Annotated in this window: 51 protein-coding genes, 1 tRNA gene, 1 other RNA gene and 1 riboswitch (1 of these 54 cut by a window edge); of the genes, 28 read left to right on the top strand and 25 right to left on the bottom strand. The window is 62.2% G+C overall.

What is annotated here, in order from left to right; all coding sequences use genetic code 11:
• The 3 genes from ACODSZ_RS01955 to ACODSZ_RS01945 form a co-directional block, all read left to right on the top strand.
• Positions 1–74, top strand: the 3' end of a protein-coding gene (locus ACODSZ_RS01955; RefSeq protein ID WP_488926922.1) for a TonB-dependent receptor. It extends 2,092 nt beyond the left edge of the window; the window shows 74 of its 2,166 coding nt (coding positions 2,093–2,166); its start codon lies off the left edge, out of view; its stop codon occupies positions 72–74.
• Positions 75–254: 180 nt separating this feature from the next.
• A complete protein-coding gene (locus tag ACODSZ_RS01950; RefSeq protein ID WP_175344129.1) occupies positions 255–476 on the top strand; it encodes a TA system antitoxin ParD family protein in 222 nt (73 codons plus the stop codon).
• Positions 476–763 (top strand): type II toxin-antitoxin system RelE/ParE family toxin, encoded by a 288-nt coding sequence (locus ACODSZ_RS01945; RefSeq protein WP_175344128.1) that lies wholly within the window; start codon positions 476–478, stop codon positions 761–763. The genes ACODSZ_RS01950 and ACODSZ_RS01945 overlap by 1 nt, the downstream gene beginning before the upstream one ends.
• 177 nt (positions 764–940) lie before the next feature.
• On the opposite strand, the gene ACODSZ_RS01940 is transcribed toward ACODSZ_RS01945, so the two are convergent.
• The 9 genes from ACODSZ_RS01940 to ACODSZ_RS01900 form a co-directional block, all read right to left on the bottom strand.
• A tRNA-Lys gene (locus tag ACODSZ_RS01940) sits at positions 941–1,016 on the bottom strand.
• Positions 1,017–1,118: 102 nt separating this feature from the next.
• Complete coding sequence (gene ybgF / locus ACODSZ_RS01935) at positions 1,119–1,874, bottom strand: tol-pal system protein YbgF (RefSeq protein ID WP_175344127.1); 756 nt, start codon at positions 1,872–1,874, stop codon at positions 1,119–1,121.
• A gap of 5 nt (positions 1,875–1,879) precedes the next feature.
• On the bottom strand, positions 1,880–2,398 hold the full coding sequence (gene pal / locus ACODSZ_RS01930) for a peptidoglycan-associated lipoprotein Pal (protein WP_008326545.1): 519 nt from the start codon (positions 2,396–2,398) through the stop codon (positions 1,880–1,882).
• A 43-nt stretch (positions 2,399–2,441) separates the two neighbouring features.
• Positions 2,442–3,740, bottom strand: a complete 1,299-nt coding sequence (gene tolB, locus ACODSZ_RS01925) for a Tol-Pal system beta propeller repeat protein TolB (protein WP_488926921.1) — start codon at positions 3,738–3,740, stop codon at positions 2,442–2,444.
• Positions 3,741–3,743: 3 nt separating this feature from the next.
• The gene (gene tolA, locus ACODSZ_RS01920) at positions 3,744–4,730 is read right to left on the bottom strand and encodes a cell envelope integrity protein TolA (protein WP_488926920.1); all 987 of its coding nucleotides are present in this window, start codon (positions 4,728–4,730) and stop codon (positions 3,744–3,746) included.
• Positions 4,731–4,747: 17 nt separating this feature from the next.
• Complete coding sequence (locus ACODSZ_RS01915; protein WP_008326548.1) at positions 4,748–5,182, bottom strand: ExbD/TolR family protein; 435 nt, start codon at positions 5,180–5,182, stop codon at positions 4,748–4,750.
• Complete coding sequence (gene tolQ / locus ACODSZ_RS01910) at positions 5,182–5,886, bottom strand: protein TolQ (RefSeq protein WP_008326550.1); 705 nt, start codon at positions 5,884–5,886, stop codon at positions 5,182–5,184. Before tolQ ends, ACODSZ_RS01915 begins: the two co-directional genes overlap by 1 nt.
• 222 nt (positions 5,887–6,108) lie before the next feature.
• Complete coding sequence (gene ybgC, locus ACODSZ_RS01905) at positions 6,109–6,543, bottom strand: tol-pal system-associated acyl-CoA thioesterase (protein WP_008326552.1); 435 nt, start codon at positions 6,541–6,543, stop codon at positions 6,109–6,111.
• A 187-nt stretch (positions 6,544–6,730) separates the two neighbouring features.
• On the bottom strand, positions 6,731–7,483 hold the full coding sequence (locus ACODSZ_RS01900; RefSeq protein ID WP_008326553.1) for an SDR family oxidoreductase: 753 nt from the start codon (positions 7,481–7,483) through the stop codon (positions 6,731–6,733).
• Between the two features lie 256 nt (positions 7,484–7,739).
• Positions 7,740–7,839, top strand: a riboswitch (ZMP/ZTP riboswitch).
• Positions 7,840–7,980: 141 nt separating this feature from the next.
• Between ACODSZ_RS01900 and glyA the strand changes: the two genes are divergently transcribed.
• Together glyA and nrdR are read left to right on the top strand one after the other, a co-directional pair.
• On the top strand, positions 7,981–9,225 hold the full coding sequence (gene glyA / locus ACODSZ_RS01895; RefSeq protein WP_488926919.1) for a serine hydroxymethyltransferase: 1,245 nt from the start codon (positions 7,981–7,983) through the stop codon (positions 9,223–9,225).
• Between the two features lie 247 nt (positions 9,226–9,472).
• Positions 9,473–9,952 (top strand): transcriptional regulator NrdR, encoded by a 480-nt coding sequence (gene nrdR / locus ACODSZ_RS01890; RefSeq protein ID WP_008326560.1) that lies wholly within the window; start codon positions 9,473–9,475, stop codon positions 9,950–9,952.
• A gap of 54 nt (positions 9,953–10,006) precedes the next feature.
• Here the strand turns inward: nrdR and ssrS are convergent.
• From ssrS to recG, 5 genes are all read right to left on the bottom strand, one after another.
• Positions 10,007–10,183: non-coding RNA, 6S RNA (gene ssrS, locus ACODSZ_RS01885), on the bottom strand.
• A 184-nt stretch (positions 10,184–10,367) separates the two neighbouring features.
• Positions 10,368–10,685, bottom strand: a complete 318-nt coding sequence (locus ACODSZ_RS01880) for a cell division protein ZapA (protein WP_008326561.1) — start codon at positions 10,683–10,685, stop codon at positions 10,368–10,370.
• A complete protein-coding gene (locus ACODSZ_RS01875; protein WP_008326562.1) occupies positions 10,682–10,915 on the bottom strand; it encodes a hypothetical protein in 234 nt (77 codons plus the stop codon). The genes ACODSZ_RS01880 and ACODSZ_RS01875 overlap by 4 nt, the downstream gene beginning before the upstream one ends.
• A gap of 194 nt (positions 10,916–11,109) precedes the next feature.
• Complete coding sequence (locus ACODSZ_RS01870) at positions 11,110–11,796, bottom strand: tRNA-uridine aminocarboxypropyltransferase (protein WP_008326563.1); 687 nt, start codon at positions 11,794–11,796, stop codon at positions 11,110–11,112.
• Positions 11,797–12,104: 308 nt separating this feature from the next.
• Positions 12,105–14,213 carry an ATP-dependent DNA helicase RecG gene (gene recG / locus ACODSZ_RS01865; RefSeq protein ID WP_488926938.1) on the bottom strand — a complete coding sequence of 703 codons (2,109 nt, stop codon included), beginning with the start codon at positions 14,211–14,213 and terminating at the stop codon, positions 12,105–12,107.
• A gap of 223 nt (positions 14,214–14,436) precedes the next feature.
• Between recG and queA the strand changes: the two genes are divergently transcribed.
• Positions 14,437–15,453, top strand: coding sequence for a tRNA preQ1(34) S-adenosylmethionine ribosyltransferase-isomerase QueA (gene queA, locus ACODSZ_RS01860; protein WP_154132636.1), 1,017 nt, complete (start codon positions 14,437–14,439; stop codon positions 15,451–15,453).
• A gap of 28 nt (positions 15,454–15,481) precedes the next feature.
• Positions 15,482–16,612: a tRNA guanosine(34) transglycosylase Tgt gene (tgt, locus tag ACODSZ_RS01855; protein WP_175344123.1), complete on the top strand. Its 1,131-nt coding sequence runs from the start codon at positions 15,482–15,484 to the stop codon at positions 16,610–16,612.
• A gap of 42 nt (positions 16,613–16,654) precedes the next feature.
• Here tgt and ACODSZ_RS01850 read toward each other — a convergent pair whose 3' ends face one another.
• The 4 genes from ACODSZ_RS01850 to ACODSZ_RS01835 are packed head-to-tail and all read right to left on the bottom strand — an operon-like array spanning position 16,655 to position 22,305.
• Entirely contained in the window at positions 16,655–18,136 is a 1,482-nt protein-coding gene (locus tag ACODSZ_RS01850; RefSeq protein WP_488926918.1) for a PAS domain-containing sensor histidine kinase, read from the bottom strand.
• Positions 18,123–19,091, bottom strand: a complete 969-nt coding sequence (locus ACODSZ_RS01845) for an HDOD domain-containing protein (protein ID WP_175344121.1) — start codon at positions 19,089–19,091, stop codon at positions 18,123–18,125. The genes ACODSZ_RS01850 and ACODSZ_RS01845 overlap by 14 nt, the downstream gene beginning before the upstream one ends.
• Entirely contained in the window at positions 19,088–20,125 is a 1,038-nt protein-coding gene (locus ACODSZ_RS01840) for an HD domain-containing phosphohydrolase (protein ID WP_175344120.1), read from the bottom strand. The genes ACODSZ_RS01845 and ACODSZ_RS01840 overlap by 4 nt, the downstream gene beginning before the upstream one ends.
• A complete protein-coding gene (locus ACODSZ_RS01835) occupies positions 20,122–22,305 on the bottom strand; it encodes an ATP-binding protein (RefSeq protein WP_488926917.1) in 2,184 nt (727 codons plus the stop codon). The genes ACODSZ_RS01840 and ACODSZ_RS01835 overlap by 4 nt, the downstream gene beginning before the upstream one ends.
• A 370-nt stretch (positions 22,306–22,675) precedes the next feature.
• Between ACODSZ_RS01835 and ACODSZ_RS01830 the strand changes: the two genes are divergently transcribed.
• A complete protein-coding gene (locus tag ACODSZ_RS01830) occupies positions 22,676–22,975 on the top strand; it encodes a hypothetical protein (RefSeq protein ID WP_488926916.1) in 300 nt (99 codons plus the stop codon).
• 16 nt (positions 22,976–22,991) lie between these two features.
• Here ACODSZ_RS01830 and chrA read toward each other — a convergent pair whose 3' ends face one another.
• Entirely contained in the window at positions 22,992–24,236 is a 1,245-nt protein-coding gene (chrA, locus tag ACODSZ_RS01825; protein WP_175344117.1) for a chromate efflux transporter, read from the bottom strand.
• A 254-nt stretch (positions 24,237–24,490) separates the two neighbouring features.
• Here chrA and yajC point away from each other — a divergent pair, with 254 nt between their 5' ends.
• From yajC to tcdA, 4 genes are all read left to right on the top strand, one after another.
• Positions 24,491–24,823: a preprotein translocase subunit YajC gene (gene yajC / locus ACODSZ_RS01820; RefSeq protein ID WP_175344116.1), complete on the top strand. Its 333-nt coding sequence runs from the start codon at positions 24,491–24,493 to the stop codon at positions 24,821–24,823.
• Between the two features lie 165 nt (positions 24,824–24,988).
• Positions 24,989–26,893 (top strand): protein translocase subunit SecD, encoded by a 1,905-nt coding sequence (secD, locus tag ACODSZ_RS01815; RefSeq protein ID WP_008326583.1) that lies wholly within the window; start codon positions 24,989–24,991, stop codon positions 26,891–26,893.
• 86 nt (positions 26,894–26,979) lie between these two features.
• Positions 26,980–27,924, top strand: coding sequence for a protein translocase subunit SecF (gene secF, locus ACODSZ_RS01810; RefSeq protein WP_175344115.1), 945 nt, complete (start codon positions 26,980–26,982; stop codon positions 27,922–27,924).
• Between the two features lie 114 nt (positions 27,925–28,038).
• Positions 28,039–28,896: a tRNA cyclic N6-threonylcarbamoyladenosine(37) synthase TcdA gene (gene tcdA / locus ACODSZ_RS01805; RefSeq protein WP_008326586.1), complete on the top strand. Its 858-nt coding sequence runs from the start codon at positions 28,039–28,041 to the stop codon at positions 28,894–28,896.
• A gap of 13 nt (positions 28,897–28,909) precedes the next feature.
• On the opposite strand, the gene ACODSZ_RS01800 is transcribed toward tcdA, so the two are convergent.
• Together ACODSZ_RS01800 and ACODSZ_RS01795 are read right to left on the bottom strand one after the other, a co-directional pair.
• Positions 28,910–29,848: a DMT family transporter gene (locus tag ACODSZ_RS01800; protein ID WP_488926915.1), complete on the bottom strand. Its 939-nt coding sequence runs from the start codon at positions 29,846–29,848 to the stop codon at positions 28,910–28,912.
• A gap of 153 nt (positions 29,849–30,001) precedes the next feature.
• A complete protein-coding gene (locus ACODSZ_RS01795; RefSeq protein WP_175344114.1) occupies positions 30,002–30,562 on the bottom strand; it encodes a DUF4337 domain-containing protein in 561 nt (186 codons plus the stop codon).
• Between the two features lie 95 nt (positions 30,563–30,657).
• Here ACODSZ_RS01795 and ACODSZ_RS01790 point away from each other — a divergent pair, with 95 nt between their 5' ends.
• The 3 genes from ACODSZ_RS01790 (at position 30,658) to ACODSZ_RS01780 (ending at position 34,138) form a co-directional block, all read left to right on the top strand.
• Positions 30,658–30,891, top strand: a complete 234-nt coding sequence (locus ACODSZ_RS01790) for a hypothetical protein (protein ID WP_175344113.1) — start codon at positions 30,658–30,660, stop codon at positions 30,889–30,891.
• A gap of 250 nt (positions 30,892–31,141) precedes the next feature.
• Positions 31,142–33,391 (top strand): catalase/peroxidase HPI, encoded by a 2,250-nt coding sequence (gene katG, locus ACODSZ_RS01785; protein WP_488926914.1) that lies wholly within the window; start codon positions 31,142–31,144, stop codon positions 33,389–33,391.
• A gap of 156 nt (positions 33,392–33,547) precedes the next feature.
• Entirely contained in the window at positions 33,548–34,138 is a 591-nt protein-coding gene (locus tag ACODSZ_RS01780; RefSeq protein ID WP_008326592.1) for a phosphonate degradation HD-domain oxygenase, read from the top strand.
• Here the strand turns inward: ACODSZ_RS01780 and ACODSZ_RS01775 are convergent.
• Both ACODSZ_RS01775 and ACODSZ_RS01770 read right to left on the bottom strand, forming a co-directional pair.
• Positions 34,114–34,881 carry a helix-turn-helix transcriptional regulator gene (locus tag ACODSZ_RS01775; protein ID WP_488926913.1) on the bottom strand — a complete coding sequence of 256 codons (768 nt, stop codon included), beginning with the start codon at positions 34,879–34,881 and terminating at the stop codon, positions 34,114–34,116. The two genes, ACODSZ_RS01780 and ACODSZ_RS01775, sit on opposite strands and share 25 nt — an antisense overlap.
• A 188-nt stretch (positions 34,882–35,069) precedes the next feature.
• On the bottom strand, positions 35,070–35,852 hold the full coding sequence (locus ACODSZ_RS01770; protein WP_008326594.1) for a 3-hydroxybutyrate dehydrogenase: 783 nt from the start codon (positions 35,850–35,852) through the stop codon (positions 35,070–35,072).
• A 498-nt stretch (positions 35,853–36,350) separates the two neighbouring features.
• On the opposite strand from ACODSZ_RS01770, the gene ACODSZ_RS01765 reads away from it, so the two are divergent.
• The 6 genes from ACODSZ_RS01765 (at position 36,351) to ACODSZ_RS01740 (ending at position 45,493) form a co-directional block, all read left to right on the top strand.
• A complete protein-coding gene (locus ACODSZ_RS01765) occupies positions 36,351–37,118 on the top strand; it encodes a GNAT family N-acetyltransferase (protein WP_488926912.1) in 768 nt (255 codons plus the stop codon).
• Positions 37,115–38,005 (top strand): UDP-2,3-diacylglucosamine diphosphatase, encoded by an 891-nt coding sequence (locus ACODSZ_RS01760; RefSeq protein WP_008326597.1) that lies wholly within the window; start codon positions 37,115–37,117, stop codon positions 38,003–38,005. Before ACODSZ_RS01765 ends, ACODSZ_RS01760 begins: the two co-directional genes overlap by 4 nt.
• 50 nt (positions 38,006–38,055) lie before the next feature.
• Positions 38,056–39,105, top strand: a complete 1,050-nt coding sequence (locus tag ACODSZ_RS01755) for a glycosyltransferase family 4 protein (protein ID WP_175344109.1) — start codon at positions 38,056–38,058, stop codon at positions 39,103–39,105.
• A 236-nt stretch (positions 39,106–39,341) separates the two neighbouring features.
• Positions 39,342–41,279, top strand: a complete 1,938-nt coding sequence (locus ACODSZ_RS01750; RefSeq protein ID WP_488926911.1) for a methyl-accepting chemotaxis protein — start codon at positions 39,342–39,344, stop codon at positions 41,277–41,279.
• Positions 41,280–41,598: 319 nt separating this feature from the next.
• Complete coding sequence (locus tag ACODSZ_RS01745; RefSeq protein ID WP_175344107.1) at positions 41,599–43,335, top strand: methyl-accepting chemotaxis protein; 1,737 nt, start codon at positions 41,599–41,601, stop codon at positions 43,333–43,335.
• Positions 43,336–43,726: 391 nt separating this feature from the next.
• Positions 43,727–45,493, top strand: a complete 1,767-nt coding sequence (locus tag ACODSZ_RS01740; RefSeq protein WP_488926910.1) for a methyl-accepting chemotaxis protein — start codon at positions 43,727–43,729, stop codon at positions 45,491–45,493.
• A 135-nt stretch (positions 45,494–45,628) separates the two neighbouring features.
• Here the strand turns inward: ACODSZ_RS01740 and sixA are convergent, their stop codons facing one another.
• Both sixA and ppk1 read right to left on the bottom strand, forming a co-directional pair.
• Positions 45,629–46,108 (bottom strand): phosphohistidine phosphatase SixA, encoded by a 480-nt coding sequence (gene sixA / locus ACODSZ_RS01735; protein ID WP_008326603.1) that lies wholly within the window; start codon positions 46,106–46,108, stop codon positions 45,629–45,631.
• Positions 46,109–46,149: 41 nt separating this feature from the next.
• The gene (gene ppk1 / locus ACODSZ_RS01730) at positions 46,150–48,270 is read right to left on the bottom strand and encodes a polyphosphate kinase 1 (protein WP_175344105.1); all 2,121 of its coding nucleotides are present in this window, start codon (positions 48,268–48,270) and stop codon (positions 46,150–46,152) included.
• A gap of 417 nt (positions 48,271–48,687) precedes the next feature.
• Between ppk1 and pstS the strand changes: the two genes are divergently transcribed.
• The 7 genes from pstS (at position 48,688) to phoR (ending at position 55,705) form a co-directional block, all read left to right on the top strand.
• Positions 48,688–49,737 (top strand): phosphate ABC transporter substrate-binding protein PstS, encoded by a 1,050-nt coding sequence (gene pstS, locus ACODSZ_RS01725; protein ID WP_175344104.1) that lies wholly within the window; start codon positions 48,688–48,690, stop codon positions 49,735–49,737.
• A gap of 140 nt (positions 49,738–49,877) precedes the next feature.
• Positions 49,878–50,915 carry a phosphate ABC transporter permease subunit PstC gene (gene pstC / locus ACODSZ_RS01720; protein ID WP_488926909.1) on the top strand — a complete coding sequence of 346 codons (1,038 nt, stop codon included), beginning with the start codon at positions 49,878–49,880 and terminating at the stop codon, positions 50,913–50,915.
• Positions 50,915–51,811, top strand: a complete 897-nt coding sequence (pstA, locus tag ACODSZ_RS01715; RefSeq protein ID WP_488926908.1) for a phosphate ABC transporter permease PstA — start codon at positions 50,915–50,917, stop codon at positions 51,809–51,811. Before pstC ends, pstA begins: the two co-directional genes overlap by 1 nt.
• A gap of 35 nt (positions 51,812–51,846) precedes the next feature.
• Positions 51,847–52,647 (top strand): phosphate ABC transporter ATP-binding protein PstB, encoded by an 801-nt coding sequence (gene pstB, locus ACODSZ_RS01710; RefSeq protein ID WP_008326612.1) that lies wholly within the window; start codon positions 51,847–51,849, stop codon positions 52,645–52,647.
• 179 nt (positions 52,648–52,826) lie between these two features.
• Positions 52,827–53,534 (top strand): phosphate signaling complex protein PhoU, encoded by a 708-nt coding sequence (gene phoU, locus ACODSZ_RS01705; protein WP_008326613.1) that lies wholly within the window; start codon positions 52,827–52,829, stop codon positions 53,532–53,534.
• A gap of 93 nt (positions 53,535–53,627) precedes the next feature.
• Positions 53,628–54,305 (top strand): response regulator, encoded by a 678-nt coding sequence (locus ACODSZ_RS01700; protein WP_175344102.1) that lies wholly within the window; start codon positions 53,628–53,630, stop codon positions 54,303–54,305.
• A gap of 89 nt (positions 54,306–54,394) precedes the next feature.
• The gene (gene phoR, locus ACODSZ_RS01695) at positions 54,395–55,705 is read left to right on the top strand and encodes a phosphate regulon sensor histidine kinase PhoR (protein ID WP_488926907.1); all 1,311 of its coding nucleotides are present in this window, start codon (positions 54,395–54,397) and stop codon (positions 55,703–55,705) included.
• Positions 55,706–56,158 lie beyond the last annotated feature (453 nt).

The following is a 56,158-nucleotide window of genomic DNA, read 5'->3' as shown; positions in this document are numbered from 1 at the left end:
GCGGGATAGGTGTGGGGGCGCCGCAATATGGGCAGCGGCGGGGGGTGTATCTGGCTGTAACGAAGCACTTCTGATCGCGGGCGAAGTTACTCGCGCTGCGCTGCACGCAGAAGAATCGGAAGTCTACAAGGCTGGTAATGAACGGAAAACAAGCCGCGTGTTGCGGCTTGTTTTCTTTTGCACCGAGTGGTTGCAAAAGGTTGTAAAAGGTTGCATATGGAAATAAAATCAAACGCCGATATCAAGGAGGTTATATGGCAACCGCAATGAAGCTTTCAGATGAACTGGTCGATATGGCGAAGCCGCGAGCTCTGGCTGAACATCGCTCCGTTCCGAAACAGATTGAATACTGGGCGCGTCTGGGTAAAGCAGTTGAGGATAATCCTGATTTGCCGATTCAATTCATTAAAGACACTCTGATTGGCATTGCAGAAGCGGATGCTGGTCAACTCTCTGAATATCGCTTTGGTGCGTGATGGTGTTGAGAATTCTGGGTACGCCATCGTTCGATCGTGTTGTGAAAAAAATGCACGCGCGAGATAAAAAGGTGGTTGATCAGGCCGTCATGGATATTGCCGCCCATCCAAAGACCGGTGAAGAGAAGAAGGGGGACTTGGCTGAGATGTTCGTCTACAAGTTCAAAGTGAACAAACAGGAAACACTGCTTGCTTATCGGTTGCAGCCAAACAAGAAGAAGCCGAGGGAATTGGTTTTGCTGAGTATCGGGTCACATGGGAACTTCTACGCTGCGATGAAGCGTTGACATCCAGGGAAAGACGCCTGGTGCCAGTGGTCGGGCGCACTGCGGAGCTACCTGTCAGGGGGGCGGTTCCGGCAAGATTCCGGCAAAGGCCGGTTTTTGAAGGAGCAGCCCATAACAATGGACGAAAAAAAAGCACTCCGATTTCTCGTAAGTGCTTTCTTTTCTACTGCAAATTCCTGGTAGGCCGTGCGGGACTCGAACCTGCGACCAACGGATTAAAAGTCCGCTGCTCTACCAACTGAGCTAACGACCCGAAAGACCGCTATTATAGGCAAATGCTATCGCCGGTGTCAACACCCTGGCGTCACAAACGACCATCGGTCGCATGTCACGCCAGAACAGACAGCCGAATGCCTTACTTGAGCGAGGCCATCCTGTCCTTGCCGGTCTGCGCGGCAGGGGTGTTCGGATACTTGGCGATCAACTGTTCCAGGGTCTTCTTGGCCGCTGCCTTGTCCTTCAGTTCGGCTTGCGAACTGGCGATGTTGAGCAGGGCGTCAGCAGCCTTGGGGTTGTCCGGATAATTCTTCACCACCACCTGCTGCGCAGCAATGGCTCCCTTGTAGTCGCGCTGGGCGTACAAGGCATTGCCTTGCCAGTATTGCGCCGAGGCGGCATAGGCCGATTGCGGATAGCGTTTGAGGAAGTCGGCAAAGGCATTGGCCGCCCCCTTGTAATCGCCACCCTTGAACTGCGACAGGGCCGCATCATAGGCCTGCTGTTCGGACACGCCCACAGCGACCGTCTGGCCATCCACCTGCACCTGTTGCGGCTCCAGCTTGCGCAGGCGGGCATCCAGGTCGACGTAGAAATCCTTCTGGCGTTGCTGGGCGTTGGTGATCTCGTTGGTCAGCACCTCGATCTGGCCACGCAGCGCCGCAATCTGGGATTGCAGATTGTCATTGCGATCAGAAAGGGTCAGGACACTGTTCTTGTCAGCCTTGTTGGCGACGTCACGCTGCAGGGCCTCGATCTTGGAACGCATGTCCAGGATGGCCTTGCGCGCCTCGTCATCATCAAACAGGCCGGCACGGGCGGTAAGCGGTAGGAAAGCCGTGGCGGCCAGCATGGCCGCCACGGTTACCGATTTCAGTTTGAAAGCGGTATACATGACGATTATTGGTAAGCGATGTCAGCGCGACGGTTCTCGGCGTAGGACGCTTCATCCTGGCCCAGTGCCTTGGGCTTTTCCTTGCCGAAGGAAACCGCTTCCACCTGGGCATCCGACACGCCCAGCAGGACCAGTGCCTTGCGGACGGCTTCAGCACGCTTCTGACCCAGGGCCAGGTTGTATTCGGCGCCGCCGCGATCATCGGTGTTGCCCTGGATGATCACCTTGCGGTCCTTGTGGGCCACCAGGTACTTGGCGTGGTTTTCGATGACGGTACGATATTCCGGCTTGACGGTGTAGCTGTCATAGTCGAAGTACACGCTACGCTTGGCCAGCACGCCTTGCGGGTCGTTCAGCGGATCGACGGAACCAGCGTTGACAGTGCCCACGGCGCGGGTGTCAGCGCCGTTGCTGGCGCCGTTCTGCACGGGAGCGTTGGCCTTGTCGTCCAGCTTGGTCGACGAGCAGGCGGCCAGCAGAACAGCGCTGGAGACGATGAGGGCGAAGGTACTGATAGTGCGCATTTTGGATTTCTCCTTGTCGTGATGAAAGTGATATTGGATTTCTTTATTTCATGAACGGACCCCAGGTCGGTTCCCTGATATCACCGGCCTGCGTCGTCAGACGCTGTTTGACTCGGCCATCAACAGAGACGACGGCCAGGGATCCGCGACGACCAGATTCCGTCGCGTACATGATGTATTTGCCATTGGGCGCAAAGCTGGGCGACTGGTCGCGGCCACCGTCGGAGAGGCGAATCTCCTGGCCATTGGTCAGATCCAGCGCATACAGCTGGAACAGACCGTCGCGACGCGAGATGAAGGCCAGCGTCTTGCCGTCAGGCGAAATGCGCGGGCTGATGTTGTAGCTGCCATTGAAGGTGACGCGCTGGGGCGTACCACCATCCAGGCCCACCTTGTAGATTTGCGGGCCGCCGCTGCGATCGCTGGTGAAATAGATGCTGCCGCCATCGGGCGAGAACTGCGGCTCGGTATCGATGCCGGAACTGTTGGTCAGGCGACGCAGGCCCGAACCGTCGGCATTGATGAGGTAGACCTGGGTCAGACCATCGCGGGTCAGGGCTACGGCCAGGCGCGAGCCGTCCGGCGACCAGGCCGGGGCCGAGTTGCTGCCCTTGAAGTTGGCAACGATGGAGCGCTGGCGGGTGACCAGGTTCTGGATGTAGACCACCGGCTTCTTCATCTCGAAGGAAACATAGGCGACCTTGGTGCCGTCCGGCGACCAGGCCGGCGAGATGATGGGCTCGTTGGAGCGCAGTGCCACTTGCGTACCTTCACCATCGGCATCGGCGACTTCCAGGCGGTATTCGTTGCCCGACTTGGTCACGTAGGAGATGCGGGTGGAGAAGATGCCGGGAATGCCGGTCAGTTTCTGGTAGATGTCGTCGGCGATCTTGTGTGCGGTCAGGCGCAGCAGTTGCGGCTGGGCACCGATGGACAGGGCCGAGAGCTGGGTCGACTGTACCGTATCGAAGAGACGATAACGCACGTCGAAGCGGCCATCGGCCAGGCGCGTGACGCTGCCCACGGCCAGCGCATTGGCGCCGCGCTTTTGCCAGTCGGCATAGTTGATGGCCGAGGAGTCCGAGAGCGCATCACTGTTGTCGATCAGCTTGAAGATGCCGCTCCTGGCCAGGTCGGCCTTGACCACCGAGGTGATCTGTTGCGGGGCCGACTCCTCGCCGGGGAAGGCGGCAATGGCCACCGGAATCTGCGAGGCACCCACGCCGGTGATCTCGAAGCGGATCTGCGCCTGCGAGGCCGGGGCGAAGGACAGGCCGGCCACGGCCACGGTGGCGGTGGCGATGCGGGTCAGGCTCAGGGTCAGGTAACGGGCTTTAATCATCGGTTACTGATCTTTCGGATAATGGGTGAATGTGAAGCTGGACGGTACTTTGCCATCCGTGTCGGCCGGGAACGGCTGTGACTTCATGATGGCAGTGCGCACGGCATCGTCGAAGCCCGGGACACCTGAAGGCTTGTTCACACGTACGCTGCGCACCGTCCCGTCCGGGAACAATTCGACAGTGTACTCCCCGGCAGGGTTTCCACTGACGCCGCTATTGTCGAAGACCGTGTTGCTCCTGATGACCGCGCGCAACTTGTTGGCGTAGTTGGGGCTGCCCTTCGGACCTTGCGACTTCGCAGCCGTGCCGTTGCCGCCGGTGGCACTGGTGGCCTGGCCCATCATGCGTTTCAAGTCTTCCTGGCGACGCTGCTCGGCCGCCTTGGCGTCGGCTGCGGCTTGCTGCTTCTTCTTCTCGGCAGCCTGCTTCTCGGCGTCGGCCTTCTTCTTGGCTTCTTCTTCCTTCTGCTTCTCTTCCTTCAGCTTTTTCTGCTTGTCGGCTTCCAGTTTTTCCTTCTTCTCGCGATCAGCCTTGTCCTTTTCGGCCTGTTCCTTCTTCTCGCGGTCGGCCTTTTCCTTCTCGGCCTTGAGCTTGTCGGCCTTTTCCTGTTCCAGGCGCTGCTGCTTTTCCTGCTCTTCCTTGCGCTTTTTTTCCTTCTCCTTCTGCAAGGCGATATCGGGTTTCTCGACCTTGGGTTCGTCGATCACCTTGGGCGCAACGGGCTTGGGTTCAGGTTGCGGCTGCGGCTGGGGTTGCGGCGGCTCGACCACGACCGGCTGCGGCTCCGGTTGCGGCGGCGTGGGCAGCGGTGCGGCTTCCTTGTATTGCGGATCCCAGATCTCGGCTTCCACCGTCAGCGGCGTTTCGCTCTGCCAGCGGATGCCGATCCAGAAGAACAGGAACAAGGCCACGTGCATCACCAGCGCCAGCGTGATGGCGCGCCAGCGGCCGGGCGGCTTGGGGATGGTGTAGTGTGCGTTATCGCTCATATCACTCGGCTGTGCGCTTACTTGGTGGCCAGGCCGACCCGCGCGATTCCTTGTTTCTTGGCTTCCGAGATGACCTGCACCACATCGTCGTACTTGATGTCCTTGTCGGCCGAGATCATCACGGCCAGGTCCGGATTGTCTTCATGCAGCTTGCGCAGGCGCTCGGCCAGGTCGGTCTTGCCGGTCACGGTCTCGGCCTTCTTGCCACCGCTCTTGGGGCCATTGATGCGGATGCTGGCCTGGGCGTTGGGTTTCAAGGCAATCTCGATGTAATCCGAGGGCGGCTGCGTGGACTTGCCTGCCGTGGGCAGGTTGATCACGCTGGGATTCGTAATGGGGGTGGCCACCATGAAGATGATGAGCAGCACCAGCATCACGTCGATGTAGGGCACGACGTTGATCTCGGACTTGAACTTGCGGGGACGCCCCCCGCGCATCGATGAGCCAGCCATTAGCGTGCCTGACGTTGCAAGATGTTGGAGAACTCTTCGATGAAGCTCTCGAAGCGGATCGCCAGACGGTCGATATCGTGCGAATAGCGGTTGTAGGCCACCACCGCCGGAATCGCCGCGAACAGGCCGATGGCGGTGGCGATCAGGGCTTCGGCAATGCCGGGGGCCACGGCGGCCAGGGTGGCCTGCTGCACGTTGGCCAGGCCACGGAAGGCGTTCATGATGCCCCAGACGGTACCGAACAGGCCCACGTACGGGGAGACCGAGCCGACCGAGGCCAGGAAGGCCAGGTGCGATTCCAGCGCATCCATCTCGCGCTGGTAGGCCGCACGCATGGCACGGCGGGCACCGTCGAGCAGCAGGCCGGGATCGACCGCACCACCACGCGCTGCCACCGACGCCTTGGCCTTGGTGAATTCACCCATGCCGGCCTGGAAGATGCGCTCCAGCGCACCACCGGCGCCACCGGCCTTGCGGCGGTTGGACAGGGCATCCTGGTACAGCGCCGAAAGGTTGCCGCCAGACCAGAAGACGCGCTCGAATTCCTCGGTCTGCACACGGGCCGAGCGGATGGTGAACATCTTGCGGAAGATGTAGGTCCAGCTGGTGACCGAGGCCGACAGCAGCAGCAACATCACCAGTTGCACCAGGACGGACGCGTTTGCGATCAGTGAAATGAAGGACAGGTCTTGTGTGACATTCATGGGAAAGTGTGGCGGCTTGGAGGCGGCGTTTGAAAGGAAAGTCGAGAGTTAAAAATCTTTTGTTTTGTTTGGTTCAGTTGGCGTGCCAGCAATACGAAACAAAAGACGGCAAATACGGACAGAAGTTTTCCCTGAGGCAGATCATCCCAGCCGGTGAGAACATGCTGCGAGCAGGCATGGATCCCTGAGCCATAAAGGCGCGGATGAGCTTTTCCGTTGACATCATGTGCTCTTCTTGATGCAAGTCAGCACTTCGTCAGGAATTGGGCGTGGACGGAAAGTGGTCTGGTCCACGCAGGCGACGGTGATGCTGCCACGCGCCAGCAACTCGGGCTGACCGTCCCCCGACGGCAGGCGCCAGGCTTCCTGCACGAACTGCATGGAAGCATTTCGACATTTTTCGACCACCACGGTCAGGCGGAGTTCATCGTCCAGACGGGCGGGCGAGAGATAGTCGACGCTGGTATTCCTGACCACGAAGAGGGCGCCGGTGGTCTCGGCCAGGTGTTGCTGCTGGAAGCCCAAGGAGCGCAGCCATTCCGTGCGGGCGCGCTCGAAGAACTTCAGGTAGTTGGCGTAGAAGACCACGCCTCCGGTGTCGGTGTCTTCGTAATAGACCCGGATGTTCCAGTGGAATGGACTACTGGCGGCACTCATATGCTTCTTGTTATTGGAAAGTCTGCTGTGGCAGCGGCAAAAGAATCAGGGAAATCAAGCAATCAAGGTATTGCCGGTAGGCAAGCGGACAGGGTGCATACCGACCGCTGCCCCGGGAACGGGTGAAAATGGCGTTCCTGCGGCGCCTGGGCGCCTTCGGCAAAAACGCCATTTTACTCCACATCCCTTATTGTTTGCGCTTGATGTTGAAGGGGCTGAAGCCCTGGCAGGTCGGCATCAGTTCCATGTAATTGATGTTCACATGGGCGGGCATGGTAGCGACCCAGAAGGCCGCTTCGGCGATATCTTCAGCCGTCAGCGGGGTGGTTCCTTCATAGACCTTGGCCGCCGCGCCATCATCGCCCTTGAAGCGCACGTTGGAGAACTCGGTGCCGCCGCACAGGCCGGGGGCCAGGTTGGTGGCGCGTACGCCGGTGCCCACCAGGTCGGCGCGCAGGTTCAGGGTGAACTGGTCGACGAAGGCCTTGGTGGCGCCGTAGACGTTGCCGCCCGGATACGGATAGGCCCCCGCCACCGAGCCCAGGTTGATGATGGTGCCGCTGCCGCGCTTGACCATCTCCGGCAGCAGGGCGTGGGTGATGGTGACCAAGCCCTTGACGTTGGTGTCGATCATGGTTTCCCAGTCCGACAGCGCCACTTCGTGCGCCGGGCCCAGGCCCAGCGCCAGGCCGGCGTTGTTGACCAGCACGTCGACCTGCTTCCACTCACCCGACAGGCTGGCCAGGCCGGCGTTGATCGAGTCCTTGCTGGTCACGTCCAGCACCAGCGGCAGCACCCTGTCCGCCCCCAGTTCCTTGACCAGCTCATCCAGGCGCTCCTTGCGGCGACCGGCGGCAATCACCTTGTGGCCGTTGCCGGCAAATTTGCGCGCCATGGCGGCGCCGAAGCCTGCGGTTGCTCCTGTAATCAACACGACCATCTCTTGATTCTCCTGTTGTGTGGCGGTGGTACCGGTGCCGGGTCGGGAAACGGGATAAAGCTTCACACCGACAGTCCGGAGGTAAAAACGAACGAAGCGAAATTGTAGCCCAAAGCCGCTTTTTACGAGGACGGGCTCGCTTTTTCCAATGGTTCTCTCGCTTTTTCTTTCATATCGGCCTTGGAGCGGGGGGCTGTTGCGCGGCCACCATGGTTCTTGCCCAAATCGCCCCGTTTCACTACAATGCGCTCACCATTTCGTCTCACGTGACTGGCGAAACGCCGTGTAAAAGCGGCCAAGATGGGGATCCATCGGGAAGCGTGAGATTTCAACAGCCGTGCGCCTGGGCAGCCGAATGGACAGTACGACTGAGGCTGCCCGCAATCCCACTCTTTTTTTCAGGCCCTCATTCGATTTCGGAAGTCGAGCACCCGGCATGTCCGCATGCTGCCGGTGACGCGATCTTCGGCCGCAGCTCATCAATTTGGAGAAACACCATGTTTGACAAGAACCAGACTCTCGCGAAAGTCGATCCCGACCTGTGGTCTGCCATCCAGAAGGAAAACACCCGTCAGCAGGATCACATCGAGCTGATCGCCTCGGAAAATTACACCTCGCCGGCGGTGATGGAAGCGCAAGGTTCGCAGCTGACCAACAAGTACGCCGAAGGTTATCCGGGCAAGCGCTACTACGGTGGCTGTGAATTCGTGGACGTGGCCGAGCAGCTGGCCATCGACCGCCTGAAGGCCCTGTTCGGCGCCGAAGCCGCCAACGTGCAACCGAACTCCGGTTCCCAAGCCAACCAGGGCGTGTTCTTCGCCATGTTGAAGCCGGGCGACACCATCATGGGCATGTCGCTGGCAGAAGGCGGCCACCTGACCCACGGCATGGCACTGAACATGTCGGGCAAGTGGTTCAACGTGGTCTCCTACGGCCTGAACGAAAAGGAAGAAATCGACTACGACGCCATGGAACGCCTGGCCCGTGAGAAGAAGCCCAAGCTGATCATCGCTGGCGCCTCGGCTTACTCGCTGCGCATCGACTTCGAGCGCTTCGCCAAGATCGCCAAGGAAGTCGGCGCCTACTTCATGGTGGACATGGCCCACTACGCCGGCCTGATCGCAGCAGGCGTGTACCCGAACCCGGTGCCCTTCGCCGACTTCGTCACCTCGACCACCCACAAGTCCCTGCGCGGCCCGCGCGGTGGCGTGATCCTGATGAAGGCCGAGTACGAGAAGGCCATCAACTCGGCCATCTTCCCCGGTATCCAGGGCGGCCCGCTGATGCACGTCATCGCTGCCAAGGCCGTGGCCTTCAAGGAAGCCGCTTCGCCCGAATTCAAGGCGTACCAGCAGCAAGTGGTGAAGAACGCCGACGTGCTGGCCAAGACCCTGATCAAGCGCGGCCTGCGCATCGTCTCCGGCGGCACCGAGTCGCACGTGATGCTGGTGGACCTGCGCCCGAAGGGCCTGACCGGCAAGGAAGCCGAAGCCATCCTGGGTTCGGCCCACATGACCTGCAACAAGAACGGCATCCCCAACGACCCGGAAAAGCCATTCGTGACCTCCGGCATCCGCCTGGGCAGCCCGGCCATGACCACCCGTGGTTTCAAGGAAGCCGAAGCCGAGAAGGTCGGCAACCTCATCGCCGACGTGCTGGACAACCCGCACGATGCCGCCACCATTGAGCGCGTCAAGGCCGAAGTGAAGAAGCTGACCGAAGCCTTCCCGGTCTACGGCTGATTGGTGTTGGCAGGGCCGGCCCGTTGCGGGCCGGCATGAAGTTTCCTGCCAACCTCTGAAAAGTTGAAAAGTTGGTCCTGACGGCGCCCGTTCCTGCGGGCGCCGTCGCTTATCTGCACTACCATACGATGGTCCTGGCGGCACGGCGATGCCACACTGCGGGGTTCGCCCTGACCGCGCAGCACCGAAGTCCCGAGGGGCAGCCCTCATTGTCCAGCTTATCCAGCTCAATCACATCACAGCCACCATGAAGTGCCCATTTTGCAATCACGAAGACACCCCGGTGCTGGATACGCGCCTGTCCGAGGACGGCCATTCGATCCGCCGCCGCCGCCGCTGCGGCAATTGCGACAAGCGCTTCACCACCTATGAGCGCATCGAGCTGACCATGCCGGTGATCGTCAAGAAGAACGGCAGCCGCACGGAATTCGATCCGGCCAAGCTGCGTGGCAGTCTCATGCTGGCGCTGCGCAAGCGCCCGGTGTCGGCCGAGGCGGTCGACATGGCCATCCAGAGCATCCAGGACAAGCTGCTGCAAAGCGGCGAGCGTGAAGTGGTGTCGGGGCAGGTGGGGGAACTGGTGATGCGCGAACTGAAGCGCCTGGACAAGATTGCCTACATCCGCTTTGCCTCGGTCTACAAGAGTTTCGAGGACGTGACCGAATTCCAGGATGCCATCGATGAAGTAGGGATGGAGCGCAAGGCCGCGAAGAAGCGCGAGAGCTGACCCGAGCGGAAAGGGCATAAAAAAACGGCTGCAGATGCAGCCGTTTTTCTTGAATCAAGTCCCGCCTGTGCCGCTGTGCCGGCATCCTGAACCTGACGGTTCAAGTTGGCTGCAGTAGTTCAATTTCGGGTTCATCGGACTAGCGACGCTCACGCCCATCGAACAATCCCACAGCCTATGCTCGTAAATGGTTCAAGGAATATATGGCAATCGCGAACACGGCAGGAGTACGAAGTCTAACCGATTCATGTTCGTCCTCCAAGAGCTCTGTCGAAAATAAGTCGACGATTTTGTAACCGGATTTTGGGCAGGTGTTGCGGCGGCGGCAATAAAGCGAAATGGCTGCCCGGGGCAGCCATTTTCTTGACGCGGACGTAAAAGATTTCCGCTGCGAGGTGTCACCGCGCCGTTACGCTCAGAACAGTTTTTCCTGCGGCGCCAGCGCCTGGTCCACCACCTCGGTGAGCGCCGTGATCTGTTGCTGCCACTGGGCAATGGTCAGACCGGCAAAGGGACCTTCGGCGCGCTGCATGCTCAGCAACTCGGCGGCGATGCCCAGCCCGGCCATCACGGCGATGCGGTCGGTACCCTTGATGCGGCCGGCGTCGCGGATGGCGCGCATCCTCTGGTCGAGGTAGGCCACGGCATGATGCAGCGCGGCCTGTTCGCCTTCCTGGCAGGCCAGGGTGTAGGACTGGCCCATGATGGTGGCGTTGATCTGGATGGTGCTCATGCGGCCTCCTCATCGGCCGCAGCCGCTTCTTCCACTTCGGCCACCGGCAGTTGTGCCAGAACGGCGGCCACGCGCTCGTAAGCGTGGTCCACGCGCGAGGCGAGGGTGGTGTTGTCTTCGGAGAGCAGTTTGACTTTCCGGCGCAGCTCGGCATTTTCTTCGCGCAGGCCTTGTGCCAGCTTGGCGAGCTGAGTGACTTTTTCAGCCAGTTGCAGGAATTCGGAACTCATGTGTTGATTTGTTCGCAGAGATGGGATGACGCCGGACGCCGCCAGCGCAGGTCAGAGATGTTCAGGATCACGACGCTTCAATCGCACAATTATAAGCGCATTGCCACGCCACCTGAACAAGAACGGCCGCACACGGCGGCCGGATGGGTTGGTCAGCGCCAGCGGGGTTTGGTTCCCGGCGTCGCCCCGCCCCGCTATTCCTTGCGCCGCGTGGCCTGGCCGTGCATGCGCATGTAGCCCTGCTGTAGCACGAAGTTGTCGAAGGCCGTCAGCAGCGGGTGATATTTCTCGCTGTTGCGTTCCAGCTGCATCAGCGCATAGCCGGTCGCTTCCAGGGTGGCCAGTTGCTCGGGCTTGTGGGACTTGCGGATGGTGTAGCGCGAGGTTGGCGTATCGATCAGCATCATGCGAGGCAGGGCCTGCAGCATGGGGTTTTCGAAGAGCATCTTGCGGCTCTTGCGCCAGGTGCCGTCGAGAATCACCAGGCGGATGCGCTTGAGCGTCTGCTTCTTGTCCACCATCATGGTGCGCGCATCGAAATAGCGGGTCTCGGGTGTGCAGACGTCGTCCGTGTAGAGCAGCACCGGATGCACGGTCTCGCCGGCCGGGACATTGCGCAGGCGGGACGGCGCATGCAGCATCGCTTCCAGTTCCTCCGGATCGAACACCGAGCCGACCACCAGCTTGCTGTAGGGCAGGCTCAGGTGCAGCAGCCTGACGCTGTTCTTGGCGTTGCTCACTTCAAGCGGGTGCTGCAGGATCAGCACATCGACGGCGTGATCAATGGGGGAGGTCCAGTGGCAGATACATGCCGTCAGCGCGCGTTGGCAGATGGGGCAGAGCAGTCTGCGGGCCAATTGTTGATCGTGGTTGGAAACCAAAATGTTCAGCCTTCTGTAGTTTAGCGATGGTCACCGTGCAGGGCGGCAGGGGTGCGCGTAGCTTTCTGCGCAGTCCGCTGCCGTTTGATGAACCCGTTCATCGTGGGCCGTAGATTGGACTTTGTACTGCCATACGTCAATCGACATAAAGCGAAGAAATTCTCGATTTTTGGGGAAAAGTGGTTGGCATTTTGCTGATTTCGGTTTGCAGCCCTTGCGCTCACCCGTCGCGTGGGAGATTCTGGAAAGCTTTGCTGCTCGTCGCTACCAGCATGGGCCGGCAAGCCGTGGAGGCTGCCCCGCGTGTGTCACACCTTCAGGAAATCTTCACGTCCGCCGAGCCAGCGGGCCAGATGGCGGTCGACGATGTCCGGTGCATGTTGCAACAAGGCCTGGGCGGTATCGCGGGCTTTTTCGACCAGCCATTGATCGGTTGCCAGATCGGCAAAACGCAACATGGCTTCACCCGACTGCCTTGCCCCGAGGAATTCTCCCGGGCCGCGAATATCCAGATCGCGCCGGGCGATCTCGAAACCGTCGGTGGTTTCGCGCATGGTGGCCAGGCGCTGCTTGGCGGTACCACCCAGCGGGCCCTGATAGAGCAGCAGGCAGACGCTGGCCGCCGACCCCCGTCCCACCCGTCCGCGCAACTGGTGCAGTTGCGACAGGCCGAAGCGCTCGGCATGCTCGATCACCATCAGCGAGGCGTTGGGGACATCCACCCCCACTTCGATGACGGTGGTGGCCACCAGCAGGTGAATGGCGCCACGGCTGAAGCCTTCCATCACGATCTGTTTTTCCACCGGTTTCATGCGCCCGTGCACCAGCCCGATCTGCAGGTCCGGCAGGGCCGCCGAGAGGGCGGCATGGGTGTCGGTCGCGGTCTGCAATTGCAAAGCCTCGGATTCCTCGATGAGCGGGCAGACCCAGTAGATCTGCTTGCCTTCCAGCGCCGCCGCATGCACCCGTTCGATGACTTCATCGCGGCGGTTCTGGTCGATCACGCGGGTGACGATGGGCGAGCGCCCCGGTGGCAATTCATCGATCACCGACACTTCCAGGTCGGCGTAATAGGTCATGGCCAGGGTGCGCGGAATGGGCGTGGCCGACATCATCAACTGGTGCGGCACGGCGGCCACCTCGCGGTCGGTCGGGTTGAAGCTCTTGTTGCGCAGGGCCAGACGCTGACCCACGCCGAAGCGGTGTTGCTCGTCCACGATCACCAGCCCGAGGTTCTCGAACTGCACCGTGTCCTGGATCAGTGCATGGGTGCCGATGACCAGGCGCGCGGCACCGGATTCGATGTGGGCCAGGGCCTCGGTCTTTTCCTTTTTCTTCTGGCTGCCTGAAAGCCAGGCCACACCGACATTGAGCGGCTCCATCCAGGCGGCGATCTTGCGGAAGTGCTGTTCGGCCAGGATTTCGGTCGGTGCCATCAGCACCGCCTGGCAGCCGCTGTCGATGGCCTGCGCGGCGGCCAGCGCGGCCACCACCGTCTTGCCGCTGCCGACATCGCCCTGCAGCAGGCGCTGCATGGGGAAGGACTGGCGCAGGTCGGCGCGGATTTCGTCCAGCACGCGCTGTTGCGCGCCGGTCAGCTGGAAGGGCAGGACCTTGGTCAGTTCCTCGGTGATGCGACCGGTCACCGGCAGCGCGCGCGAGGTCTTGGCCCGGCGCGCGGCCTGGGCGCGCTTGAGCGAGAGCTGCTGGGCCAGCAGTTCATCGAACTTCATGCGGATCCAGGCAGGGTGTGAACGTTCGATCAGGGCATGTTCATCCACGTCCGGCGGCGGATTGTGCAGCAGCCGCACCGACGGTTCGAAGCCGGCCAGGTTCAGGGTCTCCAGCATCGAAGGGGGTAGCGTATCGCTCCAGTCCAGCCGGCTCATGGCATTGGCGATGGCCTTGCGCAGGTAGGCTTGCGAGAGCCCTTCGCCAGCCGGGTAAACCGGCGTGAGCACGTCCGGCAGCGGAGCGCCTTCATTGACCACCTTGTAAGAGGGATGGACCATCTCGGCGCCGAAGAAACCATGCCGCAATTCCCCGCGCACCCGCACCCGGGTGCCTTCGGCCAGCTGCTTGGTCTGGCTGCCGTAGAAGTTGATGAAGCGCAGGGTCAGTTGCCCGCTGTCGTCGCCGACTGTCACGATCAACTGCCGACGCGGGCGGAACTGCACCTCGCATGCTGTCACGACGCCCTCCACCTGCACCGTCTGCAGGCCGCGCAGGGAGGCCTCGGCGATGCTCATGAGAGTGGTTTCATCCTCATAGCGCAGCGGCAGGTGCAGCACCAGGTCCATGTCGTTGTGCAGGCCCAGCTTGGCCAGCTTGTTTTCAGGCTTGGCGGCGGCCTTGGAAGCGGGAGCGGCTTTTTTCTTCGGGGCCGGCGGGCCGGTTTTCTTCGCGGTAGCGGGCATGCGGTCGGCGTGGGTTGGACGGAGGGCCATAATGGTTAGCCGCACGCGCATATGGGAAAAACGCGCAGACAGCGTAAAATAGCGGGTTACGCTATTTTACTGTGAATATTTACAGTATCAATCCCGCCGGCAACAGTTCTTGCCCGGGAACGCCCGGCGCCAGCCCGTCTGCCGCCGCCGCGCGCATCGCCTCCATCATTATTTTGCAAGCTTGTACTCGCGCATGTACTCATTATCCGACTTCGATTTCGAGCTCCCCCCCGAGCTCATCGCCCAGACCCCGCTGGCCGAGCGCAGCGCCTCGCGCCTGCTGCAGGTGCAAGGTGCGCAACTGACTGACCGCCGCTTCTCCGACATCGTCGACCTGCTGCAACCCGGCGACCTGCTGGTCTTCAACGATACCCGCGTCATCAAGGCGCGCCTGTTCGGTGTGAAGGAAACCGGCGGCAAGATCGAGGCCCTGGTCGAGCGCATCCTCGATGCGCGCACCGTCCACGCCCAGGTACGGGCTTCCAAGTCGCCGCCACCGGGTACCCGGATCCGCCTGGCCGATGCCTTCGATGTGACCGTAGGTGAACGTTTCGGCGAATTCTTTACCCTGCATTTCCCGGCCGATGCCTTTGAGTTGCTGGAGCAATACGGCAGCTTGCCGCTGCCGCCCTACATCGACCACGAGGCCGATGCCTATGACGAGACGCGCTACCAGACCGTCTACGCCAAGGAACCCGGCGCCGTGGCCGCACCGACTGCCGGCCTGCACTTCGATGAAGCGCTGCTGCAGCAATTGACCGCACGCGGCGTCAAGCAGGCCTTCGTGACCCTGCACGTGGGTGCCGGCACCTTCCAGCCGGTGCGGGTGGAAGACCTGTCGCAGCACAAGATGCACAGCGAGTGGTACACCATCTCGCCCGAGACGGTAGAGGCCGTGCGTGCCACCAAGGCGGCAGGGCGCCGTGTCATCGCAGTCGGCACCACCAGCATGCGCGCCCTGGAATCCGGTTCGCAGAGCGGTGAGCTCAAGGCCGGCAGCGATGACACCCAGCTCTTCATCACGCCCGGCTACACCTTCAAGACCGTCGACCAACTGGTGACCAACTTCCACCTGCCCAAGTCGACCCTGCTGATGCTGGTGTCAGCCTTTGCCGGCTATGAACACATCCGCGCGGCCTATGCGCACGCCATTGCACACCAATACCGTTTCTTCAGCTATGGCGATGCCATGCTGCTGACCCGTACCTGAGAAACCCGGAAAGAAAACAGAGAGCACCATGCTGGAATTCACCCTGCTGAAAACCGACGGAAAGGCCCGCCGCGGCCGCGTCAAACTAAACCACGGCACCGTCGAGACCCCCATCTTCATGCCAGTGGGCACCTATGGTTCGGTCAAGGCCATGTCGCCCTTGGAACTGAAGGAAATCAACGCCCAGATCATCCTCGGCAATACCTTTCACCTGTGGTTGCGCCCGGGGCTGGAAGTGGTCAGCAAGTTCGGCGGCCTGCACAAGTTCATCGGCTGGGACAAGCCCATCCTGACCGACTCCGGCGGCTTCCAGGTGTTTTCCTTGGGCGAGATGCGCAAGATCACGGAAGAGGGTGTGCATTTTGCTTCACCCATCAACGGTGACCGCCTGTTCCTTTCGCCAGAGATATCCATGCAGATCCAGCGCGTGCTCAATTCCGACATCGTCATGCAGTTCGACGAATGCACGCCCTACGAGATCGATGGCCGTCCCGCCACCCGTGAAGAGGCCGGCAAGTCCATGCGCATGTCGCTGCGCTGGGCCAAGCGTTCCAAGGATGAATTCGACCGCGGCGAGAACCCGAACGCACTCTTCGGCATTGTCCAGGGCGGCATGTTCGAAGGCCTGCGCGATGAATCGCTGGCCGGCCTGGAAGAACTGGGTTTCGATGGTTTCGCCATTGGCGGTCTGTCGGTGGGCGAGCCCAAGGAAGACATGATGCGCGTGCTGGAACACGTCGGCCCGCGCCTGCCGGCCGACAAGCCGCATTACCTGATGGGCGTGGGCACACCGGAAGACCTGGTGGAAGGCGTCTCCAACGGCGTGGACATGTTCGATTGCGTCATGCCGACCCGCAATGCCCGCAATGGCTGGATCTTCACGCGCTACGGCGACGTCAAGATCAAGAACGCCAAGTACAAGAACGACGACCGTCCCTTCGACGAGAGCTGTGACTGCTACGCCTGCAAGAACTTCTCGCGCGCCTACCTGCACCACCTGCATCGCGCCGGTGAAATCCTGGGTGCGCGCATGAATACCGTGCACAACCTGCACTACTACCTGCAACTGATGCAGGAAATGCGCGACGCCATCGACGCCGGCACCTTCCAGGAATTCGTCAGCAAGTTCAAGGAAGATCGGGCGCGCGGCGTCGACTGACGGGCACATCCGCGCTCGGGCGCATCCGGTGCATCAGGCGCATCAGGCGGCCTCCTCCAGACAGAGCGTGAAGCGACTGCCGGTACCGACCTGGCTTTGCACGGTGATCGCGCCGCCCATCAGGTTGGCCAGCTTCTGGCTCAGGTACAGACCCTGGCCCATGCCCTCATGCCTGCGCGAGGCCGTGGCATCGAGCTGGGTGAAGGCGCGAAAGAGTCTTTGCTGGTCATCTTCGCTGATGCCGCAGCCGGTATCACTGACTTCGATCCAGCTGGTCAGACCGGCCGCGTGGTGCTGCTGGCGCAACTGCACCTGCACCTGGCCGCGTTCGGTGAACTTGATGGCGTTGCCGATCAGGTTCAGCAGGATCTGCGCCAGTGCACGCCGGTTGGTGTGGATCCGGACTTCACCCGCATAGGGCGCCAGGTCCAGCTGCAAGCCTTTTTTGATCGCTGCCGGACGCAGTGTCGCCACGGCATGCTCGATCAGTTCCGAACACAGCAGGTCCTCGGGAATCAGATCGGCGTCCTCGGTTTCCAGGCGCGAGACATCCAGCAGGCCGGTGATCAGCGTGAGCAGGTGCTGGGCACTGTCGTGGACGGTCTGCAACTGTTGCTCCTGCTCGGGGGTGAGCGGCCCGCCCATGCGCGCGAGCAGGATTTCGGTGAAACCCAGGATGGCATTCAAGGGGGTGCGCAGTTCGTGCGAAGTGTTGGCCAGGAAGCGGTCGCGTGACTGCGCGGCCTCTTGCAGGGCGCGGTTCTTCTCGGCCAGGTCCCGTTCGATGCGTTTGCGGTCGCTGATGTCGCGCACGGCGATCATGAGGAAGGTCTCGCCCTCGATGACCAGCGGGCTCAGGCTCACGTCGACCGGAAATTCGCTGCCATTGCGCTTCAGGCCGCACAGCTCGGGCGTGGGATTGCTGGCCGGTCCGGCCTGGCCGCTGAGATAGTCGGCCAGGTTCTGCGCGTGCATGGCCAAAAAGCGCTGAGGGATCAGGACATCGATGGCCCGCCCGGTCAGCTCGGCTACCTCCCAGCCGAACAGCTCGCCGGCGCGACGATTGGCCAGCACCACGCGGTCCAGTGCGTTGACGACCACGATACCGTCGGGCAGCCAGTCATAGAGCCCGTGAACGCTGGCCGCAATCAGGCTGATGTCGCGCAGGACGGTGGCCTCGCTGATGTCGCGCTTGCAGGACAGGACGAACTGCGGTGCCCCGCGTTCATCGCGCAACAGCTTGTTGGAAACCGACAGGTGCAGCAGCGAACCATCCTTGCGCCGGCGGATGGACTGGCAATCGGCCCGGCCCAGCGCCACCGTATCGGCAAACACCCGCTCTTCCTCGGCGCGTCGCTCGGGCGGCACGATGAAGTCCGACAGATGCTGGCCCAGCACTTCCTGGGCGGCATAGCCGAAGATCTGCTCGGCGCAGCGGTTCCAGTAGACTACGCCGCCCTGCATATCCATCAGCACATAGGCGTCCGGCGCTTCGCTGAGCAGCAGTTGTTCAAGTTGCTGCATCGCCGCCGCCGACGGATTCCTGCAGACGCAGCAGTTTGTCGTGGACCTGGCCGGGCAGACCCTGCCACAGGGTCTTGGCGCTCAGGTGCATGGTCTGGGTCCAGTCCTGCCAGTCTTCCCCCGTGGCCTGATACAGGGCCGGGAAATCATGCGGCGCCAGTTGCAGTTGCGGCAGCGCCCGCGCGATCTTGGGCAGGGCCGCCTCGGCCACCTGCGGCGTGCCGCAACCCAGTTCGGCCATGGCCGCCGAGAGGTACAGGGTCCAGATGATTTCCTGTGGGCGAGGCACCGGCCAGTCGTCCGGCAGCGCCGGTGCTTCGTAGTGCAGTACGGCATCACAGAACAGATCCGGAATCTTCCAGTCCTGCATCAGCGCCGCCGCGATATTGAGGTGGTTGAAGCCGAACAGCGACTGCTCCATCGCCAGTTGCGCCGAGGGCTCCAGCGGGCGCGTCAGCAACGAGGAGTAGCCCCCGGGGTGGGCCGAAGCCAGCGTCAGCCTGCCGATGTTGGCCAACAGACCCGTGGTGAACATTTCGCCCAGCGGTGCCACGCGCGTATGACTGCTGATGGCCTGGGCGCTGCAGGCCATGGCGAAGCTGTGCGCCCAGAAGGCCGGCAACTTGAAGTTCACACACGAGGCCGGTGCCGTGGTCTCTGCCAGCGACAGCGCCAGGGCCAGCTGGCGTACCGCTTGCAGACCGACCAGCAGCAGGCTGTCCATGCTGACCGAGGCGATCGGACGCACGCGCTCGGCATTGAGTACGTTGACGATGCGGATGATGCGTCCGGACAGGGCCGGATCGGCCTGCACCAGATGGATCAGTTCGTGCATGTCGGGATCATCCTGCGCGCACAGGCGCATGATGGTCAGGCGCACCCCACCGGGCGAGGGCAGGGCTTGTGCACTGCGGAGCTTCTCGAACAGGGTGGGTTCAATGAAGGTGAGCATCATTTGCCGTCCTGGTTGCGGTTGTAGATATCGACCACTTCCTCCCAGCCGGCAAAGAAGGCTTCCACGCAGCGCGGATCGAAATGGCTGCCGGCATTGTCGCGCAGATAACGCGCGGCGTCTTCCAGGCTCCAGCCTTTTTTGTAGGGGCGCGACGAGGTCAGTGCGTCGAATACGTCGGCCACCGCCACGATACGGCCATACAGCGGGATCTGGTCAGCCTTGAGTGCATTGGGATAGCCGCTGCCGTCCCATTTCTCATGATGCGTCTGGGCGATCTGCGAGGCCGTCTGCAGCAGTGCCGACGGACTGCCGCGCAGAATGTCGGCGCCGATCTGGGCGTGCAGGCGCATGACCTTCAGTTCTTCCTCGTCCAGCCGTCCGGGTTTGAGCAGGATGTGGTCGGGGATCCCCATCTTGCCGATGTCGTGCATGGGCGATGCCGCCAGCAGCAGGTCCTGTTCTTCCTTGGGCAAGCCCAGGTGGGCGGCAATGACGCGGGTGTAGTTGGACATGCGCACCAGGTGTTCGCCTGTTTCCGGATCGCGATAGCCGGCCGCGCGCGCCAGCAGATCCATGGAGTTCAGGGCCATCGTCGAGCTCTGTTGCGTCTTCTGTTGCACCTCCTCGGCCAGATGCTCGATCTGCTGACTCATGGCCAACTGCGACTTGCGCATGGCCAGCATGTTCTTCACGCGCGCCAGCAGCTCCACGCGGTTCACCGGCTTGGAGAGAAAATCATTGGCCGTCATCTGCAGCGCCTTGTGGCGCACCTGCAGGCCCATGTCGGCGGTGATCATGATGACCGGCGTCATCTCCTGACCCGGCATGGCGCGAAAACGCGAAAGGAAATCCAGCCCGTCCATGCCCGGCATCATGTAGTCCAGCAGGATCAGATCGGGATCGTGGCTGCCGCACCAGTCCAGCGCTTCATACGCATCGGGACAGGTACTGATGCTGGTATCGGGCAATTGCGCCAGCATGTGCGTAAATAGCGACAGATTGGTCTTGTCGTCGTCGACGATCAGAATCTTCATATGTTCCCCCGGCCCCTGTCTTGAAGGTGTTCGCGCAAGGCTGCGAAGGCGTTTGCGCACTCCTCGGCCAGCGTGCGGACCTGCGCCAGGTCGCCCTGGCGTGCCGCCGTTTCCATCTGTCTTCCACATTGTCCCAGTGCCTGGATACCCAGATTCAGGCAGCTACCGGCCAGCCGGTGGCCCAGTGCCTGGATCTCGCCCAGGAGCGGATCGGCGGCCTGGCAATGCCGTGCCAGATCGTCCATGACCGGTGTGGTGTGTTCAATGAACATCTCCAGCATCTGGCCGGCCAGTGCGGTGTCGTCACCGAAGAGTTCCTGCAGGCGGGCTTCGTCCACCACCACTGCTGCGGCGCCGGAGCCGTCTGCCGACGCCTGCGCCGGCGGCAGGTAATGCTCCAGCATCGTCGCCAGTTGCGAGCGCAGCAAGGGCTTGGTCAGATAATCGTCCATACCCGCCTCCAGGCATTGTTCGCGATCCCCCGCCATGGCATTGGCGGTCATCGCGACGATGGGGGTATGGGCCAGCTCACCCTGCAGGCGCCGGATGCGGCGCGTGGTTTCGTAGCCATCGAGCACCGGCATCTGGCAATCCATCAGGATCAGCGCGTACTTGCGCCGTGCCAGTTTCTCCAGCGCCTCCGCACCATTGGAGGCGATATCGACCGCGTAGCCCATGGCGTTGAGCTGGTACACCGCCACCTTCTGGTTCATCACGTTGTCTTCCACCAGCAGGAGTTCGTGCTGTTCGTGCTGTTCCTGCTGCCCCGCCCGGGGCAGTGTCCTGCCCGGACGAACTGCCGGCGTCTGCATCGGGCCCGGTGCCTTGTCCTCCGGCAGCAGTGCCACTGCGCGCAGCAGCTGTTGCTTGCGCAACGGCAACTGCAGTGCTGCCGCTGTTGATTTTCCGTCTATATTAAGGCCGTGTACGCCGTGGTCAAGCAGTACGCACGTCACTGCGGGGCGTTCGGCATGCAGGCGCGCCAGCACCGCAGCCGGCGGGATGTCCTGGATCTCGCTGCTGACGATGAGGGTGTCGATACCGCTGGCCGTGGCCGCCGGGCCGGTCAAGGCCGCCAGGGCGTCGCTGGCGCTGCTGTAGCGCACCGTTTCCAGTCCGGCGCCACGCAGATATTCGTGCAGCATGGCGGCGCTGGCGTCATGTGTTTCCAGCAGGGCCACCTGTCGCTTTTTGGCTGCATGCGGGCTGCTGGCGAAACCGGGCGCTTGCGCCACGGGAATGCCCAGTTCGAACCAGAAGCAGGAGCCGCTTCCGGGCGTGCTCTCCACCCCTATCCTGCCGCCCATCAGTTCCACCAGGCGTTTGCAGATCGACAGGCCCAGTCCGGTGCCGCCGTATTGGCGCGTGACCGAGCTGTCGGCCTGCGAGAAGGGCGAGAAGAGCCGACGCAGGGTTTCCTCATCCATACCGATGCCGCTATCGCGCACCTCGAAACGCACCCGGCAGTGGTCCCCCGACACATGCAGCGCCTGGACCCGCAGCAGCACTTCCCCCACATGCGTGAACTTGAGCGCATTGCCCAGCAGGTTCAGCAGAATCTGGCGGATGCGCCCGGGGTCGCCCAGCAGCCGCACCGGCAGGCGCGGATCGACGTGGGCCAGCAGCCGCACGCGCTTTTCGCGCGCCTTGAAGGACAAGGCCTCGGCACTGGCTTCCACCACTTCCAGCAGATCGAATTCGACCACTGCGATATCCATCTTGCCGACATCGATCTTGGAGAAATCAAGCACGTCGTTGACGATGCCCAGCAGGGCCAGCGAGGAATCCTCGATGGCCTTGGCAAATTCCGCCTGCTGGGTATCCAGGCGCGTGGTGCGCAGCAGTCCGGCCATGCCCAGCACGGCATTCATGGGCGTGCGGATTTCATGGCTCATGGTGGAGAGGAAGGCGCCGCGCGTGAGCATGGCATGGTCAGCCGCCTCCTTGGCCAGGACCAGGTTGCGTGCAGCACGATGGTGGTCGCGCAACAGGCGCAGCAGGATCAGCGCGCGGATCAGCCACAGGGTCAGCAGACCCAGGATCAGCCAGGCCGGCAGGTCCGCCCGCCACAGTGCAGCCACCACCAGCACGGCAAAACCGGCCTCGGCCAGGCCCAGCAGCAGTCGCCCGTCGCGCGAGGTGGGGGCGCCTTGTGGCTCGCCCTGAGGGCTGACTGGCATCACGAGATTGTCTCCATGGGTCCCGACTCCGTTTCGATGGTGCCGGCGTACAAGGGGATGTTTCCCTTCCCGGCATAGATGGAATCAATTATAACGAATTGACTAATAAATCGCCGGAATTGTTTTATTTGCTCGCTGATTGTACGGTGAGTGTGGTCAAAATGTGGCACATCATTGTACTTGCCTGCTATTCAACTTTAGGGGTTCTGCCACGGCGCGTCTGCCCGGACGGTATGCTGATGAGTTTGCAAAATAATTAATATTATTATATTAATCATATAAATTAATTTTATTGATTTATTCGATTAATTTATTTAAGATGTCTACATAAGGAAGCAATGCAGTGGCCCAACCCGAAAGGAGCCGCAACATGCGTCATCCCCCCTTGATGGCACGCGCCCGCCTGGCGCGCCCCGATCTTCAGCGCTGGACCTGTGCGCTGCTGCTGCTCACGCTGGGCTGTTGGGCCTGGCCGCACCTGTACGCGGCCACCACGGCCAGGCTGTCCATCTCGGCGCTGGTGGCCACGCGCTGCAATGTGGTGGTCCATGTCGTCAACGGCGTGGCCGCCGTTTCCAATACCTGTGGCGCGGTGCCTGCGGGCAGCCCGGACGGTCGGGCGCTGCTGCTGGTGAACCAGCAGGAACGTTCGGTGGTGGTAGTGTATTGAGCCGGGTGTATCCGGATCAGACGCCTGCCAGTGCGGACAGGCTGGTCGCCAGGACAGCCAGCAGTACGACCGCCCAGGACGGCAGCCGCAAGCGCACCAGGCCGACGAATGCGACCAGCGCGATGAGCAGGTCGCGCGTACTGAAAATGGCACTGGTCCACACCGGCCGGTAGAGCGCGGCCAGCAACAATCCCACCACGGCCGCGTTGACGCCCGCCAGCACGGCCTGCATTGCGGCCTGGCGACGGACCTCATCCCAGAAGGGCAGCAATCCGGTCACCAGCAGGAAAGACGGGGCAAAGATCGCCAGCAGGCACAGCACGCCCCCGATCAGGCCACTGGGCCCGGCCGACATCACCACGCCCAGATAGGCCGCCAGCGTGAACAGCGGGCCGGGGATCGCCTGGGCCGCCCCGTAGCCGGCCAGGAAGACGTCCTTGTCTACCCAACCCGAGGGCACCAGTTCGGCCTGCAACAGCGGCAGCACCACATGACCGCCGCCGAAGACCAGCGAGCCGACGCGGTAGAAGATGTTGATCTGCTGCAGCCAGGGGGCGGGATAAAGCGCGGCCAGCAGCGGGATACCCGCCAGCAGACCGACGAACAGCAGCAGGCAGGCGCGTCCCGTGCGACGGCTGACCACCATGGGCAGTTGTTCCTGTCGTGCAATCCGGGGACCGTGCAGCAGCAGCCGTCCGGCCACGCCGGCGACCACGATCACCCCCAGCTGTACCAGACTGCCCTGCAAAGCCCAGGCCGCCAGCGCCGCCAGCGCCATGATGAGCAGGCGCAGCGGACCACGGCACAGCGTCTGCGCCATGCCCCACACCGCCTGCGCCACGATGGCCACGGCCACGATCTTCAGGCCGTGCACCACCTCTCCGGAAAGCCAGTGCGCATCCTCCAGCACCGACAGCGCCACCACCATCAGCACTAGCGCCGAGGGCAGGGTAAAGCCCAGCCAGGCCGCCAGCGCACCGCGACAGCCGCCCCGGAGCAGGCCGATGGCCAGCCCCACCTGACTGCTGGAAGGGCCCGGCAGGAACTGGCACATCGCCACCAGGTCGGCATAGCTCTGTTCGGACAGCCAGCGCCGACGTGCCACGAATTCGTGACGGAAATAACCGAGATGAGCAGCCGGTCCGCCAAAGGAGCTCAGTCCCAGTCGCAGGAAGACCAGGAAGATGGCCCACGCCGGTTGGCGCGGCGTGGCAGGCAAGGCGGGCAGACCGGTGGGATCGGGAACAGGGGAGGCGGGCATGCGGCAGTCAGCGTTCGGATGGGGTTGCGCGATGGCGCCTATATTAGGCGGCTTGGGGGCGAAATGAAGCTTTTTTCATGTGCCTTGCCATTTCTCGCGGCCTGCGGGGATTTTCCCGTCTGAGCAGGTGATAAAAAAGCCCGATTTTGCCTGGCTTCCCCTTGATCTGAGGCAATACATCCCGATTTGGCGGTTTGGTGCCTGCGCAGTGCTAGAATGCAGGGCTATTTTTCAATCAACCTTTGGAGCCTTACGTGTTTATTTCCGACGCATACGCGCAAACGGCCGCAGCAGCCCCTGGTGGCGTGATGGGCAACCTGGCCAGCTTCCTGCCGATCATCCTGATGTTCGTGGTCCTGTACTTCCTGATGATCCGCCCGCAGATGAAGCGTCAGAAAGAACAGAAAGCCATGATGGACGCACTGGGCAAGGGCGATGAAGTCGTCACCTCGGGCGGTCTCTTGGGTCGCATCACCAAGGTGGCCGATGGTTACATCACCATCGAAGTCGCCGAAGGCACTGAAGTCGTCGTGCAAAAGGGCGCCGTGACCACCCTGCTGCCCAAGGGCACCATCAAGGGCCTGTAATCCGGCCGTACCGGTTGGCCGGCCTGAACCGGCGAACCCATGGGCGCATCGCTGATGCGCCCATGTCGTTAGAACGGCGCGCGGCATCCTCCGGTTGCGCGCGCCGGTTCTGAACAGGGCGGCAGGTCCCTGCCTCCCTCTCCCGCAAGCAAGAAGCACAAGACCATGAATCGTTACTCTCTCTGGAAATACGCACTGATCGTCCTGGCCCTGCTGTTCGGCGTGATCTATACCGTCCCGAACTTCTTCGGCGAATCTCCCGCGGTGCAGATCAGCAGCGGCAAGTCGACCCTGAAGGTCGAGCCGGCCCTGGCCGGCCGCGTCGATCAGATCCTGAAACAAGGCAATCTCGGCGCAGAGAGTGTGGCGTTCGACAACAGCGGTTCGCAGCCCTCGGTGCGCGCCCGTTTCGCCAGCACCGACATTCAGTTCAAGGCCAAGGCCCTGCTGGAAAAGGAACTCAATACCGACCCCAGCGACCCGACCTACATCGTCGCCTTCAACCTGTTGCCCAATACCCCGCAATGGCTGCAGAGTCTGCATGCCTTCCCGATGTATCTGGGCCTGGACCTGCGCGGTGGCGTGCACTTCCTGATGCAGGTCGACATCAAGGCGGTCTTGAACAAGCGTCTGCAAGGCTTGCAGGCGAGCGTGCGCAGCCTGCTGCGTGACAAGAACATCCGCCACAGCGGCATCAACCGCGTGGGCGACAGCATCGAGATTTCCTTCCGCGATGCCGATACCCGCGACAAGGCCCGCGCCGCCCTGGGCGAGCTGCAGGAAATGCTGCTCACCGACGCCGGCAGCGGCGATGATCTCAAGCTCATCGCCACCCTCCGTCCGGAAGCCCTGAAGCAGACCCAGGAAGATGGCGTCAAGCAGAACATCAGCACCCTGTCCAAGCGCGTCAACGAGCTGGGCGTGGCCGAACCGCTGATCCAGCGCCAGGGCGCCGACCGCATCGTGGTCGAGCTGCCGGGCGTGCAGGACGTCTCGCGCGCCAAGGACATCATCGGCCGTACCGCCACCCTGGAAGTGCGCATGGTCGATGAAAGCGTCGTGCGCGGCACCGAGGAAACCTCGGCCATTCCGTTCGGCTCCGAACTGTTCAAGGTTGGCAAGGGCGCGCCCGTGGTGCTCAACAAGGAACCGGTGCTGACCGGCGACTACATCTCCAACGCCTCGGCCAGCTTCGATGAAAACCACCAGCCGGCGGTGAGCATTGACTTGAACGGCGACGGCGGCCGCAAGATGCGCGAAGCCACCCGTGACAAGGTGGGCAAGGCCATGGCCATCGTGCTCTTCGAAAAGGGCAAGGGCGAAGTCCTGACGGTGGCTACCATCCGCTCCGAGCTGGGTTCGCGCTTCCAGATCACCGGCATGGGTTCGCCCGAAGCCGCCAGCGACCTGGCCCTGCTGCTGCGCGCCGGTTCCCTGGCCGCACCGATGGAAATCATCGAGGAACGCACCATCGGCCCGCAACTGGGCGCCGACAACATCAAGAAGGGCTTTGATTCGGTGCTGTATGGCTTCGTGGCCATGGCCATCTTCATGGTCATCTACTACCAGTTGTTCGGTTTCTTCAGCGCCCTGGCACTGTCGGTGAACGTGCTGCTGCTGGTGGCGCTGCTGTCGACCCTGCAGGTGACGCTGACCCTGCCCGGTATTGCGGCTATCGCACTGGCGCTCGGTATGGCGATCGACTCCAACGTGCTGATCAACGAACGCATCCGTGAAGAACTGCGCGCAGGCAATTCGCCGCAGGCAGCCATTGCTGCCGGTTTCGATCGCGCGTGGGCGACCATCCTGGACTCCAACGTGACCACCCTGATCGCCGGTCTGGCGCTGCTGATCTTCGGTTCCGGCGCCATTCGCGGCTTTGCCGTGGTGCACTGCCTGGGCATCCTGACCTCGATGTTCTCGGCCGTGTTCTTCTCGCGCGGCGTGGTCAACCTCTGGTATGGCCGCAAGAAGCGTCTGTCCAGCCTGGCCATCGGCCAGATCTGGAAGCCGCAGGGCGAGGCGCTGACCACCTCCGGCAAGGCATCGGCCAAGCGCAACGCCAAGTAAGCACGGCCACACCACGACATAGCAGCACAGCCAGATTTTGAGCCGGCCTCCCCGATGACGACGGGGCCGGCACCGAAAGGATAGTGATGGAATTTTTCCGCATCAAAAAAGACATTCCCTTCATGCGTCATGCCCTGATCTTCAATGCGATCTCGGCACTGACCTTCGTGGCCGCGGTGTTCTTCCTGTTCTCCAAGGGATTGCACTTCTCCATCGAATTCACCGGTGGCACGGTCATGGAAGTGGCCTACAACAAGCCGGCCGACCTGGAGAAGATCCGCAAGTCCATCGAAGGACTGGGTTACCGCGATACCCTGGTGCAGAGCTTCGGCACCGCCCAGGACGTGATGATCCGCCTGCCCGCACAGGCCGGCGTGAACGCCAGCCAGCAGAGCGAGAAGGTCAACGCCGCCCTGCGCGCCGATGATCCGGACGTGCGCCTGCAGCGCGTGGAATTCGTCGGTCCCCAGGTCGGTGACGAACTGGCTCACGACGGCCTGCTGGCGCTGGCCATGGTGGTGCTGGGCATCGTGATCTACCTGGCCTTCCGCTTCGAATGGAAGTTCGCGGTGGCGGCGGTGATCGCCAACCTGCACGACATCGTCATCATCCTGGGCTTCTTCGCCTTCTTCCAGTGGGAGTTCTCGCTCACCGTGCTGGCGGCGATTCTGGCCGTGCTGGGTTACTCGGTCAATGAATCGGTGGTGGTGTTCGACCGTGTGCGCGAAGCCTTCCGTGACCGTCGTTTCGGCAAGCTGTCCACGCCGGAAGTACTGAACCACGCCATCACCAGTACCATGTCGCGTACCGTCATCACCCACGGCAGTACCGAAATGATGGTGCTGGCGATGTTCTTCTTCGGTGGCCCGACGCTGCACTACTTCGCTCTGGCGCTGACCATCGGCATCCTGTTCGGCATCTATTCCTCGGTGTTCGTGGCAGCCGCCCTGGCCATGTGGCTGGGGGTGAAGCGCGAAGACCTGATCAAGCCGGTCAAGGTCAAGGACGAGAACGGCGGCGCGGTGGTCTGATTCAAGGATTGTCGTACGACGCAAAAAGGGCCGCCGCGTTGACGCTGCGGCCCTTTTTCATGAGAGGCCCTTCCGGAGTGGACAGGTCCGATAACACTGCATTGAAGTTTGAACATGAGCACATCCATCGATCTGAACGATATCGACCATGAACGCCGCTTCGGCGGCGTCGCCCGCCTGTATGGCGCCGCCGCCCTGCAACGCTTCCGCCAGGCGCGCGTCTGCGTGGTCGGGGTAGGAGGGGTGGGCTCGTGGATCGTCGAAGCGCTGGCGCGCAGCGCCATCGGCCACCTGACCCTGATCGACCTGGACAACCTGGCCGAATCCAACGTCAACCGCCAGATCCATGCCTTGACCACCACGCTGGGCCAGGCCAAGGTGACGGCGCTGCATGAACGCATCCGCCTGATCAATCCAAGCTGCGTGGTCACCGAGGTGGAGGATTTCGTCGATCCGGAGAACGTCGAGCAGATGCTGGGAGGAGGTCGTTTCGATTACGTCATCGATGCCATCGACAACGTGCCGGCCAAGGTGGCCATGATCGCCTGGTGCCGCAGCCACGGCATGCCCATGGTGACCATCGGCAGTGCGGGCGGGCAGATCGATCCGACCCGGATTGAAATCCGCGACCTCTGCCGCACCGAGCAGGAACCGCTCTTGGCCAAGGTGCGCAAGCGTTTGCGGTCACAGCATGGTTTCCCGCGCGGGACCAAGAACAAATTCCACATCGACGCAGTGTTCTCCACCGAACCGCTGCGCTTTCCGGAACTGGCCGAAGGTGAAGCCTGTGAAGTTCTTCCGGCAGCAGACATGGATGTGGGCGAGGACGCCGCCGACAGCACGCAAGCCGGCGTGACCGGTCTGAACTGCGCCGGCTTCGGCTCGGCCATGGTGGTTACGGCCACCTTCGGCCTGGTGGCCGCGGCACACGTCTTGAAGAAGCTGGCCGAACAGCCTGCCGTGCAGCCGTAGCGCGGGCAGGGCCCTAGTGCCCGCCGCCCTCATCGACCCGGTGCGCCGACACGCACAGCAAGACGCTCACGCTCACCAGCACCATGGCCGCGATCTCCAGCAGCGTCGGCCAGCGCTGTTCCCACAGGAAGCCGTAGAGCAGGGCGAACAAGGTCTCGAACAGGATCATCTGCCCGATCATGGTCAGCGGCAGCAGGCGGCTGGCCTTGTTCCAGCAGGCATTGCCGAAGAGCGAGGCGAAGATCGCCACCCCGGCCGAGACCGCCACGAAGTGCATCCACTGATCGCCCGGATGCGGCTGCAGCATCACGGTAAAGGCCGGTACGGCGATGAACAGCGACAGCAGCCCGGTGACCACGCCGATCAGCAGATTCCAATCGTGTGCAGAAACTTCATGCAGGCGTCCAAGCCAGCGGCTGTTACCCACCGCATAAGTGGTCCAGGACGCCAATGCGGCGAGGGCGCAGAAGAAGCCGATGACACTTTCCTTCATATCGCCCCCAGCCGCCCCGGCCAGCGACTGCCAGGCCACGCAGGCAATGCCTGCCAGGCCCAGGGCCAGTGAGGGGGCCAGCTTGCGCAGCGAGACGGCACCGTGACTACGGCTGCCGATGATGCTCACCGCCACCGGCAGGAAGCCGATCACCAGCGAGGTCATCGCCATGCCGCCCAGTTGCACGGCACTGGCCAGGAATACGTAATAGACCACATTGCCCAAGAGGCTCAGCCACACCAGCGCGCGCCATTCGGCACGGCCCAGATGGGGTAGCAGTTTTCTGATGCGCGGGGCGATCAGCAGGGCGGCGAACAGGCCGTAGGCGAGATAGCGCCCGGCGGTCAGTTGCCAGGGAGAGAAGGCGCGGGTCAGTTCAGGTGCCAGGAAGACCAGGCCCCAGGCGGCGCCGGCCAGCGCGCCATAGAAAATGCCTTGCAGAATCGGGTTGGAACGCATCGGGATCAACGTCTGCCATGTTGCAAAGGGAGGCAGTATGCCGCAGCCGCACGGCCAAGGATTGTTGCAGGCTACGGTTTTGTTGCGATCGGGTACGAAAGAAAAAAACGCCGACACGTGGCCGGCGTCTTTGCCTGCAAACGGTCCAGCCGTTCAGACCACGGAGCCGAACAGTCCTGCACCGATAAAGGCCAGCGCTACCACGCCGATACCCATGGACAGATAGGCCAGTACCGCCACCCCCGTGATGATGGTGGCCGAGGCCAGCACGATGGCCACTTGCAGCATGCCGGCGGCCATTTCCATCTTCTCGTATTTCTCCATGTAGGCATGCGCCTCGTGTTCGGCTGCGCGCGCCTTGTGGGACAGCTCCTTCTTGCCTTCACCGCTCTTCTCGTCACTGTCGTAATGGGCGATGGCATCGTCGAGCTTGGCGACGGCCGCATTGATGCGCTCATCCTTGGGATTGCCCAGCAGCGTGAGCTGCTGCCTGGCCAGTTGCGCCGCATTGCCACGGACCGACTTGGCCTGGAAGAAAGACCACAGGTTGGCCGCCTCCTGGTGTTTCAGGATGACCTCGGTCTGGTAAGACTTGGAGAGGGTTTCGGTAACGGCCAGCACCAACGCCAGGATGGCGATGAGCAGGGCCAGCTTCTTGTTGCCGGAAGCATGGGCGTGCTCGGCGTGTTCCAGGTTTTCGGTGGCTTCCGTCATGATGGTTCTTGTAATGTGGGAAAAATGAGGGCAGCCCGGTGCCAGGGCAGCGACTCAACAACGATTCATATTCGTATCGGTTGACCTGAATCGTCATGAAACTCGTATTTTCCCGTGGCGCGGCTGCGTCTGCTTGGCTTGAAAGGATTGCACTCAGGGGCAATGTTCATCGCGAACATTCGCATTTCCTCACGGTGCATCCTGTTCCGAGTGCAAGCCTCAGGATGGGCGGTTGGGTGCGTGTGCAAATGGCGTGCCCTGCAGAAGGGTTTGCCTTTGGCTACACTGTTGAGTCACAAATTCTGAAGGATTGGGATTGGATTTATTGACCGGCGTTATACAAAAAGACAATCACATAATTGTTTTTGATGAATTACATTAATGGTTCTTCGCAAGCATGACCGGGACAAGGCGAAGCTGGCCCCGCAGTACGGCGTCATGGTGCCGTAGCAGAACGCAGCCAGTCTATTGCCGAATCATCAAGCCGCCATTTGCCAGTCAGTCTGGTAGTGGCCACAGGATGCCCGTTCCCCGGTCCGGGCGTCATGACCATCGGGTCGATCAACAGGAGAGAACGCAATGTCCAACGAAGCCAAGTGCCCCTTCAACCACACCGCCGGCGGCGGCACCAGCAACCGTGACTGGTGGCCCAAGCAGTTGCGCGTGGATCTGCTGGCCCAGCATTCTTCCAAGTCCGACCCCATGGGTGAGGATTTCAATTACGCCGAGGCTTTCAAGAGCCTGGACCTGGCGGCGCTCAAGGCTGACCTGGCCAAGGTGATGACTGATTCGCAGGACTGGTGGCCGGCTGACTTCGGTCACTATGGTCCGCTGTTCATCCGCATGGCCTGGCACAGTGCCGGCACCTACCGCATCGGCGATGGTCGGGGCGGTGCCGGCCGTGGCCAGCAGCGTTTTGCGCCGCTCAACAGCTGGCCTGACAACGTCAACCTGGACAAGGCGCGCCGCCTGCTGTGGCCGGTCAAGCAGAAATACGGCAACAAGATTTCCTGGGCCGACCTGCTGATTTTGACCGGCAACGTGGCGCTGGAAACCATGGGTTTCAAGACCTTCGGTTTCGCCGGTGGTCGCAAGGATGTGTGGGAACCGGATCTGGACGTCTACTGGGGAACCGAATCGACCTGGCTGGGTGGCGATGACCGCTACGGCCGTGGCAAGGCCGGCGCTGCCCACGGCGAAATCACCGCCGACGCCGACCGTCACGGCAATGAGCAGAGCCGCACCGCCCCCACCGGGCGCAACCTGGAGAACCCGCTGGCAGCTGTGCAGATGGGCCTGATCTACGTGAACCCGGAAGGCCCGGAAGGCAACCCCGACCCGGTGGCCGCCGCCCATGACATCCGCGAAACCTTCGCCCGCATGGCGATGAACGATGAAGAAACCGTGGCCCTGATCGCCGGTGGCCACACCTTCGGCAAGACCCACGGTGCAGGCGATGCCAAGCACGTGGGTCGTGAGCCGGAAGGCGAGGAGATGGAAAGCCAGGGCCTGGGCTGGAAGAGCAGCTTCGGCAGCGGCCTGGGTGGCGACACCATCAGCTCCGGCCTGGAAGTGACCTGGACCCAGACCCCGGCCCAGTGGAGCAATTACTTCTTCGAGAACCTGTTCAACTATGAGTGGGAGCTGACCAAGAGCCCGGCCGGCGCGCACCAGTGGGTGGCCAAGGGGGCCGATGCGGTGATCCCGCATGCCCATGGCGGTGCGCCGGTGCGTCCGACCATGCTGACGACGGACTTGTCGCTGCGCTTCGATCCGGCCTATGAAAAGATCTCGCGCCGCTTCCTGGAAAACCCCGACCAGTTCGCCGATGCCTTCGCCCGCGCCTGGTTCAAGCTGACCCACCGCGATCTGGGCCCGCGTTCGCGCTACCTCGGTCCGGAAGTGCCGGCCGAAGAACTGATCTGGCAAGATCCGCTGCCCAAGGCGGAGGCTGCACCCATCGACGCGGCGGATGTTGCGGCATTGAAGGGCAAGGTTCTGGCGTCGGGCTTGTCGGTGAGCGAGCTGGTCTCGACCGCCTGGGCCTCGGCCTCCACCTTCCGTGGCGGTGACATGCGTGGCGGTGCCAACGGTGCCCGCATTCGCCTGGCCCCGCAAAAGGATTGGGCCGCCAACCAGCCGGCCCAGCTGGCCAAGGTCTTGAAGGTGCTGGAAGGCATTCAGGCCGGGTTCAACCAGGGTGCCAAGAAGGTCTCGCTGGCTGACCTGATCGTGCTGGCCGGTAGTGCTGCCATCGAAAAGGCGGCCAAGGATGCTGGTGTGGCCGTATCCGTTCCCTTCAGCGCCGGCCGCGTGGATGCTTCGCAGGAACAGACCGACGTGGCCTCCTTCGAGCCGCTGGAACCTGTCATCGATGGCTTCCGCAACTACCAGAAGCAGCGCTATGCCGTGCGTGCCGAAGACATGCTGATCGACAAGGCACAGCAACTGACCCTGACCGCCCCGGAAATGACGGTTCTCGTCGGTGGCCTGCGCGTGCTGGGCAACAACGTCGGTGGCAGCACCAAGGGCGTGTTCACGTCCAGGGTTGGTGTGCTGTCCAATGACTTCTTCGTCAATCTGCTGGACATGGGGACCGAGTGGAAATCCACCTCGCCCGCCCAGGAAGAGTTCGAAGGCCGCGACCGCAAGAGCGGCGCCGTCAAGTGGACCGGTACCCGCGTCGACCTGGTGTTCGGTTCCAATGCCGTGCTGCGCGCCCTGGCCGAGGTCTATGCCAGCGCCGACGCCAAGGAAAAGTTCGTCAGGGACTTCGTGGCGGCCTGGGTCAAGGTGATGGATCTGGATCGCTATGATCTGAAGAAGTAAGCAATCAAGCAATCAAGCAGTGAAGCGATGAGGGACGGCGGGCCGCAAGGCTCGCCGTTTTTCTTTGCGTATTCGCATGTCATGGAGATGTCATGGAGTACGCCCTTGCAGCGTCTATAGTGGCGTTCGGACTTTTCTTCACCTGCGAGGCGCATGATGGCTCTGAGCCTGGACGACATCGCCGTGCTGTTCACGCGGCACGGTCACACCCAATACACCGGCGAGCCGGTCACGCAACTGGAGCATGCGTTGCAATCAGCTTGGCTGGCAGAGCAGGAGGGTGCGGCCCCCAGCCTGATCGTGGCAAGTCTCCTGCACGATCTCGGCCATCTGCTGGAAGACCTGGGCCAGACGCCTACCCTGGCCGGTATCGATGACCTGCACCAGTACCGCGTTCTGCCCTTCCTGCGCGGCCTGTTCGATGACGCCGTGCTGGTCCCCATCGCGCTGCATGTGGATGCCAAGCGCTACCTGTGCGCCACCGATCCGGATTACTTCGCCCAGCTCTCCGCCGATTCGGTGCGCAGCCTGCAATTGCAGGGCGGGATCTTCGATGTGGAACAGGCTGCGGCGTTCATTGACCGGCCCTATGCAGAGGAGGCGGTCAGGTTGCGGCGCTGGGATGATCGCGCCAAGACGGCAGGGTTGACTACGCCCGATTACGCCCACTTTGCCGGCTACTTCAGCCAGTGCCTGCGGGCCTCGGCCAAGAGCGGCCGCCCTCAGGACAGGCAAGCCTTCCGATAGGCCGACGGGGTGGTGCCGCGCAGCTTGCGCAGCGCATGGGTCATGGCGCTCTGATCGCCATAGCCGCAGCGCTGGGCAATCAGGGCCAGCGGCAGGCTGCTCGTGCGCAGCAGCTGGCAAGCCCGGGCTACCCGCACTTCGGCCAGCCAGGCGCGCGGCGAGGTGTGCAGTTGAGCACGAAACCATTCATGCAGGCGGCTCGGCGAGATCGCCGCCAGCTCGGCCATCTGTGCCACCGTCCACGGATGTTCTGCCCGCGCCTCCACGCGCGCCAGCATCAGGTGCAGTCGCGAGAGCGTGCGGGGTGGCTGCTGCGTGAGCGTATCCAGCAGCAAAGGCACCCAATGCTGCAGCACCGTGTCGGCCGGGCGCGTATGTGCCAGCGAGACGGCCATGAATTCCACCAGCCTTCCCGCTGCCGCCGACAAGGGCAGGAAAGGGCGTTGCGCCAGCACCTCCAGTTGCAGGCTGCTGACCGTGGCCGGGGCCAGGTCCAGCACCAGCGAACGATTCTCACCGCCCGCACGGGTGGCATGGCGGGCTCCGGGCTCGACGAAGGCGGCCGTGGCGGTATCGGCCAGACCTTCGCGGCCGGCGATGTCCATCGCCAGGCGGCCCGCCAGCGGGAGCACCAGTTGCGCAAAATCATGCCGGTGCGCCAGCGATTCGTCGCGATAGCTGCGCAGATGCAGCTGCGCCAAGGAGGCGGCAGTGTCAGCAGGCGGCAGAGAGGGCTGGGTCATGGTGCGGACGAGGACGGGCAATGCTCGCATGATAGCGGACTTCGATAGCCGGATTTACGCTATTGCTTTCATATGGCTTCGATGTGAGCTGAATAGATTTGCCTGACATCCGTGTTTGCGGGCAGCAAGAAAAAGCCGCCGGGCTGGTGCGACGGCGGCTTCGAGAGGGGCGTCAGGGCGGGTGAACTTTACTGCATATGCCAGCCATGACTGACTACCACGGACTGGCCGGTCAGGGCATTGGTCGGGAAGGCCGCCAGGAAGACAGCGGTCTGGGCCACGTCCTGGGTGGTGGTGAATTCGCCGTCCACGGTGTCTTTCAGCATGATCTTCTTGATGACTTCCTCTTCGCTGATGCCGAACTCCTTGGCCTGCTCGGGGATCTGCTTTTCCACCAGCGGGGTGCGTACGAAGCCGGGGCAGATCACGTTGCTGCGGATCTTGTCCTTGGCGCCTTCCTTGGCCACCGTCTTGGCCAGGCCCAGCAGGCCGTGCTTGGCGGTGACGTAGGGTGCTTTCAGCGGCGAGGCCAGGTGCGAGTGCACCGAGCCCATGTAGATGATGGAGCCGCCACGGCCCTGCTTGATCATGGCCTTCATGGCCGCGCGCGTGGTCAGGAAGGCGCCATCGAGGTGGATCGCCAGCATCTTGCGCCAGTTCTCCAGCGACAGTTCGGTCACCGGGCTGATGATCTGGATGCCGGCATTGCTGATCATGATGTCCAGTCCGCCATAGGTGTTCACGGCATCGGCCACGCCCTTGTCGACCTGGGTTTCATCGGTCACGTTCATGGCCACGGCCATGGCGGTGCCGCCATTCTTGACGATCTCTTCAGCCGTGGCCTTGGCCGCTTCCAGGGCCAGGTCGGCGATGACCACCTTGGCGCCCTGCTTGGCGTATTCGAGCGCGATTTCCTTGCCGATGCCGCTGGCCGAACCGGTAATGAGAGCGACTTTATCCTTGAGTAGCATGATCTTCCTTTATGTTTCGAGTTGACGGACATTGCAAAGCTCGGCCGCCACGACTGCCCGCGCTGCTGCGCTCGACACTGCATGGCGGCCATCAATCCCTGGTTTCGATGAACTGCGCATCGAAAGATTCCACGGGTGCCGAATCGTCCTTGCACCCGTTTTCCTTGCCCTCGCGCGTACGCCTGCTCCCGACAGGGAGGTCTCCCGGCGCCGCTTTGTCATGCCATTGTAACGCCGGGCAGCTTCTTGTTGCTGCACCGCCAAAAGAGCCGCAAAGGTCATGTGCGTGAAACATTCGCTGGTTAGTCTGTGCAGCGTTATCCCGGGGACATCGGCTGTTTCTCGAAAATTATCAATCAATTCTTCGTCTTCATTCGAGACAGCCGCAATTCTGAGGGGGATACCGGAAGCAGGTCGGTCGAGCTCGCTTATGTTGTTTGACTGACCTGGCTGAAGTCTTCCAAGGTCTCCTTCAAACATCACCACAAAGGACAATGCATGAGACTGCTTACCATTCCTGCCGATGCCAATCCGAGTTTTGCCAAGCTCAATCTGAGCCTGGCGAGCACCCCGGAAGAAGTGCGCGAAGTACAGCGCCTGCGCTACAAGGTCTTCATCGAAGCGATGAACCTGTCGGCCCTGGCCAACCCGGAAGGCCTGGACAAGGATGAGTTCGACGACTACTGCGATCACCTGATCGTGCGCGACAGCAAGACCCTTTCGGTGGTCGGCACCTATCGCGTGTTGAGCCCGCACGGTGCGCGCCGCATGGGCAAGTTCTACTCGGAACAGGAATTCGATCTCTCGCGCCTGGACAACATCCGCGGCGTCATCGCCGAAGCCGGCCGTGCCTGCATCCACCCGGACTACCGCAGCGGCGGCGTCATCATGATGCTGTGGGCGGGCATTGCCGCCTACATGCGCAAGGAACGCTGCGAATACCTGATGGGTTGCGCCAGCGTGAGCCTGGCCGATGGTGGCCACAATGCTGCTGCGCTCTACCACGCTTTCCACGAGAAGAACCTGGCCCCGCCGGACTATCGCGTCACGCCGCTGTTGCCCTTCCCGCTGGAAGACCGCCAGGCCGGCGTCGAACCGCAGATCCCGCCGCTGCTGCGCGGCTACCTGCGCAGCGGTGCCTGGGTGTGCGGCGAACCGGCCTGGGATCCTGATTTCCACTCGGCCGATTTCTTCCTGCTGCTGCCGCTCTCCAAGCTCGACAGCCGCTATGCCCGCCACTACCTCAAGGATTCGAGGACCGCATGAAGCCACGCGAACAGTTCATGGAAAAAGCCCAGGGGCTGTTCGCCGACCTGGGTCCCGACCAAGACGCCGGTGATGACGAAGCCAAGCGCGATCCGCTGCGCTTTCGCACCATCTGGATTTCCGACATCCACCTGGGCACCACCGGCTGCCAGGCCGAGCGCCTGCTGGAATTCCTGCGCGCCACCGAGTCCGAGACACTCTATCTGGTGGGTGACATCATCGACGGCTGGCAGTTGAAGCGTCGCTGGTACTGGGACCAGTCCCACAACAACGTGGTGCAGACCGTGTTGAAGAAAGCCAAGAAGGGCACCAATGTCATCTTCGTCCCCGGCAACCACGATGAGGTGATCCGTCAGTTCATCGACCTCGATTTCGGCGGCATCAAGATCCGCGACGAACTGGTGCACGTGACCGCTGAAGGCAAGCGCATGCTGGTGCTGCACGGCGACCGCTTCGATGGCGTGATCGCTTGCGCCAAGTGGCTGGCCTATGTGGGCGACAGCCTCTACACCATGATCCTCAAGTTCAACCAGTGGTTCAATAGCTGGCGTGCCCGTGCCGGGCTGCCGTACTGGTCGCTCTCGCAGTACCTCAAATCCAAGGTCAAGAATGCGGTGAACTACATCACCTCCTTCGAAGACGCACTGGCCGACGAGGCCAAGAAGAAGGGACTGGATGGCGTCATCTGTGGCCACATCCACAAGCCCGAGATCCGCGACATCGGCGGTGTGGTCTACTGCAACGATGGTGACTGGGTGGAGAGCCTGTCGGCCCTGGTGGAAGAGCCGAACGGCGAACTGCGTCTGGTGACCTGGCAGGAAATCATGCAGAAGAAACGCGCTGGCAAGGAAGCGCGCCAGGCCGCACGCGAACTGGCCACCGCCTGAGGTTGGTCGGTTCATCGCGAATCATATCGTTTATATTGTTTATATAGTTTATGCGCATTGCCATCATCAGCGACGCCGGAGAGCCGCAAGTCAACGGCGTCGTCAACACCTTGCGCTCCACCGTGCGCTGCCTGCGCGGTTTCGGCCATGAAGTGCTGCTGCTCTCGCCGCGCGACTTCCGCACCTTCGCCTGCCCGACCTACCCGGAAATCCGCCTGGCCTACAAGCCCTATGCCCGCATCGCGGCAGCGCTCGAATCCTTCCAGCCGGACTGCATCCACATTGCCACCGAAGGGCCGATGGGACTGGCGGCACGTCGTTACTGCCTGCGCCACAAGCTCAGTTTCACCACCGCCTATCACACCCGCTTCCCGGAATATCTGGCCGCGCGCAAGCTGCTGCCCAAGGCCATCACCTATGGCCTGTTGCGCTGGTTCCATGGCCGTTCCGAAGCCATCATGGTGCCGACTCCGGCCATGAAGACGGCGCTGGAAGAAGAGGGTTTCCGCAACGTTGTCCTGTGGGGGCGGGGCGTGGATACCAGCCACTTTCGTCCGGCCTCGGAAGACCATGCCTGCATCGAACGCCCGCTGTTCCTGTACGTCGGCCGGGTGGCGGTGGAAAAGAATATCGAAGCCTTCCTCAAGCTGGACCTGCCCGGCACCAAGTGGGTGGTCGGCGACGGCCCGCAACTGGAAGACCTGACGGCACGCTATCCGGAAGTGCGCTTCCTGGGCGCCAAGGGGCATGATGAATTGCCGGCCTATTACAACTGTGCGGACGTCTTCGTCTTCCCCAGCAAGACCGATACCTTCGGCCTGGTGCTGCTGGAAGCCATGGCCTGTGGCATCCCGGTGGCGGCCTATCCGGTCGAAGGGCCCATCGATGTGGTCGACAACGGTGTCTCCGGTGTGCTGCGCCACGATCTCCATCAAGCCTGCCTGCAAGCCCTGAAGCTGGACCATGAAGCCGTGCGCGCCCATGCGGCGACGCGCTCCTGGGAGTCCGCGACCCAACAGTTCCTGCAGCATCTGCACCTGGCGCACCGCAGTGCGCCGGACCAGGCCGCCACCATCAAGCCGCTGCGCGAGAGCCGCTGATCCCTGGCGCAGATGCGGCTGCCCGAGGGCGGTTGCGTGTGCTGTCGACTCCTGATCTTCTCCTTTTTTGTCCTGCGTTTTCCTGCCGTCCGGCGTCGTCGCTGGCCAACCGGCAGCGCATGCTTCGCATCGTTGGAACGGTTTTTGCTCGACCTCAAAAGTCACGTGTACGGGTGGATTTACAGTGACGACGCCGAGGCATCGAGCAGACGAAAACAAACGAACAGGAGGGGGATATGAGGACATTGCTTGCCAATCTGAAACTGTGGCAGAAGTTTGCCTTGCTGGGCGGTCTGGGCATGTTGCTCTTTGGCGTGCCCACCGCTTTGTATCTACAGAGCAGCGAACGGGTGATTCGCTTCAAGCAGGAAGAGATCGCGGGTGTGCAGCCCATCCAGCGCCTGTTGCGCAGCCTGCAACTGCTGCAGCAGCATCGCGGCATGTCCGCCGTAGTGCTCAACGGTGCGCAGCAGACCGAAGCGGCGCGCCAGGCCAAGGCAGGGGAGGTCGACCAGGCCCTGCAGGCGCTGTTGCCGGACCTGCAGGGCTTGCAGCAGTCCGATCCGGCAGCCGTGACGCTGTTCATGGCGCAGCGCGATGCCTGGGTCAAGGTGCGCGATGCGGTGGCCGCCCGGCAACTGACGGCGCCCCGCAGTTTTGCCGCCCATAGTGCAGTGATCATGGCCTTGTTCGATCTCAACGATCGCATGCTCGATCATTATCGCTACACCGTCGATCCTGATTTCGACAGTACCCAGCTCATCAATGCGGCCTTCATCGCCATGCCGGGCGTGACCGAGGATCTGGGCCGCGCCCGTGCGCGCGGCGCCACCCTGTTGCTGAAGAAGGAAGTCCGTCGCGAGGACCGTCTGGAACTGGTGGCCCTGCTGGAGCGCGCCCAGGATCGCCTGGACATGGCCCGCAAGGCCTTCGCCAAAGCCGTCATCGCCAGCCCGGCACTGGAGGCGCAACTGAGCAGCAGCATGGCCAGCGCCGGCCAGCTGGGCCAGGAGGTCATCAAGCTGGCGCGCGAGCAGGTACTGCTGCCGCAGGAGCCGGGCTATGACGCGCAGACGTATTTCCAGCGCTTTACCCAGGCCATCGACGTGCAATTCAAGACCATCGCGGAGGTCACGGCAGTGCTGGCGACCCGGCTGGACCAACAGAACGCTGCCCTGCGCCGCGAGCAACTCACGGTGCTGGCCGCCATCCTCCTGCTGGCGTTGCTGGCGGCCTGGCTGGGCGTGCTGATCACACGCTCGGTCACCCGGCCGCTGCAAGCCTCGGTGGCGCTGGCCGGGCGGGTGGCCAGTTACGACCTGACCGCTCGCAGCCCGGTGCAGGGCCGCGACGAATCGGCGCAATTGCTGGGCTCGCTCAATGCCATGACCCGCAGTCTGGGCGGCATCGTCATGCAGGTGCGCAGCAGTGTTGAGCTGATGCAGCATGCCAGCGGCGAGATCGCCCTGGGCAATGCCGATCTCTCGCGCCGGACCGAAGCCCAGGCCTCCAACCTGGAGGAAACCGCCAGCGCCATGGAGCAGCTCACCTCGACAGTCCAGAACAATGCCGAGAACGCCCGCCAGGCCGATCAGCTGGCCGGTTCCGCCGCACGACTGGCCGAGCAGGGCGGTGTCGTGGTCGATGGTGTGGTCACCACCATGACGCAGATCCGGGAGAGTTCGCGGCGCATCGTCGAGATCATCGGCGTGATCGACGGCATTGCCTTCCAGACCAATATCCTCGCGCTCAACGCCGCAGTGGAAGCGGCCCGCGCCGGTGAGCAGGGCCGCGGTTTTGCGGTGGTGGCCTCCGAAGTCCGCTCGCTGGCGCAACGCAGTGCGGCCGCCGCCAAGGAAATCAAGGAACTCATCGGTGATTCGGTTCAGAAGGTCGATGCCGGTGGCCGACTGGTCGACCAGGCCGGTGCCACCATGGGCGATATCGTCGGATCGGTGCGGCAGGTGGCAGGCATCATGAGCGAGATCACCCAGGCCAGCCAGGAGCAGAGCAACGGGATCACCCAGATCTCGGATGCCATCGCCCAGATGGAAGCCATTACCCAGCAGAATGCCGCCCTGGTGGAGCAGGCTGCGGCCGCTTCGGAAAGCCTGCAGCAACAGGCCGAGGTGCTGCGCGAGGCGGTGGCGGTGTTCCGCACCGAAGGGGCATGATCGGCTGAAGACAAGGGTTCTCTGGTATTTTCTTTAACTATGCAAAACAAACATGCCGACATGCTCACAAAGCATTGGCATGCCGACCAGCGCCTCTTCTAAGATGCGCCACGTTCGCGTGCGCCTGTTGCCGCGTCCATGACAAAAAGACCATGAGGGACCATGCCTGCTCCGCCGTATGCGGCAGGGCAGGCATGAATCATGCTCCTGCGTGAGCGCAAGAACACGCAATTAAAAAGAGCAACGTGCGCGGTGCCTCTGTGCCCGTGCCGACATCTGCAGCATTGTCGACGTTTGCGTTACCAGGAAGAGAGCATCCATGATCCAACATCTCAAGATCGGCAGTCGCCTGGCCTTCGGCTTCTGCCTCATCCTGCTGCTGGCCACCGCCATCCTGCTGATCGGTCTGTGGCGCATGGCCGAGCTGGAAAACAGCAGCGAATACGTGATTGACCAGAAGGTCAGCGCCATGACCGCCGCCATGAACATGCGCGAGGCCGGCAGCCAGCTGGCCCTGGCTCTGCGCAAGGTGGTCACGCCCACCGACGCCGCCGAGGGCAAGGCCGAGGATGCCCACCTGGGGCAGATTCTGAAGGCCTATGCCGGTTATGAACAGCAGATCACCGCGCTCTCTACCGAGGGGCAGGGCAAGTCATTGCTGGCGGCCACCAATGATCAGAGCAAGAAGCTGTTCCCGCTGGTCGAGCAGATCCGCCAGCAGGTGGCCAGCAACAATTACTTCGATGCCGCCCAGCAGTTGAAGAGTGATTTCCTGCCTGCCCACGACAAGTGGATGGCCAGCGTGGCCGCGCTGGCCGCGTTCCAGCAGGAGGACATGAAGCAGGCCCACGCCGAGGCCAAGGACAGCTATCGCAAGGCCCAGATCGGCATGCTGGCCATGGGAGGGCTGACGCTGGCGCTGGGTTTCTTCCTCACCTTCGTCATCACGCGCTCCATCGTCAATCCGCTCAAGCGTGCCGGACAGATTGCGGAAACGATTTCCCGTGGCGACCTGAGTCACGACTTCCACGACCGGGGCCGCGATGAAGCCGCGCAACTGGTCAATGCCCTGGATGCCATGCAGGGCAATCTGGCTAGCACGCTCAACGAGGTCAAGGAAAGCGCAGCCGTCATCGCCGTGGCTTCGCATGAAATCGCGCGCGGCAACGTCGATCTTTCCAACCGCACCGAGTCGCAGGCCTCCAGCCTGGAAGAGACCGCCAGCTCGATGGAGCAGCTCACCTCCACCGTGCAGCAGAACGCCGCCAACGCGCAGCAGGCCAACCAGCTGGTGCTGTCGGCCTCGGACTACGCCACCAAGGGCGGCCGCGTGGTGGGCGATGTGGTGGCCACCATGGGATCGATCAAGGAAAGCTCGGGCAAGATCGTCGACATCATCGGTGTCATCGATGGCATCGCCTTCCAGACCAACATCCTGGCCTTGAATGCCGCCGTCGAAGCCGCGCGGGCGGGCGAGCAGGGCCGCGGTTTTGCGGTGGTGGCCTCCGAAGTGCGCGGGCTGGCCCAGCGCAGTGCCGCCGCCGCCAAGGAAATCAAACAACTCATCAGTGACTCGGTGGACAAGGTCGATGCCGGCGGCAAGCTGGTCGACGAAGCCGGCGCCACCATGAGCGAGATCGTGGCCTCGGTCAAGCACGTGGCCGACATCATGGGCGAGATCACGGCCGCCAGCCAGGAGCAGAGTGCCGGCATCGCCGAGGTCAACAACGCCATTGCCCAGATCGACGAGATCACCCAGCAGAATGCCGCCCTGGTCGAGCAGGCCGCCGCCGCCGCCGAAAGTCTGCAGGAGCAATCCGATGTGCTGGCCCGTGCGGTGGGCGTGTTCAGGCTGAAGACGGCGCAGCAGGTGCCACCGCAGAAGTCGGCGTTCGTACCGACCATGAGCGGTCCGCCAGCGACACGCACCATCAACCCGGCAGCGGCGGTGAGCGCGGCGAAGAGTCCGCCGGTGGCTGCTCTGCCGGCTGCGGCGAGCGCGGCCAAACGCAAGCCTGCCGCCGTGACGCGGGATGATGATTTCGAGGAATTCTGATCGGCTGTGCGGTGGTCCGACTGTATTGGTCGGTGAATTCATGATGTAACTTCAGTGAACCATCAATCAACAAAAAATCAACAGCAATGCAGCTCAGCGTGCAAGCGCTGCTACCCGTGAAGGTGGCGGCGCTTTTTTATTTTCAGTGGGTGGCAAGCACGTTTCGTGAGAATTCAAGATAATTGCGAAGTTGCCGTAAAGCTATATCAAACGTTGCAGACGGATCGTTCCGGCAAGGGGCGGGCGGTCAACTGCAGCACCGGGGGGAAAGAGCGCGACGTCGCGCAAGTGGCCACACAGGCCCTGCGACGATCACGCCAGTTGCGCGCAGCCCGCTGCCCCCGGGGATCCGCAGAACGGCATCTTTCCCTTCATCCACCGGAACCAGTCCATGTCCCTCAAGAACCTCTCGATCAAGGCGCAGCTTGCCATTGCCGTCCTTGTGCTTTCCCTCCTGCTGCTGGCGCTGGGCCTGTCGGGCCAGCTGGGCATGTCTGCGGCCGTGAGCATCAACCGCCAGCTTTCCGAAGAACGCATTCCCAAGACCGTTGCCGCCGACAATACCCTGATCTGGATCGGTCGCCAGCGTACCTCGCTGGACCAGGCCGCCATGACCAATGACCCCGCCTGGGCCGAGCGCATGATGGGCATGGATGCCAATGCGCGAAAGGAAGCCCAGCAGTGGTGGGGCAAGTACACCGCGCTGCCCCAGACCGAAGACGGCAAGGCGCTGGTCAAGAAGGTCTCCGACGGCATCGAGAAGACGGAGCAGGAACTGGCCCGCTTCGCCGAGGTGATCAAGGGCGGTGACCGCCAGGCCATCGCCGACCAGGCGCGCAAGGTCGGCACCATCTATACCGTCATGCAGCTCGACGGCCAGGCCCTGAGCAAGTATGAGACCGAGCAGGCGGCCCAGAGCGTGGAATCGACCATGGCGCGCTTCGAAGCCTCGCGCCTGTTCTCCATCGTGGCCATCGTCGCCGGTCTGCTGCTGGCTTTCTTCAGCTGGTGGTCGCTGCGTCGTGCCATCGGCGAGCCGATGCAGCGCGCATTGCATCACTTCGATGCCATTGCCGGCGGCGACCTGACCCAGCCGGTGCATGTGCATTCGAAGAATGAAATGGGGCAGTTGCTGCAAGGGCTCTCACGCATGCAGGAGAGCCTCACGCGTACCGTGCACGCCGTGCGCGGCGGCAGCGATGCGATTGCCACGGCCACCCGCGAGATCGCCTCGGGCAACCTGGACCTGTCCGCGCGTACCGAGCAGCAGGCCGCCGCGCTGGAGGAAACCGCTTCCAGCATGGAAGAGCTGACCAGTACCGTGAAGCACAACGCCGACAATGCCCGCCAGGCCACCACACTGGCAGTCAATGCTTCCACCATCGCCGCCGACGGCAATACCGTGGTGGGCCGCGTGGTGCAGACCATGGAAGAGATCCGCGAGAGTTCGGCACGCATCACCGACATCGTCAGCATCATCGACGGCATCGCCTTCCAGACCAATATCCTGGCCCTCAATGCGGCGGTGGAAGCCGCGCGCGCCGGTGAGCAGGGGCGCGGTTTTGCCGTGGTGGCCACCGAGGTGCGCGCGCTGGCGCAGCGCTCCTCCAGCGCCGCCAAGGAAATCAAGGAACTGATCATGCACTCGGTGGAGCGCGTACAGGCGGGCTCCGAGCTGGTCGGCCAGGCCGGCGACACCATGAATGACGTGATCCAGGCGGTGCAGCGCGTGACCGACATCATGAGCGAGATCTCGGCAGCCTCCAACGAGCAGAGCGCCGGCATCGATCAGGTCTCGCGGGCGGTCACGCAGATGGATGAAGCGACCCAGCAGAATGCTGCCCTGGTGGAACAGGCCAGTGCCGCCGCCAAGTCGCTGGAACAACAGGCTCAGGCGCTGATGCAGGAAGTGGCGATCTTCCGTGTGGGGCAGGGCGAGACGGCAACTGCGCGGCCCCCGGTCCAGGCACAGCGCCCGGCGCCCAAGCCGGTCGCCACGCCAGTCAAGCCTGCAGCACCAGCACCAGCGTCGTCGGCGCCGCCCAAGGTCGCCCCGGTGCTCAAGCGGGCGGCCTTGCCGCCGGTTGCGGACAACAAGGCCAAACCAGCCTCACGCGTCCCGAGCGGGGGTGATGACGGCGACTGGGAAACCTTCTGAGGCCGTCCGTTTTTTTTTGCACTTTACTTCACCTCTCTGCATGAAGCATCGCCGCAGCCCGCCTGGACGGGGTGCGGCGATTTTTTTGTTCACTTTGGGGCTATGGCGGCTTGATCCAGCCATCCGGTGCGGCTTTCAACGGGGAGGATGCTTGCCGGGACTGTTCAGCAATTCGGGTGCGACCACGGCCTTGAGATAGTTGGTGGTGATATCTCCACGCTCGCGCTGGGCGATCCACCATACATTGCCCTTGCGCAGGGACCACTCCTGTGGCTGGCCCGAGATCAGGCGCGCGGCCACCTGTCCCAGCGTCGGCTGGTGGCCCACGATGAGCACCGGTTCGCGGCTGTCGGGCCAGTTGGCCGCGCGCAGCAGGTCGTCGGCGCTCATGTTGGGGGCCAGGTCGGCCACCACCTTGTACTTGCGCTTCAAGGCTTCCACCGTCTGCAGGGTACGCGTGGCCGGACTGACCAGGATGCGGCAGCTTTCGGGCAGGTTGCGGTCCAGCCATTCGGCCATCTTGGCGGCCTGCTTGTGACCCTTGGGGGTCAGGGCGCGGCCCTCGTCGGGCTCACCCAGCTCGGCCTCGGCATGACGCCACAGAATCAGGTCCATCTCAGCTCCTTGAGGAAATCAGCAGGCGGCCACCGGCAGCATCACACAGGTTCTTCCGGTGGTGTCGCCGGAATGCCCAGCGTGGTCATCAGGTGCTGCTGGGCGTTGAAACACTGCTGCTTGTTGCGCGCTTTCTTGAGGGTGTAGACACCGTTGACGTCAAGGTGCCAGGCGTGGGTGTTGTCCTTCAGGTAGGGATTGAGTCCTTCGTTGATCACGCGCTTCTTGAGGACCTTGTCCAGCACCGGGAAGGCGACTTCGATGCGGCGGAACAGATTGCGGTTCATCCAGTCCGCGCTGGCCAGGTAGACATCGTGCTTGAGGTCGTTGCGGAAGTAATAGATACGCGAGTGTTCCAGATAGCGCCCGATGACGGAACGCACCTTGATGTTTTCCGACAGCCCCGGCACGCCCGGACGCAGTGCGCAGGCGCCACGCACGATCAGGTCGATCTTGACGCCGTCGGCCGAGGCCGCATAGAGCGCGCGGATCACGGATTCATCCAGCAGCGCATTCATCTTGGCAATGATGCGGGCAGGTCGTCCCTCGCGGGCGATCTGGCTCTCGTTGCGGATGGCACGGATGATTTCCTTCTGCAGCGAGAACGGCGCCAGCCACAGGTGCACGAGATTGCGCGGCTTGGTCAGGCTGGTGAGATGGATGAAGACTTCGTTGACCTCGGCCGTGAGCTCCTGGTTGGAGGTCAAGAGGCCAAAGTCGGTGTAGAACTTGGTGGTGTTGGGGTGATAGTTGCCCGTGCCCAGGTGCGCATAGAAACGCAGGTTCTGGTCCTCGCCACGGCGGATCACCAGCGCCAGCTTGGCGTGGGTCTTCAGACCGACCACGCCGTAGACGACCTGGGCGCCGGCCTGCTCCAGCTTCACCGCCCAGTTGATGTTGGCTTCCTCGTCGAAGCGCGCCATCAGCTCCACGATCACCGTCACTTCCTTGCCGTGCTGGGCGGCGTAGATCAGGGCTTCCATCAGGTCCGAGTTCATGCCGGTGCGGTAGATGGTCTGCTTGATGGCCAGCACCCGTGGATCATGCGCAGCCGTGCGGATGAAGTCCACCACCGGCTGGAAGGACTGGAAGGGGTGGTGCAGCAGCACGTCCTTCTTGTCCAGCGCGGCGAAGATGTTTTCATTGGCCAGCTGCGGCGGCAGGGTGGGGGAGAAGGGCGGGAAGCGCAGCTCCGGCTGGTTCACCAGGTTGGCGATCTCACCCAGGCGCACCATGTTCACCGGACCCTGCACCGCATAGAGACGGTTGCGCTCGATGTTGAACTGGTTCAGCAGGAACTGCGCCAGGTGTTCCGGGCAATTGGCCGCCACTTCCAGGCGTACCGCCACGCCGAACTGGCGACTTTGCAATTCGGTCTCCAGCGCCTGGCGCAGGTTCTTGACCTCTTCTTCATCGACCCACAGGTCGCTGTTGCGGGTGACGCGGAATTGCGAATAGGCGGTGATGTCGCGGCCCGGGAAGAGGTCCGCAATATGCGCATGGATCACCGAGGACAGCAGGCAGAACGACGACTGCCCCTTGGCCGACAGATGGTCCGGCAGCTTGATCACGCGCGGCAGCACACGCGGTGCCTTGACGATGACCACCGCCGTGCCGCGTCCGAAGGCATCCTTGCCGGAGAGCTCGATGATGAAATTGAGGCTCTTGTTGTGCACCTGCGGGAAGGGGTGCGCCGGATCGAGCCCGATGGGGGTCAACAGCGGGCGCACGTGCTGTTCGAAATAGTGCTTCACCCAGGCGCGCTGGGCATCATTGCGGTCGTCATGGCGCAGCAGGTGGATGCCATTGGCGGCCAGCTGCGGCAGGATCTCATCGTTCAAGAGTTCATATTGGCGCGTGACGATGCGGTGGCATTCTGCGCTGGTACGTTCCAGTGCGGCGCGCAGTTCGGGCGGATCGATGTTTTCGCCCTCGATGCGATTGGCCAGCAGGCTGGCGATGCGCACTTCAAAGAATTCATCGAGATTGCTGCTGCAAATGCACAGATAGCGCAGGCGCTCCAGCAGCGGCACGCTGTCGTCTTCGGCCTGGGCCAATACGCGGCGGTTGAAGGCCAGCTGCGACAGTTCACGGTTGAGGTAAATCGTATTGGCAGGAAGTTCAGGTTGGGTACTGCTTTCCGGCTTTGCTTTTCTGGTCATCAATGGTCCCTGTCCATCCACTTTGAGCGGGCAGTGTATTTAGGAGGTATGACGAGTTTATGACAACACCTGAGAGGCCTTGTCACACTTTCCCAGTATAAATCCATCTCAATATGATGACAAAATCATATTTGTCAGATGGCAACCCTGCCTGCTGCCCGCCCTGGGGCAGGACATCAAACTGTCAGGAAAGCCGCATGGCGCCTGGCAAACTGGGTTTTCGGGCGCTTGCCAGAGTTCGCCTGAAGTGATCTTTCTGATAGTTATCGACCTGCTGCGATCTGATCTGGATGACAAGTTCGGGTCATAAACTCGTCACAATAGCTGGTTAAAGTTCGCCCTGTCTCGAAAGTCATCCCTCTCGATGTGATGTTTCTCGGTGACTATCCTCTCTTCAAAATCATAGGAGTAGCAGAAATGGGGTTTAACCATCTGATCAAGTCTGTTGCAATCGCAGTAGCTGGCGCGTTCGCCTTCAGCGGTGCAGTGCATGCAGCAGAAATCACTGGCGCTGGCGCCTCCTTCCCGTACCCGGTCTACGCCAAGTGGGCCGAGCAGTACAAGGCCGCCACCGGCAACAGCCTGAACTACCAGTCCATCGGCTCTGGCGGCGGTATCAAGCAGATCAAGGCCAAGACCGTCGATTTCGGCGCTTCCGATGCCCCGCTGCCGCAAACTGAACTGGCTCAAGCCGGCCTGACTCAGTTCCCCGCCGTGGTGGGTGGCGTGGTCCCCGTGGTCAACCTGGACGGCGTGACTCCCGGCCAGATCAAGCTGTCGGGCCAGGTCCTGGGCGATATCTACGCCGGCAAGATCACCAAGTGGAATGCACCGGAAATCACCGCCCTGAACCCGGGCGTGAAGCTGCCGGCTGAAGACATCACCGTCGTCTACCGTTCGGACGCTTCGGGCACTTCCTACGTGTTCACCTCCTACCTGTCCAAGGCCAACGCCGACTTCAAGAGCAAGATCGGTGCCGGTACTGCCGTGAAGTGGCCCACCGGCGTGGGTGGCAAGGGTAACGAAGGCGTTGCCGCCAACGTGCAGAAGGTCAAGGGCGCGATCGGCTACGTCGAGTACGCCTACGTCAAGAAGAACAAGCTGAACTACACCCAGCTCAAGAACAAGGATGGTCACTTCGTCTCCCCGGACGACACCTCCTTCAAGGCCGCTACCGCCCACGGTGACTGGGCCAAGACCCCTGGCTTCGCCGTTGATTTCACCGACGCTGCCGGCAAGGATTCCTGGCCGATCTCCAGCGCCACCTTCATCCTGCTGCACAAGCAACAGGATGGCGATGGCGCCAAGGGCAAGGAAGTCCTGAAGTTCTTCGACTGGGCCTACAAGAACGGTGGCAAGACTGCTTCCGAACTGGACTACGTGCCCCTGCCGGAATCGGTCACCAAGCTGGTGGAAGAGTCCTGGAAGAGCAACTTGAAGGACAGCAGCGGCAAGGCCATCTGGTAATTCCGGCCAAGCCGTGCCGGGCTTGAGGGCCCGGCCAATCAAGCCTCTCCCCACGGAGTATTCGGGTCATCGCAGCGAAAACGAGCAACTCTGGACAACAGAGCATTCGCGGCGATGGCCCGTTTTAATGGTGAATTCAAATGAGCGCTAATTATTCCACCACGGCAATGTCGAACACCGAAGTCAAAAAATCCCCGACAGAGACTGAAAGTGCGCAAGCCGCGCGCGAGAAGTTGATGGCCGTCATGCGCCGCCAGCGACTGCAGGACTTCCTTTTCCACAAGATCACCCTGATCTTCGCCCTGTCCGTGCTGCTGATGCTGGGCGGGATCATCGTTTCCCTCATCATCGGCGCCGCGCCTGCCTTCCAGGCATTCGGACCAGGCTTCATCACGCGTGTCGAATGGGATCCGACCAACAACGAATTCGGCGCCATGATCGCCATCGTCGGCACGCTGTCGACCTCGATCATCGCCCTGCTGATCGCCTTCCCGGTCAGCTTCGGTATCGCGCTCTTCCTGACCGAAATCTGCCCCGCCAGGCTGCGTCGCCCGCTGGGCACCTGCGTGGAACTGCTGGCCGGCGTGCCCTCCATCATCTACGGCATGTGGGGCCTGTTCGTGTTTGCGCCGCTCTTTGCCGAATACGGCCAGCCCTTCCTGAAGTCCACCCTGGGCCAGATCCCCGGCGTTGGTGTGCTGTTCTCGGGCCCCACCATGGGCATCGGCATCCTCACCGCCGGCCTGATCCTGTCGGTCATGATCATCCCCTTCATTTCGTCGGTGATGCGCGACGTCTTCGAAGTCGTGCCCGCCGTGCTGAAGGAATCGGCCTATGGCCTGGGCTGCACCCGCTGGGAAGTGGTGCGCAAGGTGGTGCTGCCCTACACCAAGACCGGCGTGGTCGGCGGCGTCATGCTGGGCCTGGGTCGTGCGCTGGGCGAGACCATGGCGGTCACCTTCGTGATCGGCAACTCGCACCGCCTGTCCTGGTCGCTGTTCTCGGCCGGCAACTCGATCGCCTCGACCCTGGCCAATGAAATCGCCGAAGCCTCCAGCAAGCTGCACGTGTCCTCGCTGTTTGCGCTGGGCCTGATCCTGTTCGTCATCACCTTCATCGTTCTGTCCGCTGCCAAGATCATGCTCATGGGCATGACCCGCAAGGAAGGAGCCAAATAATGAGCCAGACCGCACAAGCCGGCGTCAAGAGCGCCGATCAGGCGCAAGCCGTCAATCCCGTCTATCGTCGCCGCCTGCTGCAGCATCGCATGGGCATGCTGTTCTCCTTCCTGGCCATGGGCCTGGGCCTGTTCGTGCTGGCCTGGATCCTGCTGACCCTGGTCTTCAAGGGCGTGGCCGCCCTGAACCTGGGCCTGCTGACCGAAAACACGCCCGGTCCGGGCGATGCTGGCGGCGGCCTGTTGAACCCCATCGTCGGTTCGCTGATGATGGTCGGTCTCAGTACCGTCATCAGCACCCCCATCGGTATCCTGGCCGGTGTCTACCTGGCCGAATACGGTGAGGAAAGCAAGCTGGCCCAGGTGACCCGCTTCGTCACCGACATCATGTTGTCGGCACCGTCGATCGTCATCGGTCTGTTCATCTACGCCATCTACGTGGCCAACGTGAACCACTTCTCGGGCTGGGCCGGTACCTTCGCCATCTCGCTGATTGCCATTCCGGTGGTGGTGCGCACCACCGACAACATGTTGAAGCTGGTCCCCAGCGGCCTGCGAGAAGCCGCCTTTGCCCTGGGCGCGCCGCGCTGGAAGGTGGCCATCATCGTGCGCCTGCGCGCCGTCAAGGCCGGTGTGGTGACCGGTGTGCTGCTGGCCGTGGCGCGTATCTCGGGCGAGACCGCTCCGCTGCTGTTCACCGCCCTGAACAACCAGTTCTTCAGCACCAACATGAACCGTCCGATCGCCAACCTGCCGGTGGTGATCAACCAGTTCGCCATGAGCCCGTATGACAACTGGGTCTCGCTGGCATGGGGCGGCGCCTTGCTGATCACCTTCAGCGTGCTGCTGCTCAACGTGCTCTCGCGCACCCTGTTCAAACAACAAATCCCCGGCTAATTCTCCAAGTGACCGACATGACTACTGCTCATCAAATGGCAAGCCACGCTCCGACCGCACCTTTGAACGCCGCTGCGGCCCAGAAGGCCACGCTGGAAGTCTCGCAACTGAACTTCTATTACGGCGGATTCCAGGGTTTGAAGAACATCAACCTCAACATCTATGAAGGCAAGGTCACCGCCTTCATCGGTCCCTCGGGCTGCGGCAAGTCGACGCTGCTGCGTACCTTCAACCGCATGTACGACCTGTACCCCGGTCAGCGCGCCGAGGGCAAGATCCTCTATGCCGGCAACAACATCCTCGAACCTGGTCAGGATCTGAACATGCTGCGCGCCAAGGTCGGCATGGTGTTCCAGAAACCGACGCCGTTCCCGATGTCGGTCTATGACAACATCGCCTTCGGTATCCGCCTGTATGAAAACCTGCCCAAGGGCGAAATGGACGAGCGCGTCGAATGGGCGCTCAACAAGGCCGCCCTGTGGGGTGAAGTCAAGGACAAGCTGCACAAGAGCGGCCTGTCGCTCTCCGGCGGTCAGCAACAACGCCTGTGCATTGCGCGCGGTGTGGCAGTCAAGCCGGAAGTGCTGCTGCTGGATGAACCGACCTCGGCACTGGATCCGATTTCGACGGCCAAGGTGGAAGAACTGATTGGTGAACTCAAGAACGACTACACCATCGCCATCGTGACCCACAACATGCAGCAGGCGGCGCGTTGCTCGGATTACACGGCGTACATGTACCTGGGTGAGCTGGTGGAGTTTGGTGAGACTGACCAGATTTTCATGAATCCGGTGCGCAAGGAAACCCAAGACTACATCACCGGCCGCTTTGGCTAATAGGGTACGGCCTGGGCTACTGCGCATCCCGATCTCTGCGCTGCGATGCTCGCCGTACCCCAGTACGGCTGCGCTTCTCCCGCAGACCTCGGGATTGCTCGCTACGCCCATGCCGCACCCCGAACCGTAGTCATTGCACTGTATATATTATTTATAGAATTTCTTTTTAGGGACGTCACATGACCGGCGATCATTCCTCCAAACAGTATGACCAGGATCTGGAGCAGATCCGCTCCAAGGTGCTTGCCATGGGCGGCATGGTGGAACACCAGTTCCAGGATGCGATTGCGGCCTTCCGCAACGGCAACCTCGATGTCGCCCATCGCGTGATGAAGGACGACGAAGCCGTCAATCGCCTCGAAGTCGAGCTCGATGACGCCTGCAGCCATCTCATCGTGCGTCGCCAGCCGACCGCCAATGATCTGCGTACCGTCATGGCCACCATCAAGATCATCACCGACCTGGAACGCGTGGGCGACGAGGCGACCAAGATCGCCCGTACCGCCATCCACCTGCACAAGCGCGGTATCGGCCTGGTCTCGCACTACGAAACCGTGAGCCTGATTGCCGAACAGGCCATGGACCAGCTGCGCAGCGCCCTGGATGCCTTCGCCCGCCTCGATGACCAGCAGGCCGCCGAACTGATCAAGCAGGATGAACGCATCGACCACGGCTTCCGCTCCATCACCCGCAGCCTCATCACCTTCATGATGGAAGACCCGCGCACCATCTCCGGTTCCATCGATACCCTGTGGGTGGCCAAGGCCATCGAACGTATCGGCGACCATGCCAAGAACATCGCGGAATACGTGGTCTACGTGGTCGGTGGCAAGGATATCCGCCATACCGACTTCGCTTCGGCCAAGACGACCCAGGAAGAAGACTAAGCACGACGGCACCGGCGGTGGCAGCGGGGGAACGGCAGCCACCACCGGATTGCGGAGGGGAGACCCGCGATACTGCTAACAAGCCTGACTATCATGACTACTATCCTCATCGTCGAAGACGAACCCTCCATTGCCGAACTGATTGCCTTTACCCTGAAGGAGGCAGGCTGGTCCAGCTTCGTGGTCTCCAATGCGGCGGCGGCCTGGGACTTCGTCCAGCATCGTGCGCCGCAACTGGTGCTGCTGGACTGGATGCTGCCCGACCGCAGCGGCCTGCACCTGCTCTCGCGCATCCGCGCCGACCGCCAGCTGCACCAGCTCTCGGTCATCATGCTCACTGCCAAGAGCATGGAAGAAGACAAGATCGCCGGTCTCGACAACGGCGCCGATGACTACATCACCAAGCCCTTCTCCCCGCGCGAACTGACCGCGCGCATCAAGGCGCTGTTGCGTCGCAAGAGCCCGGAACATGCGCAGGAGGTGATGTCGGCCGGTCCCGTCACGCTCGATCCGGCCAGTTGCTCGGTGAGCCTGTCGGGGGCGCGTATCGATATCGGCCACGCCGAATACAAGCTGCTCAAGTTCTTCCTGGCCCATCCTGACCGCGTGTTCTCGCGCAGCCAGTTGCTCGACCGCGTCTGGGGGGACCACGTGGTGATCGAGGAACGTACCGTCGATGTACACGTGCTGCGCCTGCGCAAGGCCCTGCGCGATGCCGAGCACCTCATCAAGACGGTGCGCAGCGTCGGCTATATGCTCTCGACCAAGTAAGATCAAAGACCAATCCGCCCGCGTCAGTCATAATCAGGACAATTACAAATTCGGCGCGCGGGCGCTTCCAAGATTTATCTGTCAAATCAATGAGTCCACAACTTCTGTTCTGGATTCCTGCTGTATTGCGCCTGGTGTTATGCCTGGCCGGAGCGGGAGTCGTCGCTTTCTTTTTCGGTCCCATCATCGGACTGGTCACGGCGGTACTGAGCGTGGGCGCGATGATGATCGCCCACCTGCATTACCTGCTGCGCCTGTCCACCTGGCTGGACGATTCCGGCCAGTCGCGCCTGCCCGATGGCTGGGGCGCCTGGACCGATGTGTATGCACGCCTGTACCGCATGCGCCGTGACGACGAAAGGAACCAGGCCGAACTGGCCGAGTGGCTGGCGCGCTTTCGCCAGGCCATGAGCCTGCTGCCGGACGGTGTGGTGATCATGGATGACGTGCTCTTCCTGGAGTGGTGCAATCCGGCCGCGCAGTCGCACCTGGGCCTGAAGCTGGATCGCGACAAGGGCATGCGCGTGACCAACCTGATCCGCAATCCGGCCTTCATCGATTACATCATCCTGGGCCGCTACGAGCAGCCGCTCACGCTGGCTCTGCATGAGCGCAAGCTGATCATCCAGATCATTCCCTTCGAGAACCGGCGCCAGATCCTGGTCACCCACGACGTGACCGAATCCCAGCGCATCGACATGATGCGCCGTGACTTCGTGGCCAATGCCTCGCACGAGCTGCGCACGCCCCTGACGGTCATCAACGGTTTCCTGGAAATCGCCCTGGCCCAGCCCAACCTGGAGGAAGCCACCCGCATGGCGCACCTCAAGCTCATGACCGAGCAGGGCCAGCGCATGCAGAACCTGATCGACGACATGCTCACGCTCACGCGCCTGGAGTCGATCGACTACCCCTTGCGCTCCGAAGTGCTGCGCGTGCGTCCGCTGCTGGAGCGTATCGCCGAGGAAGGGCGGGCCTTGTCGGCGGGCAAGCACGATATCCGTCTCGTCGTCGAGGGGCCGGATCTGAAGGGCAATGCCGAGGAATTGCGCAGTGCCTTCACCAACCTGGTCACCAACGCCGTGCGCTATACCCCGGAAGGCGGCACCATCACCCTGCGCTGGCAGAGCGACGAGCAGGGCGCGCATTTTGCGGTGCAGGATACCGGCATCGGCATCAGCCCCGAACACATCTCGCGCCTGACCGAACGCTTCTACCGCGTCGACAAGAGCCGCTCGCGCGAGACCCAGGGCACCGGACTGGGCCTGGCCATCGTGCGTCACGTGCTGCTGCGCCACCATGCCACGCTGGAGATCGCCTCGGTGCCGGATCACGGCAGTACCTTCACGGTGCACTTCCCGACGACCCAGACCATTGCCGATTATGCTGCGCAGCAATGAGCGCTGCGCGGCGCTCAAACCAAATGGAAAGGATGCTTCGGCATCCTTTTTTTCTCTTTGAATTCGCCCTCCCGGCGTACCATGGCGCCATAGCTCATCGCTGACGCGACGTCAGTAAGTGAAACTACGAATGCCTGTCACTCTGCCTTGCTGGTGACAATGTCGCCTCGCGATCCGGTGCGCTTGCGGGGGCGTCTGCCCGGATAGGCCGTGATGCAAGCCTGTGATCATTGCCGGAGAAAGTGCATGTGCGAATCTCGCGCGGGCTTTATCTTGCTTGATGCCACACGGCCCATGGTGCTGTGTGCAAGTGGCAACCTGAAGCGGCTGTGGTCATTCCTTAGCCGTGTCGGAAGCTTGTTGTCAGGAAATTCCTGATCGCGTTGCGGTGCTATTGGTTGCACCATGCAGCCGAAGCGCCCGAGGCCGGTATGCGTCATGCCCGGTCTCTCC

It is taken from the genome of Herbaspirillum sp. FG34 (genome assembly GCF_057809315.1).
Note: the sequence above shows the minus strand (reverse complement) of the source record. Positions and strands in the feature narration are given on the sequence as shown.

What these genes read in the sequence shown, in the direction of transcription:
- ACODSZ_RS01950 (WP_175344129.1), top strand. Translation starts at nt 255, where the DNA reads ATGGCAACCGCAATGAAGCTTTCAGATGAACTGGTCGATATGGCGAAG.
- ACODSZ_RS01945 (WP_175344128.1), top strand. Translation starts at nt 476, where the DNA reads ATGGTGTTGAGAATTCTGGGTACGCCATCGTTCGATCGTGTTGTGAAA.
- ybgF (WP_175344127.1), bottom strand. Translation starts at nt 1,874, where the DNA reads ATGTATACCGCTTTCAAACTGAAATCGGTAACCGTGGCGGCCATGCTG.
- pal (WP_008326545.1), bottom strand. Translation starts at nt 2,398, where the DNA reads ATGCGCACTATCAGTACCTTCGCCCTCATCGTCTCCAGCGCTGTTCTG.
- tolB (WP_488926921.1), bottom strand. Translation starts at nt 3,740, where the DNA reads ATGATTAAAGCCCGTTACCTGACCCTGAGCCTGACCCGCATCGCCACC.
- tolA (WP_488926920.1), bottom strand. Translation starts at nt 4,730, where the DNA reads ATGAGCGATAACGCACACTACACCATCCCCAAGCCGCCCGGCCGCTGG.
- ACODSZ_RS01915 (WP_008326548.1), bottom strand. Translation starts at nt 5,182, where the DNA reads ATGGCTGGCTCATCGATGCGCGGGGGGCGTCCCCGCAAGTTCAAGTCC.
- tolQ (WP_008326550.1), bottom strand. Translation starts at nt 5,886, where the DNA reads ATGAATGTCACACAAGACCTGTCCTTCATTTCACTGATCGCAAACGCG.
- ybgC (WP_008326552.1), bottom strand. Translation starts at nt 6,543, where the DNA reads ATGAGTGCCGCCAGTAGTCCATTCCACTGGAACATCCGGGTCTATTAC.
- ACODSZ_RS01900 (WP_008326553.1), bottom strand. Translation starts at nt 7,483, where the DNA reads ATGGTCGTGTTGATTACAGGAGCAACCGCAGGCTTCGGCGCCGCCATG.
- glyA (WP_488926919.1), top strand. Translation starts at nt 7,981, where the DNA reads ATGTTTGACAAGAACCAGACTCTCGCGAAAGTCGATCCCGACCTGTGG.
- nrdR (WP_008326560.1), top strand. Translation starts at nt 9,473, where the DNA reads ATGAAGTGCCCATTTTGCAATCACGAAGACACCCCGGTGCTGGATACG.
- ACODSZ_RS01880 (WP_008326561.1), bottom strand. Translation starts at nt 10,685, where the DNA reads ATGAGCACCATCCAGATCAACGCCACCATCATGGGCCAGTCCTACACC.
- ACODSZ_RS01875 (WP_008326562.1), bottom strand. Translation starts at nt 10,915, where the DNA reads ATGAGTTCCGAATTCCTGCAACTGGCTGAAAAAGTCACTCAGCTCGCC.
- recG (WP_488926938.1), bottom strand. Translation starts at nt 14,213, where the DNA reads ATGCCCGCTACCGCGAAGAAAACCGGCCCGCCGGCCCCGAAGAAAAAA.
- queA (WP_154132636.1), top strand. Translation starts at nt 14,437, where the DNA reads ATGTACTCATTATCCGACTTCGATTTCGAGCTCCCCCCCGAGCTCATC.
- tgt (WP_175344123.1), top strand. Translation starts at nt 15,482, where the DNA reads ATGCTGGAATTCACCCTGCTGAAAACCGACGGAAAGGCCCGCCGCGGC.
- ACODSZ_RS01850 (WP_488926918.1), bottom strand. Translation starts at nt 18,136, where the DNA reads ATGCAGCAACTTGAACAACTGCTGCTCAGCGAAGCGCCGGACGCCTAT.
- ACODSZ_RS01845 (WP_175344121.1), bottom strand. Translation starts at nt 19,091, where the DNA reads ATGATGCTCACCTTCATTGAACCCACCCTGTTCGAGAAGCTCCGCAGT.
- ACODSZ_RS01840 (WP_175344120.1), bottom strand. Translation starts at nt 20,125, where the DNA reads ATGAAGATTCTGATCGTCGACGACGACAAGACCAATCTGTCGCTATTT.
- ACODSZ_RS01835 (WP_488926917.1), bottom strand. Translation starts at nt 22,305, where the DNA reads ATGCCAGTCAGCCCTCAGGGCGAGCCACAAGGCGCCCCCACCTCGCGC.
- ACODSZ_RS01830 (WP_488926916.1), top strand. Translation starts at nt 22,676, where the DNA reads ATGCGTCATCCCCCCTTGATGGCACGCGCCCGCCTGGCGCGCCCCGAT.
- chrA (WP_175344117.1), bottom strand. Translation starts at nt 24,236, where the DNA reads ATGCCCGCCTCCCCTGTTCCCGATCCCACCGGTCTGCCCGCCTTGCCT.
- secD (WP_008326583.1), top strand. Translation starts at nt 24,989, where the DNA reads ATGAATCGTTACTCTCTCTGGAAATACGCACTGATCGTCCTGGCCCTG.
- secF (WP_175344115.1), top strand. Translation starts at nt 26,980, where the DNA reads ATGGAATTTTTCCGCATCAAAAAAGACATTCCCTTCATGCGTCATGCC.
- tcdA (WP_008326586.1), top strand. Translation starts at nt 28,039, where the DNA reads ATGAGCACATCCATCGATCTGAACGATATCGACCATGAACGCCGCTTC.
- ACODSZ_RS01800 (WP_488926915.1), bottom strand. Translation starts at nt 29,848, where the DNA reads ATGCGTTCCAACCCGATTCTGCAAGGCATTTTCTATGGCGCGCTGGCC.
- ACODSZ_RS01795 (WP_175344114.1), bottom strand. Translation starts at nt 30,562, where the DNA reads ATGACGGAAGCCACCGAAAACCTGGAACACGCCGAGCACGCCCATGCT.
- ACODSZ_RS01790 (WP_175344113.1), top strand. Translation starts at nt 30,658, where the DNA reads ATGAAACTCGTATTTTCCCGTGGCGCGGCTGCGTCTGCTTGGCTTGAA.
- katG (WP_488926914.1), top strand. Translation starts at nt 31,142, where the DNA reads ATGTCCAACGAAGCCAAGTGCCCCTTCAACCACACCGCCGGCGGCGGC.
- ACODSZ_RS01780 (WP_008326592.1), top strand. Translation starts at nt 33,548, where the DNA reads ATGGCTCTGAGCCTGGACGACATCGCCGTGCTGTTCACGCGGCACGGT.
- ACODSZ_RS01775 (WP_488926913.1), bottom strand. Translation starts at nt 34,881, where the DNA reads ATGACCCAGCCCTCTCTGCCGCCTGCTGACACTGCCGCCTCCTTGGCG.
- ACODSZ_RS01770 (WP_008326594.1), bottom strand. Translation starts at nt 35,852, where the DNA reads ATGCTACTCAAGGATAAAGTCGCTCTCATTACCGGTTCGGCCAGCGGC.
- ACODSZ_RS01765 (WP_488926912.1), top strand. Translation starts at nt 36,351, where the DNA reads ATGAGACTGCTTACCATTCCTGCCGATGCCAATCCGAGTTTTGCCAAG.
- ACODSZ_RS01760 (WP_008326597.1), top strand. Translation starts at nt 37,115, where the DNA reads ATGAAGCCACGCGAACAGTTCATGGAAAAAGCCCAGGGGCTGTTCGCC.
- ACODSZ_RS01755 (WP_175344109.1), top strand. Translation starts at nt 38,056, where the DNA reads ATGCGCATTGCCATCATCAGCGACGCCGGAGAGCCGCAAGTCAACGGC.
- ACODSZ_RS01750 (WP_488926911.1), top strand. Translation starts at nt 39,342, where the DNA reads ATGAGGACATTGCTTGCCAATCTGAAACTGTGGCAGAAGTTTGCCTTG.
- ACODSZ_RS01745 (WP_175344107.1), top strand. Translation starts at nt 41,599, where the DNA reads ATGATCCAACATCTCAAGATCGGCAGTCGCCTGGCCTTCGGCTTCTGC.
- ACODSZ_RS01740 (WP_488926910.1), top strand. Translation starts at nt 43,727, where the DNA reads ATGTCCCTCAAGAACCTCTCGATCAAGGCGCAGCTTGCCATTGCCGTC.
- sixA (WP_008326603.1), bottom strand. Translation starts at nt 46,108, where the DNA reads ATGGACCTGATTCTGTGGCGTCATGCCGAGGCCGAGCTGGGTGAGCCC.
- ppk1 (WP_175344105.1), bottom strand. Translation starts at nt 48,270, where the DNA reads ATGACCAGAAAAGCAAAGCCGGAAAGCAGTACCCAACCTGAACTTCCT.
- pstS (WP_175344104.1), top strand. Translation starts at nt 48,688, where the DNA reads ATGGGGTTTAACCATCTGATCAAGTCTGTTGCAATCGCAGTAGCTGGC.
- pstC (WP_488926909.1), top strand. Translation starts at nt 49,878, where the DNA reads ATGAGCGCTAATTATTCCACCACGGCAATGTCGAACACCGAAGTCAAA.
- pstA (WP_488926908.1), top strand. Translation starts at nt 50,915, where the DNA reads ATGAGCCAGACCGCACAAGCCGGCGTCAAGAGCGCCGATCAGGCGCAA.
- pstB (WP_008326612.1), top strand. Translation starts at nt 51,847, where the DNA reads ATGGCAAGCCACGCTCCGACCGCACCTTTGAACGCCGCTGCGGCCCAG.
- phoU (WP_008326613.1), top strand. Translation starts at nt 52,827, where the DNA reads ATGACCGGCGATCATTCCTCCAAACAGTATGACCAGGATCTGGAGCAG.
- ACODSZ_RS01700 (WP_175344102.1), top strand. Translation starts at nt 53,628, where the DNA reads ATGACTACTATCCTCATCGTCGAAGACGAACCCTCCATTGCCGAACTG.
- phoR (WP_488926907.1), top strand. Translation starts at nt 54,395, where the DNA reads ATGAGTCCACAACTTCTGTTCTGGATTCCTGCTGTATTGCGCCTGGTG.